Genomic DNA, 56,548 nt, shown 5'->3' on the forward strand with positions numbered 1-56,548 from the left:
ATACACCTGTACCCATGCCGAACACAGCAGTTAAGCCCTAGAACGCCGGAAGTAGTTGGGGGTTGCCCCCTGTGAGATATGGAAGTCGCTTAGCTCGAGGGAGTTTAGCTCAGCTGGGAGAGCATCTGCCTTACAAGCAGAGGGTCAGCGGTTCGATCCCGTTAACTCCCATATAGGTCCCGTAGTGTAGCGGTTATCACGTCGCCCTGTCACGGCGAAGATCGCGGGTTCGATTCCCGTCGGGACCGTTTAAGATAACGGAAGTTATTTTAGACTCGTTAGCTCAGTTGGTAGAGCAATTGACTTTTAATCAATGGGTCACTGGTTCGAGCCCAGTACGGGTCATATTTGCGGGTTTGGCGGAATTGGCAGACGCACCAGATTTAGGATCTGGCGCTTAACGGCGTGGGGGTTCAAGTCCCTTAACCCGCATAATAGAAAGCAGCCGGCTTAGCTCAGTTGGTAGAGCATCTGATTTGTAATCAGAGGGTCGCGTGTTCAAGTCATGTAGCCGGCATTTTTTTATATAGGATAAGAGGTCGATGCGAACGTAGTTCAGTGGTAGAACACCACCTTGCCAAGGTGGGGGTCGCGGGTTCGAATCCCGTCGTTCGCTTAGAGAGGCCGGGGTGGCGGAACTGGCAGACGCACAGGACTTAAAATCCTGCGATTGGTAACGATCGTACCGGTTCGATTCCGGTCCTCGGCATATAATGATGAGCACCCTTAGCTCAACTGGATAGAGTACCTGACTACGAATCAGGCGGTTAGAGGTTCGACTCCTCTAGGGTGCATTTTTTTATTTAACGCGGGACGTAGCTCAGCTTGGTAGAGTACTTGGTTTGGGACCAAGGTGTCGCAGGTTCGAATCCTGTCTTCCCGATTCATGGCGGTGTAGCTCAGCTGGCTAGAGCGTCCGGTTCATACCCGGGAGGTCGGGGGTTCGATCCCCTTCGCCGCTATATTGATCTTGTTGGACCTTTAGCTCAGCTGGTTAGAGCTCTCGGCTCATAACCGAGTGGTCGTAGGTTCAAGTCCTACAAGGTCCATTGTAAATAATGGAGGATTACCCAAGTCCGGCTGAAGGGAACGGTCTTGAAAACCGTCAGGCGTGTAAAAGCGTGCGTGGGTTCGAATCCCACATCCTCCTTTTTATATTAACGCGGGATGGAGCAGCTCGGTAGCTCGTCGGGCTCATAACCCGAAGGTCGTAGGTTCAAATCCTGCTCCCGCAATTTGGCTCGGTAGCTCAGTTGGTAGAGCAATGGATTGAAGCTCCATGTGTCGGCGGTTCGATTCCGTCTCGCGCCATATTTTGTTTTATTAAGCGGGTGTAGTTTAGTGGTAAAACTACAGCCTTCCAAGCTGTTGTCGCGAGTTCGATTCTCGTCACCCGCTTTGAACGAAAGTTCATACCGAGTTTTTGAACTTGGGCGCGTAGCTCAGGTGGTTAGAGCGCACGCCTGATAAGCGTGAGGTCGGTGGTTCGAGTCCACTCGTGCCCATTAATAGGAGAATTACTCAAGAGGCTGAAGAGGACGGTTTGCTAAATCGTTAGGTCGGGTAACCGGCGCGGGGGTTCGAATCCCCCATTCTCCGTACTTAGAGAGCTAGTAAGCTCTTTTTTTGTGTGTATTTCTTTTAAAATAATAGTGAGTAAAAATTTTTAATATAGCAACAGCTTTGCTAGGTTTAGTGCTTTATTAGGAATAAAGATTTTGAGATATTAGGTGATTCTATATGAAAAATGGAATAAAATTTTGTAGTATTTTTTATAGATTTATACTATTTATATTTGTAGTGATTCTAACTGGGATTTCGATGATCTTAGATACAACAAAAGCTCAAATTCGCTTTTTAAATCTATCCTTGATTGTTGGGCAAGAGGAGTTGAGGATTGTTACAGTTGTAGTTTTGCTCCTTACTTTTCTTCTATCCTTCTTGCTTAAATGGAAATGTTCAATTCATAAAAAAGGGATTTATCTAAGAAAAATTGATTTATTTGTAGCTTGGGATGAGATTAGAGGTCTTAGCCATGTCTGGATAAATGAATATCATCATGGACCTCATGGTTTCCTGTTCTATAATCGTAAGACGCTGGTTATTTATAGAGAAAATTATCAACCGATTTGCCTTTATAATATTTCAATATTGGCCTTATATGTGGCTAAATGTTATCATCCAAAATTGAAAACCAATATAGTCTCAGCAACCTTGGCAAGTCTCTTTAATATGACTTTAAATGCATGGTTCTTGTACGAGATGTTTAGTAAAAATTTGGTGAATATAAAAGCTGAAGTCTTTATGTTTTGGCTGCTTTTGTATGCTATTAAAGTTTTTGCACTTCCATTGGTCATGCTTGGACAAGAAAATCACTGCTATGGGGTTTCTTTGGCACATAGCACGGCATATAAAAAGAATGCCTCAAAAGCTATCCATCTGTAAATTGTTGATAGGGAGCCGGCTATTTATATATCTGTTACTTTCTATATTCAAAAAGCACTATATGTTACTAGTTGAGGTTCTAGACACCATATAGTGCTGTTATTAAGTCCAGCTAGTGAGTGAGATTTCACCACTATTGAGCCAGATTTCTGTCTGGTCATCAAGCTGGATAAGGAGTTGTCCTTTGTCGGAGATGTCCTTGGCGACTCCTTTTTTTTCAGTCTGATCTTGGATAAAACTGACCTCTCTTCCTAGAACAAGAGAGTGTTCTTTATAAAGGTAGAGTAGTTCTTCGGGTGCTGTTTGGTAGAAACAACGCCAAATTTCTGAGATTAGTTCGTTTCGTGTGATAGGTGCAGGTGGCATAAATAGGCTACCTGCTTTTTCTTTTAGGTCTTCTGGGAAGTCTTCTATAGCAAAGTTTATTCCAAGTCCGATAATGACATCTGTAACCAAGCCTGTCTCAACTGATGTCATTGCTTCGGTGAGGATACCTGCTATTTTTTTATTTTTAAAGTAGATGTCATTTACCCATTTGATATCTACTTCTATCATAGTTAGGTTTTTAATGGCTTTGTAGACTGCAGCAGCTACAAGGAGAGTATAGGATGGGAGCTTTTCATAGGGAAGATTGGGTTGAATATGCAGGGACATATAGATTCCACCCTGAGATGGTGAATAGTAGGGACGCTGAAAGCGTCCACGACCTGCTGTTTGACAGGTTGAAAGATAGAGTGTATTTCCTTTGTTTCCAGCTTCAATTCCTTCTTTTGCATCTGTTTGGGTTGATTTGGTCTCAGGTTTGTAGTGAACGATTAAGTTGGTTTTCTCTTGAATCAAATCAGGCAATATCAGGTCGCCTTGAATAAGCTTGTATCCTCTATTTTTGATACTGTCAATTTCTAGGCCTTCTTGTTGAAGACGTTGGATCGCTTTCCATATGGATGTACGGCTTAAATTCAGTTCTTCTCCGATTTTTTCTCCGCTAACATAATCGTTTTCTCTAGCTAATATTTGGTAAACTAGTTGGTGTGATTTCATTGATTTTCCTTTCTAGCTAAGAGGGAGTAATTGTATTCCTTTCGAGTTTGACTAGGTGTTTTATGAAAAAACTGCTTGTAGGCTTTTGAGAAATGTAGTGGATCTGAAAAACCCACAGAATATGCAATGACTTTGATCGTTTCATTGGTGTGTTCTAGTAACTGTTGAGCGCGCTTCATTCGAACGAAAAGTAAATACTCTTTTGGAGAGAGTTGGTGAAACTCTTTAAACACACTAGTTAAGTAACTTCTATGAACCGATAGCTCTTTAGCTAAATCTTGAATGGTGAGCGATTGTGGATAGTGACTATCAATTAATTGTTTGCAGTCAAGATAGAGTTGGTGGGTTGATGAAATATTCTCTTTTTTCTGTTTGGAAGCAATAGTTCCTAGATGAAACATTAGTTCATGGAGTTGTCCCATGATGTGGAGTTGAGCCAATTCATTTGATTTTGTAATCTGAGCGAAGCGGACAATATCTGAGATGAGTTTTGCAGTTGTTTGTGTATGACAGTTATTTGACTGGATGAGGTAGGATTGGTCAGAAATTTGAGATAGAGCAAAGTAGTCAGGTGCCCTCCCTCCGGAGATCCCCAACCAGTAGTAAGCCCAAGGATCCTGGCTATCTGCTTGATAGAATGTTAATTCATCTGGTTTTAGTAAAAAGAAATCTCCTGTCTTTAAATCAACAATTTTCCCATTATAATGGAACTGACCTTTTCCTTTAGTAATGTAATGTAGTACATAGGTATCTCGAATAGCTGGGCCAAAAGAGTAGTTAGGCGTGCATTCTTCATAACCGTAGAAGCTAAGAGAAAGATCAATTGTTCCAGTCTGGTATTCTGAAAAAACGAGCATGGGCCACCTCCTACCTAACATTTTACCATACTTTAGAGACATTTTTCTATTTTAGAAAGCGCTTTTATTTGCTAAAATTTTATCAAGAAATGGATGAGGTACAATTTATGGGAATTCGGATAGAGAATAATCTATTTTACGTTGAGAGTAAAGGTTTAAGTTTGATTATTGAAAATAGGGATGGGTACTTATTATTAAAACATTTAGGAAAGACTATTAAGAACTATAGAGGTTCTAATAGTGTTTATGAACGCGATCATGCTTTTTCAGGTAATCCAACAGCTACTAATCGCACCTTTAGTTTGGATACGCAACGTCAAATTTTTGGACAACATGGTTTAGGTGATTTCAGAAGACCAACCTTACAGGTTCAGCATGATGCAACTGAAGTAACAGACTTTCGATTTGTAGAAGCAAAGATTTTAAAAGGTCAGAATGGTCCACAGGGCTTACCTTCTCCTCACAGCATGGATGATACAGAAACTCTTGCCTTGATTTTAGAAGATCCTCAAGCTAAACTTAGTCTGACTTTGTATTATACTGCTTTTGATAATGATGCGACAATTGCTAGCTACAGTAAATTAGAGAATAATAGTAATCAGGAAGTTGTCATCCATAAAGATTTTTCTTTTATGGCTGATGTTCCAGCTGCGGATTACGAAATCGTAACTTTGCAGGGAGCTTATGCTCGTGAAAAGACTATCAGACGTCAACAGGTAGAACAAGGAATCTTTTCGATTAGTTCGAACCGTGGAGCTTCTGGTCATGCTCAAACACCAGCTCTTCTAATATGTGATCAAGGAGTCACAGAGGATGCTGGGAATGTGTTTGCTCTGCAACTACTGTATAGTGGAAACTTCGAAGCTTTTGTCCAAAAAAATCAACTGAATGAAGTTCGGGTGGCTATTGGCATTAATCCAGAAAACTTTTCTTGGAAGTTAGATCCTGAGGAAAATTTTGAAACACCGGTAGCTTTAGTGACCTATTCAGATCAAGGATTAACTGGTATTAGTCATGAAAGTCAGAATTTTGTACTTAAGCACATTATACCAAGTCAGTTTTCTAAAAAAGAACGTCCAATTCTAATCAATAACTGGGAAGCAACTTACTTTGACTTTCAGAGAGAAAAACTGTTAGAGTTGGCAGATGAGGCTAAGAAAGTTGGAGTTGAACTTTTTGTATTAGATGATGGGTGGTTTGGTAATCGCTTTGATGATAATCGTGCTTTAGGTGATTGGGTTGTTAATGAGAAAAAATTGGGTGGAAGTCTAGAAAGTCTGATTTCAGCTATCCATGAAAGAGGTTTGCAGTTTGGGCTTTGGTTAGAACCTGAGATGATTTCCGTTGATAGCGACTTGTATCGCAAACATCCTGACTGGGCTATTCAGGTTCCAGGGTATGAGCATACTTACTCTCGGAATCAATTAGTACTTAATCTTGCCAATCCACAGGTAGTAGAATATCTGAAAAATGTCTTAGATGAACTCCTCTCTCATCATAAGATTAACTACATCAAATGGGATATGAACCGCAATATCACTAATCTAGGGAATGGTTCAGCTTATCTGGAAACCCAGATGCAGTCTCATCAGTATATGTTGGGGCTTTACGAATTCGTTTCTTATCTGACAGAGAAACACAGTCATATTCTCTTTGAGTCCTGCTCTGGTGGTGGTGGACGAAATGATCTTGGTATGATGCGTTATTTCCCACAAGTCTGGGCTAGTGATAATACTGATGCTATTGCACGTTTACCAATTCAATATGGCTCATCCTATCTCTATCCAACCATTTCTATGGGGGCTCATGTGTCAGCTGTACCGAATCATCAGATGGGACGAATGACACCATTGGAAACTCGTGGTCATGTAGCAATGATGGGAAATCTTGGGTATGAGCTTGATTTGACAAGTTTATCAGATGATGAGAAAGCTGAGATTGCTAATCAGGTGAACTTGTATAAAGAATTGCGGCCAGTAGTCCAGTTGGGAAACCAGTATAGGTTAATCAATCCCGATGCTGAATCCAATGAAGCAGCTGTGCAATTTAACTATGGAAATCAGACGATTGTAACCTATGTCCGAGTCTTATCAGTTGTGGAAACAATGGAAACAACTTTAAAGTTAAAAGATTTGGATGAAGAGGGATGGTATGAATTACAGGAAAATGGTGTAGTTTACTCAGGTGCAGAACTCATGTATGCGGGTATTACTATGGAGCTTCCGCAGGGAGATTATCTCAGCAGGCAGTTACATTTCATTAGAAGATAAGGAGATAAAATCATGAGATGGTATAAAAAGATGAGCTTAATTGCTACTACAGGACTCTGCCTTTTGGGACTGTCAGCTTGTAGTAGTCAAGAGGAGTCAACTGATGGCAAGGTAACGATTGAGTTTTTTAACCAGAAAACCGAGATGGCGGATACCTTGCAAAGGATAGTGGATGATTTTGAGAAGGAACACCCTACTATTGATGTAAAACTGACGACTGTTCCCGCAGCTGGAATTGTTCTAAAGACTCGGATTTTATCAGGAGATGTTCCAGATATTATTAATATCTATCCTCAAAATATGGATTTTCAGGAGTGGGCAAAAGCAGGTTATTTTGCAGATATGACAGGGAAATCTTATCTTGAGAACATCAAGAACGACTATGCTGAAAAGTATGCAATCAATAACAAGGTTTATAGTGTGCCTTTAACTGCCAACCTTTATGGAATCTATTACAATAAAACGAAGTTTAAAGAATTAGGACTTGAGGAACCGAAGACTTTTAAAGAGTTTCAAGAGATTGTTAAAAAAATAAAAGATAGTGGGAATTCTCCATTTGCAGTTGCAGGCAATGAGGGCTGGACATTAAATGGTTACCACCAACTTTCTCTCATTACTATTACAGGTAGTGGAGATGCGGCTAATAATTACCTTCGCTTTTCAAAACCAAACGCCATCTCTGCAGATGATGCTATTTTAAAAGCAGATGCAGAACGACTCGATTTATTAGCAGATAATGCTCAAGATGGTTGGCGTGGTGCCTCTTATAATGATGCGGTGGTAGCATTTTCGAGTGAAACAGCCTTAATGATGCCACAAGGATCGTGGGCCCTAGCAGCCATCAATCAACAGGATCCAAAATTTGAGGTGGGGATGTTTGCTTTCCCAGGAGAAGAAGTAGGAAAAGAAGTCACTGTTGGTGCAGGGGATATGGCATTATCAACTTCAGCTACTACTAAACATCCTAAAGAAATCGAAGAATTTATCAGCTATATGACTAGTCCAAAAGCTATACAGTCATACTATGATGTAGATGGATCACCAGTTGCTGTAAAAGGCATACAGGAAAAAGAAGACTCAGCGCTTGCAGATATTTCTAAACTGGCATTTACGGATAAACATTATGTTTGGTTGGGCCAACACTGGAATTCTGAAGAAGACTTTTTTAATCTAAGCGCAGGTTATCTGATGGATAAAAATCTGAAAAATATGGCAAACAATCTCAATGCTTTCTTTAATCCAATGAAGGCAGATTTGGACTAGAATAGGAGTTAAGATGATATGGCTATTCGAAAATTTTTAAATAAATACTGGGGTTGGACATTTTTGCTTATCCCGCTTGCTTTACAAGCGATCTTCTTTTACTTTCCAATGGTACAAGGTGCTTTCTATAGTTTGACTAACTGGACTGGATTGACCTATAATTACAAATTTGTTGGTTTGAATAACTACAAATTGCTGATGATTGATGGAAAATTCTTCACAGCCATAGCCTTTACTTTGATTTTAACTCTGGCATTGATTATTGGAGAGATCACGATTGGGATGATTGTGGCACGAGCCTTAAATTCTAAGATGAAGGGACAGACCTTCTTTAGAGCTTGGTTCTTTTTCCCAGCTGTTTTATCTGGTTTGACAGTTTCTTTGATTTTTAAACAATTCTTCAACTATGGTCTTCCAACGATTGGAAGAATTTTAGGGATTGGTTTTTTACAAGAGAGTCTATTAGGAACACCTGTCGGAGCGGTAGTAGCAACTATTTTTGTTCTTCTATGGCAAGGAGTAGCAATGCCAATTATTCTCTTTCTTGCTGGTCTTCAGAGTATTCCAAATGATATTTTAGAGGCGGCATCAATTGATGGTGCAACAAGTAAACAAACTTTTTGGAAGATTGAATTGCCCTATTTATTGCCAACGATTTCTATGGTTTTTATTCTGGCTCTTAAGTCCGGTTTGACAGCCTTTGACCAGATTTTTGCGTTGACGAGTGGTGGTCCAAATAATGCTACAACGTCTCTTGGACTTTTAGTCTACAACTATGCTTTCAAGAGTAATCAATATGGATATGCGAATGCAATTGCCTTGATTTTATTCTTAATTATTGGAATTGTTTCTCTGATCCAAATTAAACTATCAAAGAAATTTGAAATCTAATAGAGGAGTCCTACACATGAAAAAAGAAGAAAAATTGAATCAGTTTTGGAAATACGTCCTCTTGATAGTCGGTGGTATTCTTATACTTGTTCCTTTGTTGGTAACAGTATTTAGTTCTTTCAAGACAACTAAGGATATCATGAATCATTTCTTTAGTTTGCCCAATCCTTTTACCTTAAGTAATTATGAACGATTGATTTCGGATGGAATTGGAGGCTATTTCTGGAATTCAGCAGTTATTACGGTGTTATCATTGATTGTAGTGGCTTTCTTTATACCAGCTGCAGCTTATTCCATTGCTCGAAATATGTCCAAGAAAAAAGCCTTTGCAATTATGTATTCGCTCTTGATCTTAGGGATATTTGTTCCATTTCAGGTGATTATGATTCCCATCACAGTTATGATGAGTAAACTCGGTCTAGCAAATATGTGGGGGCTAGTAATACTCTACCTAACTTATGCTATTCCACAGACCCTCTTCTTGTATGTTGGTTATATAAAAATCAGTGTACCAGATAGTTTGGATGAAGCTGCGGAAATTGATGGGGCTGACCGTTTTACAACTTATCGTCGAATCATTTTTCCAATGTTGAAGCCTATGCATGCGACAACTTTGATTATCAATGCTCTCTGGTTCTGGAATGACTTTATGTTGCCACTGTTGATTCTGAATAAGGATTCCAAGCTGTGGACTTTGCCTCTCTTCCAGTACAACTACCAAGGTCAGTATTTTAATGACTATGGGCCAAGTTTTGCATCCTATATTGTAGGAATTGTAACGATAACCATTGTCTACCTCATCTTCCAAAAACATATCATTTCAGGAATGAGTAACGGGGCAGTGAAGTAAGAAAGAGCTTAGGAAATCTATAATTTCAGATACAGAGGAACAGTTCAGCTTGTTGACAACTCTATGTAGAAAACAAGGAAGTAGTACTTAGTTGCTTGCAGTCTATAGTAGTATGAGCTCGAAGTGAACAAAAATTTGAAAATATCTTTCATTTACGAAGCCAGGTCATATGAGACTTGGCTTTCATCAGAAAAAGGAGACCATCTATGACCATTCAAAATAAAACTATGTTGATTACTTACTCAGATAGTCTTGGAAATAACCTTAAAGACCTGTATGAGAATTTGGAAGAGCATTTTGGTGATGCTATTGGAGGAGTTCACCTTCTACCATTTTTCCCATCAACAGGTGATCGTGGATTTGCACCGGTTGACTATGATGAAGTGGATTCAGCGTTTGGTGACTGGGAGGATGTTAAGCGTTTAGGTGAGAAATATTATCTTATGTTTGACTTTATGATTAATCATATTTCTCGCCAATCTAAATATTATAAGGACTATCAAGAAAAACATGAAGCTAGTGAATTCAAAGATCTCTTTCTAAACTGGGACAAGTTTTGGCCGGAAAATCGTCCGACACAAGCAGATGTGGATTTAATTTACAAACGTAAGGATCGTGCACCAAAGCAAGAGATTCTTTTTGCAGATGGTTCAGTAGAACATTTGTGGAATACTTTTGGTGAGGAGCAGATTGATCTTGATGTGACCAAAGAAGTAACGATGGCATTCATCCGTAAGACGATTCAACATCTAGCAAGTAACGGGTGTGATTTGATTCGTCTAGATGCCTTTGCTTATGCAGTGAAGAAATTGGATAGCAATGATTTCTTTGTGGAACCAGATATTTGGGATTTATTGGACAAAGTTCGAGATATAGCAGCTGAGTATGGGACAGAGCTCTTACCTGAGATTCATGAACACTATTCGATTCAGTTTAAAATAGCGGATCACGATTATTACGTTTATGATTTTGCCCTTCCAATGGTGACCCTTTATACTCTTTACAGTTCCAGAACAGAGCGCTTGGCTAAGTGGTTAAAGATGAGCCCGATGAAGCAATTTACGACACTAGATACCCATGATGGGATTGGAGTGGTAGATGTCAAAGATATCCTGACTGATGATGAAATTGACTATGCTTCAAATGAGCTCTATAAGGTTGGAGCGAATGTCAAACGTAAGTACTCCAGTGCAGAGTATAACAATCTAGATATCTACCAAATCAATTCAACCTACTATTCTGCGCTTGGAGATGATGATGTCAAGTACTTCCTCGCTCGTTTGATTCAAGCTTTTGCTCCAGGCATTCCTCAGGTTTACTATGTGGGTCTATTAGCAGGAAAAAATGACTTGAAATTATTAGAAGAAACCAAAGAAGGTCGAAATATTAATCGCCATTACTATAGCAACGAGGAAATAGCAAAGGAAGTTCAACGTCCTGTGGTGAAGTCTCTTCTCAATCTATTTTCTTTCCGTAATCAATCGGAGGCCTTTGACCTAGAAGGGACTATTGAGATAGAAACACCGACAGCTCACAGCATTGTGATTAAACGTCAAAATAAAGACAAGTTTGTAACAGCAGTAGCAGAAATTGATCTGCAAAGTCAGACCTATCAAGTAGTAGAAAACGGCAGAAAAATTCAGTTCTAGTGCTATATTAATGAAAGAGTTTTTTTGTGGCGAAAACGTGTTCATTGTTCCCAAATGACGGAAAAAATGGTAGAATATAAAGATAGTTTAGCATTTATCTTCTGGAGAAATCCAGAACAGAAAGGATTCGTTTTGAAATCAATTGGATTACTGGATAAGATAAGAGGGCTTTCGAAAAAAGATTTCTTTTTGTATTTGATAATCATAAGTATCTTTTTACCTTTTTATTTGTTCTTAGTGCTCTTTGCTTTATATTTGATAGGTTTACTTGTTACTGGGGAGATGAAGGGAATTATCAAAGGATTAATCAAACATCCTGTACTTCTCTTTTTTATTGCCTATAGTAGTATCATCTCTATCGTCGCCAAGAACTGGCTTGGATTGGTTGCATCTTTACTGATGTTTCTCTTCCTCATTTTCTTTAGCTTCTACCAGAAACGTCTGACGCATGCTTTCTTTCGACTGATTCTGCAGACAATCTTGTTTGGTAGTGTGCTCTCTGCGGCTTTTGCTACCTTGGAGCATTTTCAAATTGTAAAGAAATTTAACTACGCCTTTCTTTCGCCCAATATGCAAGTATGGCACCAAAACCGTGCAGAGGTGACCTTCTTCAATCCTAACTACTATGGGATTATCTGTTGCTTCTGTATCATGATAGCTTTTTATCTCTTTACAACGACGAAGTTAAGATGGTTAAAAATCTTTTGTGTGCTAGCAGGTTTTGTGAATTTCTTTGGATTGAACTTTACTCAAAATCGAACTGCCTTTCCTGCTATTATCGCTGGAGCCATTATTTATCTCTTTACGACCATTAAAAACTGGCGCGCCTTCTGGCTCAGTATTGGTGTTTTCGGGATTGGACTTTGTTTCCTCTTCTCAAGCGATTTGGGAGTCCGTATGGGAACACTAGATTCTTCAATGGAGGAGCGTGTTTCAATTTGGAATGCGGGTATGACTTTGTTTAAACAAAATCCGATCTGGGGTGAGGGACCACTGACCTATATGAATTCCTATCCGAGAATTCATGCACCTTACCACGAACACGCGCATAGTCTTTACATTGATACTATCTTAAGTTATGGTTTGATTGGAACAATTCTCCTATCCATTTCATCGGTTATCCCGGTTCACATGATGATGGATATGAGTCAGGAGTCTGGCAAACGACCAATTATCGGTCTTTATCTCTCCTTCCTGACAGTTGTTGCTGTACATGGAATTTTTGACTTGGCTCTCTTCTGGATTCAGTCAGGATTCATCTTCTTGCTGGTTATGTGCAGTCTACCACTGGAACATCGAACCTTGGTTTCCGAAATGACAGATTAAGTTAATAAATAGTGAAGATCTTCTACTTTAGGTAGGAGGTCTTTTTTGTTGGTGGAAATTATTTCTAAATCGAAATAGTTGACAGATGGAACGATAGGTGTTACAATAAAAACAATTCGATATAGAAACAAATTGGAGAGGTCATGAAAGATAGTCATTTGGTAGCCCATCATATTCGTTTGTTAAATGGGCGGATTTTTCAAAAGTTACTGAGTCAGGATCCGGAGGCTCTTTATCGGAGTGAACAGGGCAAGATTCTCACTGTTTTATGGAATAGTGAGACAGGTTGCGCTACAGCCACAGATATTGCGCTTGCGACTGGTCTTGCTAACAATACGCTAACAACCATGATTAAGAAGCTTGAGGAGCAAAACCTGGTCATCATTAGCCCATGTGGAATAGATAAGAGAAAGAAATATGTCAAGTTGACAGAGCAAGGTTTGTCCCAGAAAGAAGTGGGCCGTCGTGTTAGTCAAAAATTGGATGCAATTTTTTATAAAGGATTCACTGAGGAAGAAGTTCGTCAATTTGAAGTTTTTCAAGAAAGAATTTTGGCTAATCTGAAAGAGAAAGTAAATGAGGCATAAATCATGTCAAAACAAGTTGAAAATGCCCAAAATCTATATATTCACGCCATTCAAGACGGGCGAGTTGCTGAGGCTCAAGCTCAGTCTGTAGGAGATACCTACATTCAACACTCGACAGGTGTGCCAGATGGGAAAGAAGGGTTTGCGGCTTTCTTTGCAAATTTCTTTGAGCGCCATCCCGAGCGTGAGATGAAGATTGTTCGCACCATTGAAGACGGCAATCTGGTCTTTGTCCATGTTCACCAATATCTCAATGGCGGAGAAGCGCAATGGGTGACGACGGATACTTTCCGTGCGGATGAGAATGGTCGTATCGTGGAGCATTGGGATGTGATTGACTACTATCGAACACCTGAAAATGACCAATTAGATCAGATTTTTGGAGATTTTGAAATCACAGATTTGGATAAGACAGCAGAAAATAAAAAGTTGGTTCGCCGTTTCTTGACAGAAATTTTCCAAAATGGGGAGCTAGAGCAGTGGAGTGATTATGTGGCAGACGATTTGATTCAGCATAATCATGAGATTGGCCAAGGAAGTGCTGCTTATAAAAACTATGTGGCTGAACATGGTGTCACTTTTGACTTTGTTTTCCAGCTTTTAGGACAAGGAAACTATGTGGTTAGCTATGGTCAGACTCAGATTGGTGGAGTTGCCTATGCCCAGTATGACATCTTCCGTCTAGAAAACGGAAAAATTGTGGAACATTGGGATAATAAGGAAGTCATGCCTAAGGTAGAAGACTTGACCAATAGAGGGAAGTTTTAAATTGAGGATACAGAATGATTGAATACAAAAATGTGGCGCTACGCTACACAGAAAAAGATGTTTTGAGAGATGTCAATTTACGGATTGAGAATGGGGAGTTCATGGTTTTAGTTGGGCCTTCTGGGTCCGGTAAGACGACCATGATTAAGATGATTAACCGTCTTTTGGAACCCACTGATGGAAATATTTACATGGATGGCAAGCGCATCAAAGACTATAATGAGCGTGAACTTCGTCTTTCTACTGGTTATGTTTTACAGGCCATTGCTCTGTTTCCCAATCTAACGGTTGCAGAAAATATTGCTCTCATTCCTGAGATGAAGGGCTGGACTAAGGAAAAAATTGCGAAGAAAACAGAAGAGCTTTTAGCTAAAGTTGGCTTGCCAGTAGTTGAGTATGGGCATCGACTTCCGAGTGCATTATCTGGTGGAGAACAGCAACGGGTCGGGATTGTCCGTGCCATGATTGGTCAGCCTAAGATCCTCCTCATGGATGAGCCCTTTTCAGCTCTAGATGCAATTTCGAGAAAACAGTTGCAGGTTCTGACGAAAGAATTGCATAAAGAGTTTGGGATGACAACGATTTTTGTGACCCATGATACGGATGAGGCCTTGAAGTTGGCGGACCGTATTGCTGTCTTGCAGGATGGAGAGATTCGCCAGGTGGCGAATCCCGAGACGATTTTAAAAGCTCCTGCAACAGATTTTGTAGCAGACTTGTTTGGAGGTAGTGTTCATGACTAATTTAATTGCAACTTTTCAGGATCGTTTTAGTGATTGGTTGACAGCTCTATCTCAACATTTGCAGTTGTCACTTTTGACCTTGTTGCTGGCCATCTTTATAGTGATTCCCTTGGCTGTTTATCTTCGATATCATGAGAAGTTAGCGGATTGGGTCTTACAGATTGCAGGGATTTTCCAGACCATCCCGTCTCTGGCCTTGTTGGGACTCTTTATCCCCTTGATGGGAATTGGGACCTTACCGGCCTTGACAGCTCTAGTGATTTATGCTATTTTTCCGATTTTACAAAATACCATCACTGGGCTGAAGGGAATTGATCCGAGTCTGCAAGAGGCTGGGATTGCCTTTGGGATGACCAGATGGGAACGTCTCAAGAAATTCGAAATTCCACTTGCCATGCCTGTTATGATGTCTGGGATTCGGACGGCAGCGGTCTTGATTATCGGTACGGCGACCTTGGCAGCCTTGATTGGTGCTGGGGGACTGGGTTCCTTTATCCTTTTGGGAATTGACCGCAATAATACCAGTCTGATTTTGATTGGGGCCCTTTCTTCTGCAGTGCTTGCCATTGCCTTTAACTTCCTGCTAAAAGTGATGGAAAAAGCAAAATTGCGGACGATTTTCTCTGGTTTTGCCTTGGTGACCTTATTGCTCGGTCTGTCTTATAGTCCAGCCCTCTTAGCTCAAAAAGAGAAAGAAAATTTGGTTATTGCTGGAAAATTGGGACCGGAACCAGAAATTTTGGCCAATATGTATAAACTCCTCATTGAAGAAAATACCAGTATGACTGCGACTGTTAAACCGAATTTTGGGAAAACAAGCTTCCTCTATGAAGCTCTGAAAAAAGGGGATATTGATATCTATCCTGAATTTACTGGTACGGTGACTGAAAGTTTGCTTCAACCAGCACCTAAAGTAGGTCATGAGCCAGATCAGGTTTATCAAGTGGCGCGTGATGGCATTGCCAAACAGGATCATCTGGCCTATCTCAAACCTATGTCTTATCAAAACACCTACGCTGTAGCTGTTCCGAAAAAGATTGCTCAAGAATATGGCTTGAAGACCATTTCGGACTTGAAAAAAGTGGAAGGGCAGCTGAAGGCAGGTTTTACACTCGAATTTAATGACCGTGAAGATGGCAATAAGGGCTTGCAATCAATGTATGGTCTCAATCTCAACGTAGCGACCATGGAGCCAGCTCTTCGCTATCAGGCAATTCAGTCAGGCGATATTCAAATTACGGATGCCTATTCAACCGATGCAGAGTTGGCGCGTTATGATTTGCAGGTCTTGGAAGATGACAAACAACTCTTCCCACCTTATCAAGGGGCTCCACTAATGAAAGAAGCTCTTCTCAAGAAACATCCAGAGTTGGAAACAGTTCTCAATAAATTGGCTGGTAAAATTACTGAAAGCCAGATGAGCCAGCTCAACTACCAAGTCGGTGTCGAAGGCAAGTCAGCAGAACAAGTAGCCAAGGAGTTTCTCCAAGAACAAGGATTGTTGAAGAAATAGATTGAAAATGTCAAACTCAACTTTGTTAAACGACCATATAGAAAACTGCTCAGACAATCTTGTCTGGGCTTTTTTGGTATCAGAATTAATGATTTTCATTTCTAAATGGAAAATAAGAGGAAATTTTTAGGATTTTCTAAAATTTTACTGTAAATACACTTGACTATTCACAAAATAGGTGTATAATGTGTTGTGAACTACTTAACAAATAAAGATTTCCAGCTCATGTCGACTAAGGATGGAAATCTTGTGTATAGACAGTTCAGTAGATATATAATAGAGCGTTGCGTCCGAAAGTCTATCCAGACACGGCTCTTTAAAAACAAAAGGAGAAGATTATGAAAACAGAACCGATTCATCGTACCAGTATGTGGAAATTTAAGTTAAGTGCTGCCACCATGACTTTGATTCCCGCTGCCGTGGGGATTAACTATGTTGCCAAAGCCTTGGCGGAGGGGTTAAAGTTGCCCGTTTGGCTGGGGTCTTTGGGAACCTTTCTTGCCAGCATGTTGGTTGGGCCGGTTGCCGGTGCCATTAGTGGTTTCATCAACAACGTGATCTATGGGCTGACCTTATCGCCAATTTCAACCGTGTATGCGATTACCAGCATCGGAATTGGGATTGCTGTCGGAGTTTTGCACGCCAATGGGTGGTTCTCGTCAGCGCGACGAGTATTTGTTTCTGCTATTATTATTGCCATCGTTTCAGCTGTCATTTCAACGCCGCTCAACGTCATCTTTTGGGGTGGTCAGACCGGTATCGCTTGGGGTGACTCATTGTTTGCGGTAATGGTCGCCAATCATGCACCAGTGTGGCTGGCCTCATTTACCGATGAGTTTGTCTTGGATATTTTGGATAAAGTCTGCGTGGCCTACCTGGCATTCTTCATCTATCGTCAGCTGCCGAAGCGGATGGTGCACTTCTTTAGCGATGATAAATGATGACTGATAAAACATTGATTTCTGGAGCGCCACGGGTCAAGCTCAAGTGGTACCAGGTGATCGATCCGATTACTAAGCTCTTGTTCATCTTGGACATGACGTTGTTGAGCTTTGCCAGTATGAATTTATTGCTTCAGGCCGGATTAATTCTTGTCGCAACACTGCTATTGTTATTTTCCAAATTGAGTTCTACCACCTTTAAGGCGCTGGGATTCAGCCTGTTTCTGATTTGCACCATGCTGATCATCCAAGGGTTATTTTACAGTCGGAATCAAACTGTGCTGTTTTCTGTGCTTGGGGTGTCGTTCTACAAAGAAGGCCTGATTTACGCCACCACTCTGGGTTGTCGAGTATTGGTGATTATTTTGACCAGTGGCTTTTTTATGGTGACCACGAGTATTTCAGAAAACGCGGCCTATTTGGAACTGTCCGGATTGTCTTATAAAACCGTCTACGTTCTGATGTCGGTGTGTTATATTTTGCCGGAAATGATGCGCAATATGCGGAAAATCCAGCAGGCACAAAAAGTTCGCGGAACCAATCCGCAAAAAACGTTGATTCAGAAATTAAAGTCAGTCCTGCCGGTTCTAATTCCATTGGTGATTAAGACCCTGGATCAATCGATGACGCGGTCGATTTCTCTCCAACTGAGAGGTTTTGATAATCTCAACCGGACTGTCAGAACCTCCCAGCGCGTGTATCGCCTGTCGCGAACGCTGCACATTGGTCTGACTGGATTGGCAATTTTATTGATTGGGTGGAAGATATGGACGAAGATAAACGGATTGTAATTGAAAATTTGACCACCCGTTATCCGGGTACTGAGCAACCACAACTGCGTCAGATTAATGCGGAGGTTCATACCGGCCAGGTGGTTGGGATTATCGGGAATAGCCACTCCGGCAAATCGACTTTGTGCCGTGTGCTGGCAGGGGTCATTCCCAAAATTGTGTCTGCTGAGATTGAGGGCGACTGGCACATGTTTGGCCAGCGAGTGTCCGACAATTGGCCCGTTTATAATGCCATGAATGGAGTTGTACTGCAAAATCCAGCTGGCCAACTAAGCGGGTTGGCAGACACGGTTGCCGATGAAATCGCCTTTGACTTGATTAATCAGGGAATGGCTGAAGGACTGATTCAAAAACGGGTTGAAGAAGTTGCCACGCAAATGGGGCTGATTGAACAGCTGAATTTGCGTCCCGAGAGCCTTTCCGGTGGTCAGATCCAGCGGTTGGCAATTGCCACGGCGATTGTGGCTAATCCGGCTGTTTTGATTATGGATGATCCGACCAGTGAGATGGATCCCCTTGGCCGCCGGCAATTTTTCCAATGGCTGGCCCAAGTCAAAGAGACGACTGTCTTCATTGTCACCAGTGAAATTGACGATTTGTGCGAAGTCGCCGACGTTGTGTGGGTGCTGCACGAGGGTCAAATGGTAGCCCAGGGCAGGCCGGGTGAGGTGTTTAATCATTTGGCAGCTGACTGGCAGATTCCAGCCCCGACAATCCAGCAACTTGCTCAAAAAATGGATTGGCACTTGGCTGATGGCCGGTATCCGGTGAATTACGCTGATCTGAAGGAGGTTCGTTATGTCCACAATTGAACTGAGCCACCTGACGTTCACTTATCCGGAACGGTCCTTTAGCTTGGATGTTGAAGACAAACACTTCGCCGATCCGATGGTGGCGATTGTCGGCCAAAATGGTGCCGGCAAATCAACGCTCTTCAAATTGTTGACGGGTTTGCTGACACCACAAACCGGTGTGATTAAGATCGATGGAGAAAATTTTAATGATCTTAAACCAGTCGAAAAGTTACTGAAGGTTGGGATTACTTTTCAGAATCCTGACGATCAGCTTTTCAACCCGACCGTTCAACGAGAGGTGGAGTGGAATGTCGCGCAGGTCATGGATGACCACGACACGATTACGAGGCGGGCTTTAGCGGCTCTAAAAAGAGTTGGCTTGGATGATAAAACAGCTGAAAGTCCATATGACCTGTCATTGTCGGAACGCAAGCTGTTGAGCGTTGCCACAGTTTTGGCAGTGGATCCGGCGATTTATTTATTTGATGAGCCGATGATGTCGCTTGATTGGGAAAGCCGGCGCAAGTTGACCGCAATTTTCCATCAGTTGGCTGATTCGGGCCACCAAGTTGTGACCATCACCCATGACATGGATTGGGTCGCCGCCGAGTTTGAGTCGGTGTATGTTATGGAACACGGGAAGTTTGGCTTCGCCGGCAGTCCACGGGAATTGTTCAGCAATCACGAACTTGTCCAGCGAGTGGGATTACTACCACCGCGGATTATGGACATAGCGGAGTCACTGGGTGATTCACAGACATATTTATCGGTTAATGATTATTGCCAGAAAAATCGAGATGTATAGAAAAAGTCACCTCTGCGGGTTTTCCAGGTTGAAGGATTAACTTCAGCTTCTGGTAAGAACTCACATGGGTGACTTTTGTGTTTAATAACGTTTCATGATCATCGGGTGCTTCCTCAGATCACTCGGTTTGATTTTACTTTGTTTCATGGTCATAATCATATACCATTTCTTTTGGATTTTTTGTTTGACTAATACAAAATAGGTCCTCATAGGTTTTCGCATTTTTAGCGTCCATTAGGATCATCAGTATAATTTTCTGAATTAGGAGACTGTCCCATCACTATTCGAACTTCGTCTCCCAACTTACGCTGTTCCCATTCATCCGTGAATCCTTTAAATCGCAATTCTGGAACTTTCTTTTTAACTGAATCATCTATTTTCGCCATAGTCCCCACCATTTTATTGGTTTTTCTTGTTCTTCTATCCTTTTTTGATCTTTGATTTGTTCCTGCAAATTTTCCAACTTCTCTTTAAGAGCGTTCACTTCATCTTTATATTGATTGTCTAAGTGTTTGAATTCTGTTTCCTGTGAGGGCATTTTGAGGGCTTTTAAGTTATCATTTTCCGCCTTGTATTCTTCTAGCAACTTTTTATCTTGCAAGGCTAATCGTTGTTACTGGTCTAACAAATTAGTTAGTTTTTCTATTTGTTGGTCTTTGGTATTTGATTTGCTACTACTTTCTACTTTACCTAAAATTATTTTTTCTGCTTTAGAATTTATTAGATTAGACCCATTGGAACTTTTAAGCTGTAATTCTTTTGGTAACCTTTGGTAGTGATATTGAATATTTTGTTTTGTAACACTCAACTCATCCGCCAGCTCTTTGATCGTTTTTAAGTCTTCACTCATGGTTTAAGTCCTGCCTTTTAACCGTTGGTAGATATTGTTCAATGGCTTTTTTGAGGTAGCGTGCGATATTATGCTTAGAATATTCTTCACGTCTGCTGGCAACATAAGACAAGTGGTCTTTGACACTATTTAGCCCTCTTAATTCTTTCAGTTCGTCATAGAGGGGGTAAACATGGACTTGCAATCCTGCCATGATTTTTGTATCTTGCATTTCAAACGGACTTAGCAACATATTTTCTAGCAATAGCGTGGTGTACTTGCTTTTCATTGCTTCAATAGCTAGCTTATCTTCGGTTTCTGCTTTGCGTGCTTTATCTTCTTGATAGGCGGTATCTTCTAACTTATAGCTGTTATCGTCTGCTCGACGTTTCTTTCGTAACCAGATATCCAATGTTAAACCGTCCGCATCAATCGCTTGATAGAGATAATGCCAACGCCCCTTAATTTTGATATAGGTTTCATCCATTTTCCACGAATAGAAGGACTGTTTATTTTTCTTTTTCCAGAGATGATAGAGGATTTTACTGTATTCTTGAACCCACCGATAAATCGTAGTGTGACAAACATTTATTCCACGGTCATAAAGCAATTCCTGAACTTCACGATAGCTCAGATTGTAACGTAGGTAATAACCAACAGCGACAATGATGATGTCTTGTTGGAATTGTTTGCCTTTAAAATGATTCATCTCTCAAGCCTTACTAACCTTTTTTCTGCTCTTTGAGAAGCTGAAGGTCGTGCTAGTAACTACCTATTTGGTTTGATTAATTCCATCATTTATCTGGTGCTTGCCCTTCAAAAAGGCTTCTATGGTGAGGTTTTAACAACTCTCTATTTTACAATTATGCAGCCAATTGGTCTCTTGGTTTGGATTTATCAAGCCCAGTTTAAGAAAGAACAACAAGAGTTTGTCGCACGTAAACTAGACGGCAAGGGTTGGACAAAGTATCTTTCTATTAGTGTTCTTTGGTGGTTGGTATTTGGGTTCATTTATCAGTCTATCGGAGCCAATCGTCCTTATCGTGATTCTATCACCGATGCAACCAATGGGGTTGGGCAAATTCTCATGACAGCTGTTTACCGTGAACAATGGATATTCTGGGCAGCTACCAATGTCTTTTCTATCTATCTCTGGTGGGGAGAAAGCCTGCAAATTCAAGGGAAATACCTGATTTACCTGATCAATAGTCTATTTGGGTGGTATCAGTGGAGCAAGGCAGCAAAGAGTGTTTAAAAAGTAAAAAAGGATCGGATGATCCTTTTTTATGTTAGAGCAAAATGAATAATACCGTAATGATAATAGCGCTCGTTATACGAACGATGTGGTGCGATATATGTTGGTTTTCTTGCTGTCGCCCGTTCCAGTAGGCACCATAGCAGACGATACTCGCACCCACAATCCATAGTAGAATGGTTGCCAGTGGGACGAAGTAAAAGATAGCTAGAGCCAGAGAAGTGATGCAACTGCCGACCAAGATGCACGTATTTCCCAAACTGTAGTTCTTTCGTTTCATGGCTGAAAAAGCAGCAGCAAGGTGAAGTAATGAGAATGCGAGAGCTAGTACGATTGTTAGTATTCCTAGAATCATCGAAGTTAACATAGTTGGTTCCTTTCTGAGTTACAGGCTTAGTTATCAAGTGGAGTTGTAGAGGTCATCTCCATTACATCAAGGTAAAATCTCACCACTTGGTCTTCTGTATAAGATTTTCCTTTTTTTAGCCACCAAGTTAGAGTTTCGATAAAGTTCGTCACAACAAAATGCTGGAGGTAGGAGGCCGGAATGTTTGGATAGGCCTCTTGCAAGTCATCCGCCACCATGGGATAGACGTGGTGTTCGAGTTCCTTGTGTAGTTGGCGGAGGAAGTAGTCGTTTTTGGAAAAAAGGAGACTGGTGACACGGTCCTGGTTTTTCTGAAAATGTAAAAAGATATGTGCGAGGTAGTCCTCGGTAGTAAGGTGTTCTTCCCTTTCAAAGAGATGATGAAAGAGGTAGCGACAGAGCTCATCTAAAAGGAGTTCCTTACTTTCGTAATGACAGTAAAAAGTAGAACGTCCAACATCTGCTAGGTCAATGATATCCTGAACAGTAGTGGCATCATAGCCTTTGTCGTTTAAAAGTTGTAAAAAAGCTTGATAGATGGCTTTTTTAGTCTTGTTGACTCGACGGTCTCTTTTTGGCATATAGACACTTGATACAAACTGTTCAGAACTGAACATGGCTGACAGTTTGCTTCTATCCTTTCTTTGGATTTTATTAGATAATACAAATGAAAGAAGTATGTATATACCCATTATACCAAAGGAGGGAGAGAAATGAGTTCTAAAACATCTATCTGGTTAGCTTTTTTCTTAAATTTAAGCTATGCGATTGTTGAGTTTATCGCAGGGGGAATCTTTGGTTCGAGTGCAGTTCTTGCTGATTCTGTTCATGATTTAGGCGATGCTCTAGCCATTGGCATATCAGCCCTTCTGGAAACGATCTCCAATCGTGAAGAAGATAGGCAGTACACCTTGGGTTACAAGCGTTTCAGCCTTTTAGGAGCCATGGTAACGGCTGTGATTCTTATGATAGGGTCTGTCCTAGTGATCTTGGAAAATGTCACAAAGATCGTTCACCCACAACCCGTTAATGAGGAAGGGATCCTCTGGCTGGGAATCATTGCAGTGGCTATTAATGTGCTAGCAAGTTTGGTAGTTCGTAAAGGAAAGACAAAGAACGAGTCAATTCTTAGCTTGCATTTTTTGGAAGACACTCTTGGTTGGTTGGCTGTCATTCTAATGGCGATTATCCTCCGATTTACAGATTGGTATATCCTCGATCCGCTTTTATCGCTGGTCATTTCCATCTTTATTCTTTCAAAAGCCATTCCTCGCTTTTGGAGCGCGCTAAAAATTTTCCTAGATGCTGTGCCAGAAGGGGTCGAGACAAGTGATTTGGAGAAAGATTTAGAGGCTCTACCCAATGTCAAAAGTGTCAACCAACTTAGTATTTGGTCCATGGATGGTCTAGAGAACAATGCCCTTGTTCACATTTGTATCAAGGACTGGGAGCAGATGATGGAGACCAAAGAAGTGGTGCGTCAATTTTTAGAAGAAAGAGGCGTGCAGAATATCACTATTGAAGTGGATAGCAGTCAAAGCAATCATGCGCAACATAAGCGGAGGGTGAGAGAATTAGAGCAGAAGCATGGGCATCATCATTAGAAAAACGACCTCGCTAGAGGTCGTTTTGTTATCCTATTCATTCCTTGTACTTTCCCTCAAGGTCAGTCTGGTTCCCAGCATAGTCAGGCTAGGAATTTTGCGACCGTGGAGAACTTCCTTGTTAAGAATATCCATACCTGCTCGACCCATTTCTTCGGTATAGACGGTAATGCTAGAAAGAGGGGGATAGACCTGCTTGGTCAGACTAGTGTCGTTAAAGGAAATGAGGCTGACGCGGTCTGGTAGGCTAATTCCAGCTTCTTGAAGGGCACGAAGGGCACCGATGGCTAAACTATCGCTGGCTGCGAAAAATGCTGGTGGGAGTTGTTCTCCCAACTTGTGAATGGCCTCCTTCATCAAGTCATAGCCAGACTGGGCAGTAAAGCTCCCCTGAAAGACCAGTTCTTCATGGTAGATTCCATTTGCTTGGGTAATGTCTTTGAAATTTTCTAGCCGCTTATCCTGGATAATTTCTTCCTGGTCGGTTGTTTCTTCGAGACCTGTTAGAATCCCGATACGGTCCATCCCTTGGCTGAGGAAATGGTCTACAACTTGTTTCACAGCAGTGTAAAAGTCAGTGATAATACAGGTATGACCTAATGAGAGGGTATCGCTGTCTATAAAGACTAGAGGTTTTTGGTATTCTTCAAAGGCAGAAATCTGTGATCGGCTGAACTTTCCGATGCAGAGAATGCCAATCACTTCCTCACTCAGTGTAAAAGGATGGTCATTAAAATAGCGCAAGATATCATAGTCCAACTCTTGGGCTCTTTTTTCAATACCGAGACGAATCTGGTAGTAGTAGAGGTCGTCTAGCTCCCCCTGCTCGCTGACCCATTGGATAATGGCAATTTTCTGCTTGGGCTTGTGGGATTCGCCTGTCTTGAGGTGTTTGGTATAGCCCAGCTCTTCAGCGACAGTTAAAATACGGTGTCTGGTTTCTTCTGTAACAGATAGACTCTGGTCGCGATTGAGGACACGGGATACGGTCGCGATAGAGACAGAGGCTAGCTGTGCGATGTCTTTTAAGGTAGCCATAAATCTTCCTCCTTTTAGGTTAGTATATCATGTTTTTCTTCTTTTTACCGATTGTTTAGTAAAACTTTAGTAAAAAGGATTGACCTTGGTAAAAGTCTTGGATACAATAGAAGAAAACGATTACACGTTAAGGTGTCTTAACGGACAGTCAAAGGAGAATTCATATGACACAACATCTTACTGCTGAAGCCCTTCGTAAAGACTTTCTTGCCGTTTTTGGTCAAGAAGCAGACCAAACCTTCTTTTCACCAGGTCGCATCAATTTGATTGGTGAACACACGGACTACAATGGCGGGCACGTTTTTCCAGCTGCTATTTCCTTGGGAACATACGGTGCAGCTCGCAAGCGTGACGACCAAGTCTTGCGTTTCTACTCAGCTAACTTTGAGGACAAAGGTATCATCGAAGTGCCTCTTGCTGATCTCAAGTTTGAAAAAGAGCACAGCTGGACCAATTATCCAAAAGGAGTTCTTTATTTCTTGCAAGAAGCTGGACATGTGATTGACAAAGGGTTTGATTTTTATGTTTATGGGAATATCCCAAATGGTGCAGGCTTGTCTTCATCAGCATCTTTGGAACTCTTGACAGGGGTCGTTGCAGAGCATCTCTTTGATTTAAAACTAGACCGTTTGGATTTGGTTAAAATCGGAAAACAAACAGAAAATAACTTTATCGGAGTCAACTCTGGTATCATGGACCAGTTTGCCATCGGTATGGGAGCTGACCAACGGGCCATTTACCTAGATACCAACACTTTGGAGTACGACTTGGTGCCGCTTGATTTGAAAGACAATGTCGTTGTTATCATGAACACCAACAAACGTCGTGAACTGGCGGACTCTAAGTACAATGAACGCCGTGCTGAGTGTGAAAAAGCTGTGGAAGAATTGCAAGTTGCCTTGGATATTCAGACCTTGGGTGAATTGGATGAGTGGGCCTTTGACCAATACAGCTATCTGATTAAAGATGAAAATCGCTTAAAACGTGCTCGCCATGCTGTGCTTGAAAACCAACGTACTCTTAAAGCTCAAGCAGCCCTTCAAGCAGGTGATTTGGAAACATTTGGTCGCTTGATGAATGCTTCTCACGTTTCTCTAGAACATGACTATGAAGTAACTGGCTTGGAATTGGATACTCTTGTTCACACAGCTTGGGCTCAGGAAGGTGTTCTTGGTGCTCGTATGACAGGGGCAGGATTTGGTGGATGTGCCATTGCCTTGGTGCCAAAAGATACTGTTGAGGCTTTTAAAGCAGCTGTTGGCAAGCACTACGAGGAAGTAATTGGATACGCTCCAAGCTTCTATATCGCGGAAGTTGCAGGTGGCACTCGCGTCCTTGACTAGTCAAAAGGAGGCTCTATCGTGACCTTAGTAGATAAATTTGTAACACACGTTATTGCTGAAAGTTCATTTGAGGAAATGGATCGAATCTACCTAACCAATCGTGTCTTGGCACGAGTGGGGGAAGGTGTTTTGGAAGTTGAGACGGATCAGGATGACTTGATTGACCTCAAGGACCAGCTTGTCGAGGAGGCCGTTCGATTAGAGACGATTGAGGATAGTCAGACTGCGCGTGAAATCCTCGGTGCTGAACTGATGGACTTGGTGACCCCTTGTCCAAGTCAAGTTAATCGTGACTTTTGGACAACCTACGCCCAATCTCCCGAACAGGCAATTGCAGATTTTTACCAACTTAGCCAGAAAAATGACTACATCAAGCTCAAGGCCATTGCTAAGAATATTGCTTATCGTGTACCATCTAACTACGGTGAACTGGAGATTACTATCAATCTGTCTAAACCTGAAAAGGATCCAAAGGAGATTGCGGCGGCCAAGTTGGTGCAAGCTAGTAATTACCCACAGTGTCAACTCTGTCTAGAGAATGAGGGTTACCATGGTCGGGTCAATCATCCAGCTCGCAGCAATCACCGCATAATCCGTTTTGAAATGGCTGGTCAGGAGTGGGGCTTCCAGTATTCGCCCTATGCTTATTTTAATGAGCACTGTATTTTCTTAGATGGCCAGCATCGTCCCATGGCTATCAGCCGTCAGAGTTTTGAGCGTCTGCTGGCTATCGTAGAGCAGTTTCCAGGCTATTTTGCGGGTTCAAATGCTGACCTGCCGATAGTGGGAGGCTCTATTCTGACTCATGACCACTATCAGGGAGGCCGTCACGTGTTTCCTATGGAATTGGCTCCCTTGCAAAAGGCTTTCCGATTTGCTGGTTTTGAACAAGTCAAGGCTGGGATTGTCAAGTGGCCTATGTCAGTGCTACGTTTGACCTCGGATTCTAAAGAGGATTTGATTAACTTGGCTGACAAAATTTTGCAGGAATGGCGGCAATATTCAGACCCTGAAGTACAGATTTTGGCAGAGACAGACGGGACACCACACCATACCATTACACCGATTGCTCGTAAACGCGATGGACAGTTTGAGTTGGACTTGGTCTTGCGAGACAATCAGACATCGCCAGAGCATCCTGATGGCATCTATCATCCCCACAAGGATGTCCAACATATCAAGAAGGAAAATATCGGCTTGATTGAGGTCATGGGCTTGGCTATCTTGCCACCTCGTTTGAAGGTAGAAGTGGAGCAAGTCGCTAGCTATCTTGTAGGGGATGGTGAAGCAGTTGCAGACTATCATCAGGAATGGGCAGACCAGCTCAAAGTCCAACATCCAGATCTAGCAGATAAAGAAAAAGCCCTTGAAATCGTCAAGGACTCTGTGGGTGCTATCTTTGCGCGCGTTCTAGAGGATGCAGGGGTTTACAAGCAGACGGAACAAGGACAGGCAGCCTTTATGTGCTTTGTAGAGCAGGTTGGAATTTTGCCAGACTAGGAGCTTTCTCCTTGCACAGTTCTATAAAAAGTAGTATCATAGTGTCGTTTGAACTATCAGGAGGAAACGATGAAAGATTTTCATTTTGACGCTATATCTGCCTTTGAAAATTACGAAATTGAACAAATGAGAGATGGTCACGTTGTGGTGACGACGAAAATAGTGGACTCGTCGCTCAACTACTATGGCAATGCCCATGGAGGCTATCTCTTCACCCTTTGTGATCAGATTAGTGGTTTGGTGGTTATCTCGCTGGGGCTAGATGGAGTGACGCTTCAGTCCTCTATCAACTACCTCAAGGCAGGAAAACTAGATGATGTACTGACCATTAAAGGAGAATGTGTCCATCATGGACGCACAACCTGTGTAGTGGATGTGGATATCACCAATCAAGAAGGCAGAAATGTCTGCAAAGCAACCTTTACCATGTTTGTCACAGGCCAGCGGTCTGAAAAAAGACAGGTAAGGATATAGAGAAACAAAAAAGAGGTGTGAGCCTCTTTTTCTTATTTCTTTTTCCGATTTAATACGGCATTGAGTACAATGGCAAGTAGGCTGGCTACGACGATTCCGTTTGAGAAGAACATTTGGAAGGCTGTCGGCATGCTGACAAAGAGATTACTGTTATTGAGTCCGACACCTGCAGCGATTGATACAGCTGCGATAAGGAAGTTGTGTTCATTGTTAGCAAAGTCAACGCGGGCGAGGATTTGCATCCCTTGAAGGGAAACAAAACCAAACATCACCAGCATGGCACCTCCAAGAACAGGGCTCGGAATGATTTGGGCGAGGGCACCAAACTTAGGAAGGAGTCCAAGGAGAACTAAGAAACCAGCTGCGTAGTAGATTGGCAGGCGAGTCTTGATACCTGACAATTTAACCAACCCAACGTTTTGTGAAAATCCTGTGTAAGGGAAGGTGTTAAAGATTCCTCCGAGAAGTACGGCCAGACCTTCTGCTCGGTAACCGTTGCGAAGGCGCGTGCTGTCGATTGGGTCATTGGTAATATCAGACAAGGCCAGGTAAACACCAGTGGATTCAACCATAGACACCGTTGCAATGATACACATCATGACAATAGAAGAGATTTCAAAAGTTGGCACCCCAAAGTAGAGGGGAGTAGGAACATGGACTAGTGGTGCTGCCGCAACAGGGGAGAAATCAACCAAGCCCATAGTAGCAGCAATGGCTGTTCCGACAACCAGACCAATCAAAATGGAGATAGACTTGATAAATCCTTTGGTAAAGATGTTGATCAAGAGGATGATCAGAACAGTGATTGCAGCAAGCAAGAGACTTTGACCAGTTGGCTCTGGGACATTATTTCCCATATTTCCGATAGCGACAGGAATTAAGGTCAATCCAATCGTGGTAATGACAGAGCCTGTTACGATAGATGGGAAGAGATTGGCCACTTTTGAGAAGATGCCTGAAATCAGAACCACATAAATCCCTGAAACGATAAGGGCACCAAACATAGCACCGCTACCGTGGCTTTGCCCAATCATAATCAAAGGAGCAACCGACTGGAAGGCAACTCCGAGAACAACTGGAAGTCCAATCCCAAAGTATTTATTGAGTTGGAGTTGGAGGAAGGTCGCCACCCCACACATGAAGATATCTGTGGAGATTAGGTAGGTCAACTGTTCAGCTGAATAGCCAAGAGCTGTCGCAATCATAATAGGAACTAGGATAGAGCCTGAGTACATGGCTAGTAAGTGCTGTAAGCCAAGAACGGCTGCTTGCGAGTGTTTTTCTTGTTTTTGCATTAGAGATCTGCCTCCTTAAATACGACCTGACCGTTTTCAAAACGTTCCAAACGAGCCAGTGATAGAACTGGATAGCCAGCTTTTTCAAGCAAATCACGACCATCCTGGAAGGATTTTTCGATAACAATACCGATGGCTTCGACTTTAGCTCCGGCCTGTTCGATGATTTGGATCAAGCCTTTGGCAGCTTGGCCATTGGCTAGGAAATCATCGATAATCAAGACCTTATCCTCAGGTGAGAGGAATTTCCCAGCGATGGAAACGGTGCTGGTCACCTGCTTGGTAAAGGAGTAAACCTCAGCAGTTAAGATGCCTTCATTCATGGTGATGTTTTTAGCTTTCTTGGCGAAAATCATAGGGACATCTAAGGCTTCAGCTGTAAAAACAGCTGGGGCAATGCCTGAAGCTTCAATGGTCACGACCTTGGTAATGCCAGCAGAAGCGAATTTGTCCGCAAAAACTTTACCAATCTCCCGCATCAAACGATAGTCAACTTGATGGGTTAAAAAGGAATCTACCTTGAGGATGTTGTCACCCAAGATATGCCCATCCTGAAGGATGCGCTCTTCTAATAATTTCATAAGACCTCCTAAAGTCTAAAAGATGCTTCATTTACTTGTTTAGAGTTTCTAGCAAGAAATAGAAAAAGAACCTACTTAATCCCCTAAGTAAGTCCCCAAAATAGGCATGGTCAAAACCATACCTTCAGCTGACGTACTCATTGTTAGGTGTTCCGGCACCTTGTAGAAACGTCGTGCCAATTCACGACATAAACAAGTAAAATGATACTATTATCAAACGCAATAGCGTTAATGTTATTATTTTACACTAAATAGCTTTAGAAATCAAATATTTTGTTAGCAAATAGATCATAAAAGCGAACGAATAAAAGGCTGCAACGCTAGAAAGTATTGTAGCCTTTTATTCTTCTATTCGCTAAATCTTAAAAAATAGCCATCAGGATCTAAAATCGCAAATTCATGAGGGTGAATAAAGCTATCTCCCACTCGAAATTCTCTTTTGGTCAGCGGACGATGGATAGGATAGTCAGCTTCCAGCAGTTTTTGGTGGATCTGAGGGACATCTTCAATGCCAAAGGAAATATTGACACCGCGCCCGAAAGGATAGGTCAGTTGGGCTAATTCTTCTGTGCTGCCTTCTTCTAGCATAAGTTGGCAGTCTTCAAGCGATAGGAAGAGAAATTTCTCCTCTGGACGCTCGTATTCGATTCTAAAACCGAGTAAGTCGCAGTAGAAGGAACGGGACTGTTCTAAATCACTTACAACAAACTCGGGAATAACTGCATTGTAGTTCATAGTGAAAATCCTTAAAGTTTAATTTCCAATACAATCGGCGTATGATCTTGACGTGCGCCTGAGTCAATCATGTCAGACTTGGTCACCTTGTCAGCCACGCGGTTGCTAGTGAGCCAGTAGTCGATTCTCCAGCCTGTATTGTTGATTTTAGAAGTCTTGCTGCGTTGCGCCCACCAAGTGTAACGTTCTGGGACATCGCCGTGAATGTGGCGGAAGGTGTCAGTAAACCCAGTTGCCAAGAGGTTGGTAAATCCAGCACGCTCCTCGTCTGTAAAACCAGGTGAACGGCGGTTGCTGGCAGGATTTGCAAGGTCGATTTCCTTGTGAGCTACGTTGTAGTCTCCAGTCGCAAGGACTGGTTTTTCTTTGTCTAGTTGCGCCAAATACTCAGCATATTTGACATCCCAGACTTGGCGTTCCTCCAAGCGTTTGAGCTCATCACCAGCGTTTGGAGTGTAAACTTGCGTTACGAAAAATGCATCAAATTCCAAGGTGATGATGCGGCCTTCCAAGTCCATGGTAGAAGGAGCACCGATTTCTGGGAAGCTGATCGTTGGTGTGAGTTCTTTCTTATAAAGGAACATGGTTCCAGCGTAGCCTTTGCGGGCAGGTTCTTGAGAGGAACGCCAAGTGTTTTCATAACCTGGGAAGAGTTCTTCTAAAATTTCCAAGTGTTTTTTTGTAGGCCCTTTTGCAGAAAGCTTGGTTTCCTGAATAGCGATAATATCAGCATTTTCGGCTACCAAGGTTTGTAGGACTTCTTGGGACAATTTTGCACGAGCTGAGTCGCTCGTTAGGGCTGCATTGAGGGAATCGATATTCCATGAGATGAGTTTCATAATGTTACCTTTTTCATTCAGATTACAGACTATATTATACCAAAAAAAGGCGCATTTCCCCAACGTATGGTTTGAAAAATCACCCTCTTTCGTTTATAATTAAGAATGATTTTATGAAAGGGAGTGAAAATACATGAAATTCTATTCTTATGACTATGTACTCAGCCAAATCAGTCAGCAAAATGGCATCATGATTGGTTTAGGGATTGTCCTATTAACTGTGACAGGATTTCTAGCTTTCAAGGCTTACCATGATAAAAAGGGGACCAAATTTCGTGAGTTGGTCATGATTTCAGCTTTGACCTTATTAGCTCTCCTTTTGGTCAGCATCACGACTTATCAAAACAATCAAGTTTCTAATAATAAATTTCAAGCTTCACTTCATTTCATCGAGCTTGTTTCCAAAGAATTGGGAGTTGACAAGTCAGAGATCTATGTCAATACTTCCACAAACACTGATGGTGCACTTATCAAGGTAGGTGATCGCTATTATCGTGCCTTGAACGGAAGTGAGCCAGACAAGTACCTGCTAGAGAAAGTGGAATTGTATAAAACAGATGCAATTGAACTGGTGGAGGTGAACAAATGACACTCAATTATATCGAAATTTTAATCAAACTAGCCTTGGGTCTCTTTTCTCTGGTTTTCGTAATTAATGTGACAGGAAAGGGCAACCTAGCGCCTAACTCAGCAATAGATCAAATTCAGAACTATGTACTCGGGGGTATCATCGGTGGGGTGATTTACAATAGCGCTATCAGTATCCTTCAGTATGCGGTTATCCTGATTATGTGGACCATTCTAGTCTTGACTCTCAAATGGCTCAACAACAATGTTCACTTTGTGAAACGTTTGATTGATGGGAAGCCAACCCTGCTCATCAAAAATGGGAAGATTGATCCAGAAGCCTGCCGTTCGGTTGGTTTATCAGCAGCGGACGTAGCTCTTAAGCTCCGTAGTCAGGGAATTTTCCAAATGAAACAAGTCAAACGTGCTATGCAGGAGCAAAACGGTCAACTCATCGTGGTCCAAATGGGAGATGAGAATCCCAAGTATCCTGTTGTCACAGACGGTGTGATTCAAGTCGAAATTTTGGAGACCATTGGTCGGAGCGAAGAGTGGCTACTTGATAACCTCAGCAAACAAGGGTATGACAATGTTGCCAATATCTTTATCGCTGAGTATGACAAGGGTGTCGTCTCAGTCGTAACTTATGAATAAGAAAAACCTGGGGTCTTGTACTCTTCAAAAATCAAATTCAAACTGCGTCAACGTCGCCTTGCCGTACTCAAGTGCAGCCTGCGGCTAGTTTCCTAGTTTGCTCTTTGATTTTCATTGAGTCTTGGCCTCAGGTTTCCATTTGCAATCAGAAAGGGATTTTATGTCCATTATTCAAAAACTTTGGTGGTTTTTCAGGTTAGAAAAACGCCGTTATCTAGTCGGGATTATGGCCCTGATCTTGGTTTCCGTCCTCAATCTCATTCCTCCCATGGTTATGGGGCGGGTGATTGATGCCATTACATCGGGACAATTAACCCAGCAGGACCTCCTTCTTAATCTATTTTATCTACTGCTGGCAGCCTTTGGGATGTACTATCTGCGCTATGTTTGGCGCATGTATATCCTTGGCACCTCCTACCGTCTGGGGCAGATTATGCGGTCTCGCTTGTTTGAGCACTTTACCAAGATGTCGCCTGCCTTTTATCAGACCTATCGGACGGGGGACTTGATGGCACACGCAACCAATGATATCAATGCCTTAACTCGTCTCGCAGGTGGCGGAGTCATGTCAGCAGTGGATGCCTCTATCACGGCTCTAGTGACCCTGCTGACCATGCTTTTTAGCATTTCATGGCAGATGACACTAGTTGCCATTCTTCCCCTGCCTTTCATGGCTTATGCGACCAGTCGTCTAGGGAGAAAGACTCATAAGGCTTTCGGAGAATCTCAAGCTGCCTTTTCTGAACTCAATAATAAGGTACAGGAGTCTGTATCAGGTATCAAAGTGACCAAGTCTTTCGGTTATCAGGCAGATGAGCTGGAGTCCTTTCAAGCAGTCAATGAATTGACCTTCCAAAAGAACCTCCAAACCATGAAATACGATAGCCTATTTGATCCCATGGTTCTCTTGTTTGTTGGTTCCTCCTATGTTTTAACCCTTTTGGTCGGCTCTTTGATGGTTCAGGAGGGGCAAATCACCGTTGGGAATCTGGTCACCTTTATCAGCTATTTGGATATGCTGGTCTGGCCTCTTATGGCTATCGGTTTCCTCTTTAATATCACTCAGCGAGGAAAGGTTTCTTACCAGCGAATTGAGGAACTCTTGTCTCAGGAATCACTTGTACAGGACCCTGAGTTTCCTCTGGACAGTATTGAAAATGGGCGCTTGGAATATGCCATTGACAGCTTTGCCTTTGAAAATGAAGAAACACTGACGGATATTCATTTTAGCTTGGAAAAAGGACAAACGCTGGGCTTGGTAGGACAGACAGGCTCTGGGAAAACGTCCTTGATCAAACTTCTTCTACGTGAATACGATGTGGATAAGGGAGCCATTTATCTAAACGGGCATGACATTCGGAACTATCGTCTGACAGACCTTCGCAGACTCATGGGCTATGTTCCTCAGGACCAGTTCCTCTTTGCGACCTCGATTTTAGACAATATTCGTTTTGGCAATCCTAACTTGCCCCTTTCAGCAGTTGAGGAGGCGACTAAGCTAGCTCAAGTTTACCAAGATATTGTAGCCATGCCCCAGGGATTTGATACGCTGATCGGTGAAAAAGGAGTCAGTCTCTCAGGTGGTCAAAAGCAACGTCTGGCCATGAGTCGGGCTATGATTTTAGACCCTGATATCTTGATTTTAGATGATTCCTTGTCTGCCGTGGATGCCAAGACAGAGTATGCGATTATTGACAATCTTAAGGATACGCGAAAGGACAAGACAACCATTATTACGGCTCATCGCCTCAGTGCAGTCGTCCATGCAGATCTAATCTTGGTTCTGCAAAATGGTCAAATTATCGAACGGGGCAGGCACGATGACTTGCTAGCCCTGGATGGCTGGTATGCCCAAACCTATCAGTCTCAGCAGTTGGAAATGAAAGGAGAAGAAGATGCAGAATAAACAAGAACAGTGGACTGTGTTAAAGCGCCTACTGTCCTATCTCAAACCCTATGGTCTTCTGACCTTTTTAGCCCTGAGCTTTCTCCTAGCGACTACGGTCATTAAAAGTGTGATTCCCCTTGTAGCTTCCCACTTTATCGACCAGTATCTCAGCAACCTTAACCAACTGGCCGTTACCGTTTTGCTGGCCTACTATGGTCTTTATATCCTGCAAACTCTGGTCCAGTATGTCGGCAATCTTCTCTTTGCGCGGGTGTCCTACAGTATTGTCAGAGATATTCGTCGCGATGCCTTTGCCAATATGGAGAAGCTAGGCATGTCTTATTTTGATAAGATACCAGCTGGCTCTATCGTCTCTCGTTTGACAAATGATACCGAGACCATCAGTGATATGTTTTCAGGGATTTTATCCAGCTTTATTTCAGCAGTTTTTATCTTTCTGACAACCCTGTATACCATGTTGGTTCTGGATTTTCGTTTGACAGCTTTAGTCTTGCTCTTTCTTCCCTTAATTTTCCTTTTGGTCAATCTCTATCGGAAAAAGTCAGTGAAAATCATCGAAAAAACCAGAAGTCTCTTGTCGGATATTAATAGTAAGCTGGCAGAGAATATCGAGGGAATCAGGATTATCCAGGCCTTTAATCAAGAGAAGCGCCTGCAGGCAGAATTTGATGAAATTAACCAAGAACACTTAGTCTATGCCAACCGATCTGTAGCTTTGGATGCCCTCTTTTTGAGACCTGCCATGAGTTTACTGAAACTCCTAGGCTACGCCGTTTTGATGGCTTACTTTGGCTACCGTGGTCTTTCTATCGGGATAACAGCCGGAACCATGTATGCCTTTATCCAGTACATCAACCGTCTCTTTGATCCTCTGATTGAGGTGACGCAAAACTTTTCAACCCTTCAAACGTCCATGGTGTCTGCAGGTCGTGTTTTTGCCTTGATTGATGAGACGACCTATGAGCCTCTTCAAAAAGATGTGCAAGCCAAAATCAAAGAGGGCAATATCCGTTTTGAACATGTGTGTTTCTCATATGATGGCAAACACCAGATTCTGGATGATATTTCCTTTTCAGTGAACAAGGGTGAAACCATTGCCTTTGTCGGTCATACAGGTTCCGGGAAATCGTCTATTATAAATGTCCTCATGCGTTTTTATGAATTTCAGTCGGGGCGAGTTCTCTTGGATGATGTGGATATCAGGAACTACAGTCAGGAAGAGCTGAGAAAAAATATCGGTCTAGTCTTGCAGGATCCCTTCCTCTACCATGGGACTATCAAGTCCAATATCGCCATGTACCAAGATCTTAGTGATGAAGAGGTCCAGGCTGCGGCTGCTTTTGTGGATGCAGACTCCTTTATTCAGGAGCTTCCGCAGGGTTATAATGCACCTGTGTCTGAGCGTGGCTCGAGCTTTTCTACTGGACAGCGTCAGCTTCTTGCATTTGCCAGAACAGTCGCCAGTCAGCCTAAAATCCTGATTTTGGATGAAGCGACAGCCAATATTGACTCGGAGACAGAAAGTCTGGTTCAGGATTCTCTGGCTAAAATGAGAAAAGGACGGACAACCATTGCCATCGCTCATCGTCTTTCAACTATTCAAGATGCCAACTGTATCTACGTTTTGGACAAGGGGCGTATCATCGAGAGTGGAACCCATGAGGAACTCTTGGCCTTGGGAGGAACCTATCACAAGATGTATAGCTTGCAGGCAGGGGCCATGTCCTAATACTCTTTGAAAATCTCTTCAAATCATGTCAGCTTTATCTGCAGCCTCAAAGCTGTACTTTGATTTTCATTGAATATAAGAAGGAAATCCTTTAAATTACAGATTTCTTGCACCGCCTTTTCCATTTTGTGGTATAATGAAAAATGTTGACAAATAGTATACTAAAAACAAAGGAGAAACAGCATGCTGAAATGGGAAGACTTGCCCGTGGAAATGCAATCAAGCGAGGTTGAGTCTTACTACCAGCTTGTCTCTAAAAGGAAGGGTTCGCTGATTTTTAAGCGTTGCCTGGATTGGGTTCTGGCCCTGTTTTTGCTACTTTTGACTTCTCCCGTCTTTCTTATCTTGAGCATTTGGATCAAGTTGGATAGCAAGGGACCTGTCATTTACAAGCAAGAGCGCGTGACCCAGTATAACCGTCGGTTCAAGATTTGGAAGTTCCGTACCATGGTAACGGATGCGGATAAAAAAGGAAGTCTGGTGACTTCTGCCAATGATAGTCGTATTACCAAAGTGGGAAATTTCATCCGCCGTGTGCGCTTGGACGAACTGCCTCAGTTGGTCAATGTCCTTAAAGGTGAAATGTCCTTTGTCGGTACAAGACCTGAAGTGCCGCGCTATACAGAGCAATATAGTCCTGAAATGATGGCGACCTTGCTCTTACCCGCAGGGATTACCTCTCCAGCAAGTATCAACTACAAGGATGAGGACACGATCATCAGTCAAATGACGGAGAAAGGCCTATCGGTTGACCAAGCCTATGTCGAACATGTCCTCCCTGAAAAGATGCACTATAACCTCGCCTATCTCCGAGAGTTTAGTTTCCTTGGAGACATCAAAATCATGTTTCAAACCGTGTTTGAAGTGCTAAAATAAAGTAGTCATGAGAAAATGAGTACAGATAAAAGGAGCAAATCAATGCCAAATTACAATATTCCATTTTCACCACCTGATATCACAGAAGCTGAAATTGCTGAAGTAGCAGATACCCTTCGTTCTGGCTGGATCACAACAGGTCCCAAGACAAAAGAACTGGAGCGCCGCTTGTCTCTTTACACACAGACACCTAAGACTGTCTGCCTCAACTCTGCGACAGCCGCTCTTGAGTTGATTTTACGTATTTTGGAAGTGGGACCAGGTGATGAAGTCATCGTTCCAGCTATGACTTACACAGCTTCATGTAGTGTCATCACTCACGTAGGAGCAACCCCTGTCATGGTTGATATCCAAGCAGATACGTTTGAGATGGACTATGACCTCCTTGAGCAAGCCATTACTGAAAAGACTAAGGTGATCATCCCAGTAGAGCTTGCAGGGATTGTGTGCGACTATGACCGTTTGTTCCAAGTTGTGGAAAATAAACGTGACTTGTTTGTAGCATCAACTAAGTGGCAAAAGGCCTTTAACCGTATCGTAATTGTCTCAGATAGTGCTCATGCTTTAGGATCTACTTATAAAGGGCAACCAGCTGGTTCTATCGCTGACTTTACTTCCTTCTCATTCCATGCCGTTAAGAACTTTACAACGGCTGAGGGTGGAAGTGCGACTTGGAAAGCCAATCCAGCGATTGATGACGAAGAGATGTACAAGGAATTCCAAATCCTTTCCCTTCACGGGCAAACTAAAGATGCTCTTGCCAAGATGCAATTGGGTTCATGGGAATACGATATCGTTACACCAGCCTACAAGTGCAACATGACGGATATCATGGCTTCGATTGGTTTGGTACAATTGGATCGTTACCCAGCTTTGCTACAACGTCGTAAGGACATCGTGGACCGCTATGATCGTGGTTTTGCGGGTACTCGTATTCACCCATTGGCACACAAGACTGATACTGTCGAATCTTGTCGTCACCTCTACATCACCCATGTAGAAGGTGCTAGTCTAGAAGAGCGTAATCGTATTATCCAAGAATTGGCCAAAGCAGGAATTGCAAGTAATGTACACTACAAACCGCTTCCTCTCTTGACAGCCTATAAGAATCTTGGTTTTGATATGGCAGATTATCCAAGAGCCTATGCCTTCTTTGAAAACGAAATTACGCTCCCTCTTCACACTAAATTAAGCGATGAAGAAGTAGACTATATCATTGAAACTTTGGTAAGAATTTCTGAAGAAATTGTCGGTTCAGTAAAAAAATCTTGACAAAGATAGAACAATAACATATAATATTCTCAATAAATCAGAAAAGTAGTTATTTTTGATCTTCAGGGAGCCTGTGGTGATTGTGAACAGGTGGTTGAAAGTAGTGAAAGTGGACTGATTTTAAAAATGAATTTGAAACAATGAAAATTCGGTGCGCACACCTTACAGTGCAACTTGTTGTTAGACAAGGCAGAGATGTAAAGGGGATAGTCCCTTTACAATTGAGGTGGCACCGCGTTACCAACGCCCTCACATGGAAGTAGATTCCGTGTGTGGGCTTTTTTCTTTCGGTCATTTTGTTTTTTTTATTAGGACGTTAAGTCGCTTTGATGAACTTATACTCAATGAAAATCAAAGAGCAAACTAGGAAACTAGCCGCAGGCTGTACTTGAGTACGGCAAGGCGACGTTGACGTGGTTTGAATTGGATTTTCGAAGAGTATTGAGTTCTATCTGTAGCTCCTTGCCTACTACTAAAAGCAAACAAAAAGCCGAATTCATACAGAAAGAGGAAAATTTTATGACAACTAAAGGTTATTTTGGACAATTTGGTGGTAGTTTTGTACCGGAGCCGATTCAGGCTTTGTTGGATGAGCTAGAAGTGACATTTGACAAATACAAGGATGATCCAGAGTTTTTGGCAGAATTTCGCCATTACTTGAAGGATTATTCAGGTCGCGAAACACCGCTCTATTTTGCGGAAAGTTTGACAGACCACCTAGGTGGGGCTAAGATTTATCTCAAGCGCGAAGATCTTAATCACCTTGGTTCTCACAAGCTCAACAACGTTTTAGGACAAATTCTTCTTGCCAAACGTATGGGTAAAAAACGAGTGATTGCAGAAACAGGAGCTGGTCAGCACGGTGTTGCGACAGCAGCAGCTGCAGCCAAGTTTGGTATGGCTTGTGATGTCTACATGGGTGCAGAAGATGTGGAGCGTCAACGTCTCAATGTTTTCCGTATGGAGATGATGGGAGCGACCGTTCACGCAGTTGAAACGGGGACACGAACTCTTAAGGATGCGGTCGATGCAGCCTTTGGAGCATGGATGAATGACCTTGAAGCCTTCTACGTTTTGGGATCTGCTGTAGGCCCTCATCCTTATCCTACCATTGTTCATGAATTCCAAAAGGTCATCAGTGAGGAATCTCGTCGTCAAATCTTGGAAAAAGAAGGCCGTTTACCAGACTACGTCATTGCCTGTGTAGGTGGTGGTTCAAATGCCATCGGTGCTTTTTCGCAGTATGTGGCTGATGAAGAAGTCAAATTGGTAGGAGTAGAAGCTGCCGGTCACGGACTTGACACAGACAAGCACGCAGCCACTATGACAAAAGGTAGTGTCGGAATTGTCGACGGTATGAAGACTTATGCAGTCTTTAAGGAAGATGGAGAGCTGGCGCCAGTTTACTCTATCTCTGCTGGTTTGGACTATCCAGGGGTTGGCCCAGAACACGCCTACTTCAAAGATTCAGGTCGCGTGGAATACGTAGCAGCAACGGATGAAGAAGCTGTTCAAGCCTTGCTTTTATTAAGCAAGACAGAAGGGATTATCCCAGCTATTGAAAGTTCACACGCCATCGCAGAAGCGGTTAAACGTGCACCAAAACTAAGTAAAGATGAGATTATCATCATCAATGTCTCTGGTCGTGGAGACAAGGACGTAGCTGCGATTGCAGACTACCTAGAAACTAAAAAATAAAAGATGGAAAAATTACAGTCCTTTCTCTCACAGAGAGCTTGTGGTTGCTGGAAACAAGCAGAGAAAGCTGTAAGGTTGGGTCCATTTGAAACAAGAGAAGAAAACATAATTCTCAAGGGAGTGCCCTTTATCGCACAGCCTGTTACAGGAATGTTCTGAGACAGGAATGAGAGATAGGATAAATCCTATAATTGAGGTGGCACCGCGAATTTCGTCCTCACGCAAGTTATTTTGCGTGGGGATTTTTATATATTTATCGTAGATATGGTCATCAGTTTTAAATTATGCTTCATCAATAGATAGAATTCTATAAAATATTTACGAACGAAGTGAGTTTCTAAAAGATGTTTCCCGCCATAGTGGTATCCTAGAGAAGCAAAGATGCTTCTCTAGGACGGAATTTTTGAGAGTAAAATAGTTTTGGGAACTATTTTAGCCTGAGCCTAGAAATGAATGAGCGAGGAGCTCAAAAATTAGGTCTTTCATTTCATGGATTTCTAAAATCATCCACTGGATAATTTTACCTCCCGTCCGCACTATTTAAGGGAAATAGAAAAAGATAAAAAAATAAAAATAAGGAACTGAAAGGGAAATTACAATGGAACGAATCATTCATGGAGATGTCTTATCACCAATCTTGGCTTACATGCGCCTAAGGGGGCAACACAAGGTTATCTTAGAGAGTATTCCGAGAGACAAGGAAACCGCTCGTTTTTCTATCCTAGCCTATAATCCAGTTTTTGAGATTAAGTTTGAAAATGGAGTCCTTTATCAAAATGGTCAAGTGATTGATCGGGATCCCTTGGATTACCTTTATGAAGTAACTCATAAGAGCCAGCATCATTCAGATCTACCTTTTGGTGGGGGAGCCATTGGTTTTGTCGGTTACGATATGATTTCTCTTTATGAAGAAATCGGTCAAATCCCTGAAGATACAATTGGGACGCCAGACATGCACTTCTTTGTCTATGAGAGCTACATGGTTTTTGACCATAAGAAGGAAAAAATCCATGTTATCGAGGATGCTCTTTATAGCAATCGCAGTCAAGAAGACTTGGAAAAAGCCTTGAACCAAGTGCTGGAGGAATTACGCATCCCTGCTCCAAATGAATTTGAAGACTTGGATTTATCTCCGCTGGACTTCAAACCGCACATCGCTCCTCAGAAGTTTGAGGAAATGGTGGAAACAGCTCGCGACTTGATTCGTAACGGGGATATGTTCCAATGTGTACTCAGCCAGCGTTTCTCAGCAGAGGTTACTGGAAATCCATTTGACTTCTACAGAAATCTTCGCGTGACTAATCCATCAAATTACCTTTATTTCTATGATTTTGGGGATTATCAAATCATCGGAGCTAGTCCTGAAAGTTTGGTTTCAGTTAAAAATGGCATCGTGACAACCAATCCGATTGCCGGTACACGACCAAGAGGAGCGACGGATGAAGAAGATAAGGCCCTGGCGACAGACCTGCTTTCTGATGAGAAGGAAACAGCAGAGCATCGGATGTTGGTAGACTTGGGACGCAATGATATCGGTCGAATCTCTCAAACGGCAAGTGTCCAAGTTACCAAGTATATGGAAGTGGAGCTCTTCCGCTACGTCATGCATTTGACCAGTGTGGTCAAGGGTCGTTTGCTTCCAGAACTCACTGCCATGGATGCCTTGAAAGCTACACTTCCAGCTGGAACAGTTTCAGGAGCACCAAAGATTCGAGCCATGAGACGCATCTATGAACTGGAAACGGAAAAACGAGGCGTATATGCAGGAGCAATTGGCTACTTGTCAGCGACGGGTGATATGGATTTCGCTATTGCCATCCGAACTATGATTCTCAAAAATCAAACAGCCTATGTGCAGGCTGGGGCAGGGATTGTCTACGACTCTATCGCCCAAAACGAATACCAAGAAACCATTAACAAGGCTAAATCTATGACTAGAATTGGAGAACTAAGACCATGATTTTATTGATTGACAACTATGATTCTTTTACCTATAACTTGGCGCAATACATCGGGAATTTTGCAGAAGTGCAGGTCTTGAGAAATGATAACCCTAAGCTGTATGAAGAAGCTGAAAAAGCAGATGGTCTGGTCTTTTCTCCGGGTCCTGGTTGGCCAGTTGATGCTGGAAAGATGGAAGACATGATTCGTGATTTTGCAGGTAAGAAACCGATTCTAGGGATTTGTTTGGGCCACCAAGCCATCGCAGAAGTCTTTGGTGGGAAGTTAGGTTTGGCTCCCAAAGTCATGCATGGGAAACAGAGCAATATCAGCTTTGAAGCCCCATCTGTTTTGTATCAAGGTATTGAAGATGGCCGTGCGGTCATGCGTTACCACAGTATTTTAATTGAAGAAATGCCAGAAGAGTTTGAAGTGACAGCTCGTTCGACTGATGACCAAGCTATTATGGGAATTCAACACAAAAACCTGCCGATTTATGGCTTCCAGTACCATCCAGAAAGTATCGGAACGCCAGATGGCTTGTCTTCTATTCGGAATTTTATCGAGAAGGTTGTAAAGTGAGGAAACTAGGATGAAAGAGATTATTGAAAAATTAGCAAAATTTGAAAATTTATCAGGTGTGGAAATGACGGATGTCATTGAGCGTATCGTTACTGGACGTGTCACTGAAGCGCAGATTGCTTCTCTCCTCTTGGCCCTTAAGATGAAGGGGGAAACACCGGAAGAACGCACAGCTCTTGCACAAGTTATGAGAGGCCATGCCCAACATATTCCAACTGAAATCCATGACGCTATGGACAACTGTGGTACAGGTGGGGACAAGTCCTTCAGCTTTAACATTTCGACCACTGCAGCCTTTGTCTTGGCTGGTGGTGGCATTCATATGGCCAAGCACGGTAACCGCTCGATTTCTTCTAAATCGGGTTCGGCAGATGTCCTTCAAGCCTTGGGTATCAATCTAGACCTCAAACCAGCTGAACTAGGTAAGGTTTTCGATAAAACTGGAATCGTCTTTCTCTTTGCTAAAAATATGCACCCAGCTATGAAGTACATCATGCCCGCTCGTTTGGAACTAGGAATTCCAACAATCATGAACTTGACCGGTCCACTGATTCACCCAATGGCCTTGGAAACACAGTTGCTTGGCATTAGTCGTCCAGAACTCCTAGAAAGTACAGCTCAGGTTTTGAAAAACATGGGTCGCAAACGTGCCATCGTGGTTGCTGGACCAGAAGGGCTGGATGAAGCTGGCTTGAACGGAACAACCAAGATTGCTCTTCTTGAAAATGGCGAAATCACCTTGTCAAGCTTCACTCCAGAGGATTTGGGGATGAAAGGCTACGCTATCGAAGATATTCGTGGAGGGAATGCTCAGGAAAATGCAGAAATTTTGCTCAGCGTTCTTCAAAACCAACCAAGTCCATTCTTGGAAACGACAGTTTTAAATGCTGGTCTTGGTTTCTATGCCAATGGTAAGGTAGATAGTATCAAGGAAGGAGTTGCCTTGGCTCGTCAAGTGATTGCTAGTGGCAAGGCCTTTGAAAAACTCAGACTGTTACAGGAGTACCAAAAATGAGTCAGGAATTTTTAGCACGAATTTTAGAGCAGAAGCCGAGTGAGGTCGAGCAAATGGAGCTGGAGCAAATCCAGCCTTTGCGCCAGACCTATCGCTTAGCAGAATTTTTGAAGAATCACCGGGACCGTTTGCAGGTAATCGCTGAGGTCAAGAAGGCTAGCCCTAGTCTGGGAGATATCAATCTAGATGTGGATATTGTGCAACAGGCCCAGACTTATGAAGCGAATGGCGCAGTGATGATTTCGGTTTTGACAGATGAGGTATTCTTTAAAGGGCATTTGGATTATCTACGAGAGATTTCTAGTCAGGTAAACATTCCAACGCTCAACAAGGACTTTATCATCGATGAAAAGCAAATCATCCGAGCTCGCAATGCCGGTGCTACAGTTATCTTGCTCATCGTGGCAGCCCTGTCAGAAGAACGCCTCAAAGAACTGTACGACTATGCGACAGAGCTTGGTCTGGAAGTCTTGGTGGAGACTCACAATCTAGCTGAACTAGAGGTGGCACATAGACTTGGTGCTGAGATTATTGGGGTTAATAACCGCAACTTGACGACCTTTGAGGTCGACTTACAGACCAGTGTAGACTTGGCCCAGCACTCTAAGGAAGGTCGCTATTACATTTCTGAATCTGCCATTTTCACAGGGCAGGATGCAGAACGAGTAGCACCATACTTTAACGGAATTTTGGTGGGAACAGCTCTCATGCAGGCAGAAGATGTAGCCCAGAGAATCAAGGAGTTGCAGATTGACAAAGGTTAAGATTTGTGGACTGTCGACCACAGAAGCGGTAGAGACAGCCGTTTCAGCAGGGGCAGACTACATCGGTTTTGTCTTTGCACCTAGTAAAAGACAGGTGACCTTGGAAGAGGCTGCTGAGCTGGCAAAGCTCATTCCTACTAATGTTAAAAAGGTTGGTGTATTTGTTTCACCAAGTCGGGCAGAACTGCTAGAAGCGATAGAAAAAGTTGGCTTGAACTTGGTTCAAGTTCATGGTCAGGTAGCAGATGGTTTGTTTGAGGATTTGCCTTGTGCCAGCATTCAGGCTGTGCAGGTGGATGGAAATGGTCATGTGCCTCATTCTCGGGCAGACTATTTACTCTTTGATGCTCCTGTGGCAGGGAGTGGCCAGACCTTTGACTGGGGTCAACTAGATACGACGGGACTAGCTCAGCCTTTCTTCATCGCAGGTGGGCTTAAGGAAGACAATGTAGCAAAAGCAATTCAACACCTTACTCCCTATGCAGTAGATGTATCAAGTGGAGTGGAGACAGATGGACAAAAAGATCAGGAAAAGATTAGAAGATTTATAGAGAGGGCAAAGCATGGCATATCAAGAACCAAATAAAGATGGATTTTACGGAAAATTCGGTGGACGTTTTGTCCCAGAAACATTAATGACAGCAGTTTTGGAGTTGGAAAAGGCCTACCGTGAAAGTCAAGCAGACCCAAGTTTCCAAGAGGAATTAAACCGGCTCTTACGCCAGTATGTAGGACGTGAAACGCCTCTTTACTACGCAAAAAACTTGACCCAGCATATCGGCGGAGCCAAGATTTACCTTAAACGTGAAGACCTCAACCATACAGGGGCCCACAAGATTAACAATGCCTTGGGACAGGTTCTTCTGGCTAAACGCATGGGTAAAAAGAAAATTATCGCTGAAACTGGTGCTGGTCAGCACGGTGTGGCAACTGCAACAGCTGCGGCCCTCTTTAACATGGAATGTACCATCTATATGGGTGAGGAAGATGTCAAACGCCAAGCTCTTAATGTCTTCCGTATGGAGCTTTTGGGAGCCAAGGTTGAGGCTGTGACAGATGGTTCGCGCGTGCTCAAGGATGCAGTTAATGCAGCCCTTCGTTCATGGGTGGCAAATATCGATGATACCCACTATATCCTTGGTTCTGCCTTGGGACCTCATCCATTCCCAGAAATTGTTCGTGACTTCCAAAGTGTCATCGGTCGAGAGGCTAAACAACAGTACCGTGACTTGACAGGTCAAGATTTACCAGATGCCCTAGTAGCCTGTGTTGGTGGTGGTTCTAATGCTATCGGTCTCTTCCATCCATTTGTAGAAGATGAGTCAGTAGCCATGTATGGGGCTGAAGCGGCAGGACTTGGTGTGGATACGGAACACCACGCAGCTACCTTGACCAAGGGGCGTCCGGGTGTCCTTCACGGTTCCCTCATGGATGTGCTCCAAGATGCTCATGGTCAAATTCTTGAAGCTTTCTCTATCTCAGCAGGTTTGGACTATCCTGGTATCGGTCCAGAACATTCTCACTACCACGATATCAAACGTGCCAGCTATGTCCCCGTGACAGACGAGGAAGCCTTGGAAGGATTCCAACTCTTGTCTCGTGTGGAAGGAATTATCCCTGCCTTAGAATCCAGTCACGCTATCGCTTTCGCAGTGAAATTGGCCAAAGAACTCGGACCAGAAAAGTCTATGATTGTCTGCTTATCTGGACGTGGTGACAAGGATGTCGTTCAAGTCAAAGACCGCTTGGAAGCAGACGCAGCAAAGAAGGGAGAAGCTCATGCCTAAGACTTTAACAGAAAAATTGACAACTCTGAAAGCAGCAAAAAAGGGAATTTTCGTTCCCTATATCATGGCTGGAGACCATGCAAAAGGTTTGGATGGTCTTGCTGAAACAATCCACTTTTTAGAAGATTTGGGTGTTTCAGCCATTGAAGTTGGAGTTCCCTTTTCAGACCCTGTTGCAGACGGTCCTGTTATCGAAGAAGCAGGCTTGCGCAGTCTAGCTCATGGTACTTCTACCCAGGCTTTAGTTGAAACTTTGAAAACCATTGAAACAGAGGTTCCACTTGTCATCATGACCTACTTTAACCCACTCTTTCAGTACGGTGTGGAGAAATTTGTCAAAGATCTATCTGATACAGCGGTCAAAGGTTTGATTATTCCAGACCTACCGCATGAACATGCTAACTTTGTGGAGCCTTTTTTAGCGAATACAGACATTGCTTTGATTTCACTTGTTAGCTTGACGACAGGAATAGAGCGCCAAAAAGAACTAATTGAGGGAGCTGAAGGTTTTGTTTATGCTGTTGCCATTAACGGGGTGACAGGGAAATCAGGCAATTACCGAGCAGACTTGGATAAGCACTTGGCACAATTGCATCAAGCGGCTGACATCCCAGTCTTGACAGGTTTTGGCGTATCTAGTCAAGCCGATGTAGAACGCTTTAATGCGGTGTCAGATGGCGTTATCGTCGGTTCGAAAATTGTAAAAGCTCTCCACCAAGGAGAGCCGATTGAGGACTTTATCAAACAAGCAGTAGCTTACCAAAAATAATCACACAAGCAGCAAGTAAGAGGAAAGGCACGAAAGGAAGTCTTTCCTTTTTCTTTTGCGAAAGAAAGGCTAAAATCCCTGCCGCAGAAGCAAACTGGATCAAGATGAGTAATTCTGTCGCGCTAAAGATGAGAGAACAAGAAGCTAGAAAGAGGAAATCTCCTGCGCCTATTCGGATATCGATAAAATGAGCCATGATTCCGAGGGCAAGGAAGAAGACCATAATCGGATTCCAACCACAGAAAGACATGAGGATTAGGTGGAACGTCAGCCAGACTAGTAAGGGATATTCCTGATGGAGAAGGTCGTAGATGCCTAAGGTCAAGCCAGCAGTGATTAGGATGACTTGACCAAAGGAAAGCCAGCCCCATGACCAAGCCAGAAAGAGGACACCCAAGCCCAATTCAAAGAGGGCATACCAAATAGGATAGCGAATCTTGCAGTAGCGACAGCGAAAGCGACCAATTACTTGAGAGATAATCGGAATCAAATCTAAGGGTCGCAAGCGAGTCTGACAGGAATTGCAGTAGCTAGCCGGTCGAATAATGGATTGCTCAGGGAAACGGTCAATGACCAAACCCAAGAAAGAAGCGAGAATGCTCCCGACAAGAAAAAAATAAATATCAATCATACTTATTTATTCGTAAAAAATAGGAGAAGTAGTATAATGGAGAAACATAAACAAGATAGTGAGGTCAAGATGACAATTCGTTTTGAAGAAAATGTGAGCACAGAAAATGCCCAGCTCGTATGCCAATGGTCTAATTCCCTTGGCAAATCCTTTCAAGAACAATGGATGGGATCAATGATTCCTTTTCCCTTAACAATTCAAGTCTTGCAAGATTTGGAAGGAATCTTTTCAATATTTGATGAACAAGAATTTGTGGGGCTTATCCAGAAAATCAGGCTAGAAGACAGGAATCTTCATATCGGGAGATTTTTTATCAACCCTCAGAAACAGGGGCAAGGATTAGGTAGCCAGGCTTTTAAGGACTTTATTCAATTAATGTTTGAAAATGAAGAAATTGCCAGTATTTCTCTAACAGTCTTTGAGTCAAATCAAGCAGCAAAGCATCTGTATCAAAAAGAAGGATTTGAAATCGTTCAAATGGTTGAAACACCTATACGAAAATACATCATGAAAAAGGGCGGATAGCAGATTGACTTTGTAGTAAAAACTCCTTTTTCGCTGTGAAGAAGGCTATACTATTTTAACGGTAGAAGGGATGGCTCGTATGAAAAAAACAGATATTTTTAAAGACATTGTTTGGATTATGACACATGATTCATCTACAGTAAAAGATCGCAAAGGGTGCAACTCTCAGCCTTTTCTAGAAAAGATTACAGATGATATGACTGAGCAAGAATTTCTCTATCAAGTCAGGACTTATCTTGCTAGTTTTGGGATTATTGGGCATGTTTCTTTTCATGATAAAAAATCAGGTCCGAAAGGTTTTCTTTTGAGGATAAGTGAGCAGGAAATGTTTGTCGAGGAAGCAAACCAAGATACAGGCCTCCGAGTGGGGGATCGAATCCTCGGTCTGGATGGAATGAGCTTGGAGCAAGTAGCTTTGCAACACCCAAATTACTTTATTAGTCTGACTCCAGAAAGACGATACCGAGAATGGGCAGATTTGCTACTGATGGCAGAGCAAGTGACCGTCTTGCGAGATGGGCAGGAAATGTCTATTACAGTTCGTGCTAGCCAGCAAGCTCAAAAAGCTCAGCTCTTTTGGAAAGAGTTGGAGTCAGATATCCTCTATCTACGCTTAGATAATTTTATGGATGAAGAAGCGATTAACCGTTTATACCAAGAGTGCTTGCAGAAGATTGCTGAGATAGAAACTCTTATTATAGATATCCGTTACAACAATGGGGGCACGGATTCTTTGTATTTTCCGCTCTTACACCTTGGCTTGGAGGAAGGGAAAGGCTATGACACTCTTGATTTACAGGATGATGGAATGGAAATTCTCTATACAGAAGGAAATGTCGATCGACGCTTAAAAGACTTTGAATTATGGCTTCAACAAGAAAATATCAGTCCTGATACGGTGAAACTGCTTGAAGATTTTCGTAATAACTTACTCCAAAATCGAGGGAAAGGCTATGTTCGGTATCAGGATGATCAGGACGAGCTTTTTCCAGGTGTTAAGGGTGGTCACTATCCAGAGCAAATTTTTGTTTTGTCGGATATTTATTGTGCCTCATCAGGAGATAATTTTGTCAAGATGATGAAGAATTTTAAGAAAGTAACAGTTATCGGCCGTCCAACGCTTGGTATTTTAGACTACTCAAATTGTTGCAAGGTAGATTATGATGATTACTTTTTGATGTTCCCAACTTCTCGCTGGTTGGCTATAGATAAAGGCAAAGGGATGACGAACAAAGGTGTTCTTCCTGATATAGAAGTCCCTTGGACTCCTGCACATTTTGAACGAGATGTAGATCTAGATAAATGTCTGGAGTTGATTGAGATGAAGAGGAAACATTAGATTGTTTAAATAAAAGACTTAGTTCTGTATGAAATAGAGCTAAGTCTTTTGCTTTTGATTTGTTTGTAATTGAGTAAAATGATTGTATCACTGAGGGGTAAAAGAATTTTTTACACACCAAATATATCTTGAGCATCCGTTGATAGAATAAAAGTAGGGAGGACACAAAAAAAGCCTTGTAAATCAAGGCTTTTTCCTGTTGTTTAGATGCCCCCTGCATGAATTTGTAAGAACTTTTCATATTGAAAATAAACAAAAATGTTGAAATATAGCTGATTTTAGGGAAATACATTTAGGTATTTTCAATGTCAGGATTTAAAAATGGGGCAAAAGTGGGGCAAAAACAAATTAACGAAAAAAATATCGAGTTCGTGCATCAAGTAAATGATAAATTGCAAGAATAAGTGCAACATTTACTCGAACTCATCCTCTAGAGCTTCACTAGCAGTTCTGTAAGCTAAACATTTTCGTGGTCGGTGATTGATATCATATAAAGCCTTGGTTCCCAAAGCTTTTTTATGTTATAAACTCATTAAAATAACTCCCAGTTAGATTTGGAATATTTTTTATTCTGTGTCATATAAAAATAAATAGAATGAATAGCTATAGCTAGAGCTAAAATGGTTGTAATACTTACTACTATTATAGGATTAGAAGCAAAGATTAAAGAGAGAATCAAGGCAGCCAGATAGAGTGTAGCTTGGACACAGTAGTAACTTTTCGAATAGCGAAGATAGTGTTTGTTATAGGGCCCATTTGCTAGGACAGCAGCTTGGAAGAGGCCAATTCCGATATAAAAGAAGCTGGTTGCAAAGAGAAGATTAGTTTCAGGATTCAGAAGAAAACTCATCGAAACGGTCATCATAAGAAGTCCAATGAAAATAGGATAGTGACTGTAAATTAGAAATAGTCCCTTTTGATTAGATTTTTCATCAATAGCATGGTCGAATTGACCAAAATAAAACAAGAACAGAGAAATCATAATAATGAAATAAAGAACCGAATAAATCGAGAAATTCTCGATTGTAAAGAAGTTAGCTAGCTCCGTAATCATCTCTCCAAACATAATAATGACAAGAAGGGAGATGCGCTCGATTAAATGGGGGAGATTTACCTGGTAATGCTTATCTTTATTAAGCAAGATACTTGGCATAATAAATGTTAGCAGAATACTAGCAAATAAGATATAGACTCTAAGGTAAATAGGAAGAAGAGCTGCTAGATAGAATCCTAAACTTCCTAGACCTGTTATCCATAGAAAACCTTTGATACTTTCCCGATTAGCATCATCGGTTGATTTTCTAAAAAATTCAACCAAATATTGAAAAAATAAGGTAAGGGTTAATGTACCAATAGCCCAACAGAGATAATGAAAATATTGTTGCCAATCAGGTCCAATCATATTGGCTATAAAGAGTAAAATTCCCATTTTGATAAACATGATTACTATGTTAAATAAAGAGTTCTTTCCATAGCGATTGGTATAATCGGTTTGAATCATCCAGGAATCGATGAGAAACAAAGTAGCAATGAAAAAATCAAGGAAAGAATTCCAAGTCAAAATACCGTTATGAAGATGGTCAATTAAAGTAGTTACTTTTGAAATTGCAAAAACAAAAACTAGGTCATAAAAAAGTTCTGAAAATTCTACACGTTTATGTTTAATAAGAGTTGTCATCTTAAGACCTTTCTATTTTAGAAGTACAATTTATTATAACAGAAAATGGTAATAAAAAAAAGGGAGATGCTTAAATAACTTCATGTGACGCGAATTGTCAAAACCTTGGAGCACATTTACCTCATGTACCAACTCACAGGCAGAGTGTTTGATGATTGATAATGAAGAATAAGATTTTACAATAGAAAAGCGAGGATATCCTCGCTTTTTTTATTTAATCTAATAGCTCCTTATTTTCAATTAAGAGCTCTAGTGGAGATTTATCTCTTGCTTCAATAAAACCAGGTTCATATTGGGTATGAAGTGTTCTTTTCTGAGAAGTTGGATCAATATACAACTCATCTCCATCTTCTGTGTATAGTTGGTTGCCTCTTGTTAAGTAAAGTAAATCCTCTAAGTACTGTCCATCAGTTTCTAGAAAATCTTCGATGTATTTGACAGCTTTTAAGATTTCACTTACTTTATCAGAGTATTCATTAGATTCAAGAACACTCTTTTCTAACTCAATCTCTTTACTCGTTCCAAAGAGTTGGGTTGGAGTTGCATTAAAATATTCTGCTATCTTATCCAAATTTGCAAAGGTAGGATAGCTTTTTTGTTTTTCGTAGAGGAGCAAAAGAATTTTTTTACACACAAAATATATCTTGAGCATCTGTTGATGGGACATAAGTAGGGAGGACACAAAAAAAGCCCTGATTCCAAGGCTTTTCCTGTTGTATTTAGATGCCCCCTGCATGAATTTGTATGAAATTTTCATATTGAAAGTAATCAAAAATATTGAAATATAGATGATTTTCGGAAGGTACTTTTAGGTATTTTCAATGTCATGATTTAAAAATGGGGCAAAAGTGGGGCAAAAACGAATGACTCACATTTGGTTAGAAAACCTATAATACCTATATATGTTGACCCTCGTAGCCAGACGAACCATAACTCTATAAGCTTTGATTCAGGAGACCAGTGTACCTATGATAAATCATCAGTGCCTATTATTAGAGAATATAGAAAAGTCATGTAAATTAGCTACAAATTTACATGACTAACATAAAAAGCGAACAAACAGAAGTTTAAGTGCCAGAAAACTCCGTTTGGTCGCTTTTTTATTAATTTAAACCATTTATTTAAATAGCTTAATAGTAAAGATTTTCAAAAATCGAAATCTTTTTACCTCAGTCTCTTCAGTCTGTTAATTTTTTTTCGAAAATTTCTCTTTAATATTAGCTTTCAATTTATCAAATTTTTCACGACGAGCTTCTTTTTTATCCGCAATTAAGCGAGCTTTAGCTTGATGCTCTAAATCTTCTTGAATTTTGAGAGCTGACTCTATCTCTGCCGCAACAGTAGCGACATCCCATCTAGCAATGTCAACCTGATACTTTTCAAAAATAGCATTTAAAACAGATTCATCATTTTCTTGTACAAGTGCAATAATAGCTACTTCGCCATTAGTCAACTTTTTACTAACGGTTGTAATTAATGCCGAATTGATCAATTCTTTGTCTGAACCAACGGAGGCGCCAATTGCTCCACCAGTAGCAAAACCAAAGAGAACACCTAATGGTCCACCTAAAATTCCGATTAAACTACCAATTAATCCGCCTTCGAAATAATCATCTCCTAGGGAATTCATCAAATCAAAGCTATCTTTGACGTTAACAACACCATTTTCAGCTTTTACAATTGAAGCCTGAGCTAATTTGGTATTTTCAGTTTGAACAAACTGTTTTAATTCTGAAAAGGCCTGAAAGGCTTCACTTTCAATATGAAAAATTGAGACAACAACATTTTCCATGGGCTTACACTCCTTTATTACTTTATAGAGATAGAATAAAATCTCCTATATTTAGTAGTACAAACTACTGCTACACAAGGTGAATTGTAGCATACAATAATCTTTTATGCAATATACAATATATTACAAAAAGATTAAATTTTTATTTAAAAACTTATATTCTATAAATTAGGCAATTTTAAAATTTTGATTAAAAAGAAAGATTTAGATAGAGCTGTTGGTAGACTTAGGAAATTTTAAGAACATGCATTAGTTAAATTAAATGGTTCTTTTCAATTAAGTTTTAACTTCTATCTGGTAAGTAAAAGGAAAAATAATACCCGTGGTGCTAGTTAAACTCAAAATACAAGAAAAGCCTAAAAGGACTATACTGTAAGTGACAAAACAAAACAGGAGGATAGTCCAAATGAGCCACTTACATTAGTCCTGTGAAATACAGAACTAAATCCTTCACTTAAATTACTTGTCTAACTTTTTGGGGTCAGTACAAACAGTGCTTTTTTTGTTGAAATCGCAAAGAATCTAAGCTTTCTTTTTGCAGATAACATTCGCTCTTTTATTTTCGGTATGATTGAGTCGATGCCCCGTTCTCGACCGGTTATTATTGCAACTTATCGAATGCTAGAGCACTATGCCATCACTTTTTGGAAGAATACTTAGAGCAATTCTACGCAGAATGGAATGCGAAAAAGTGATAATTAAAGAGACGAAAAAGCTGAGAATATGATTTCCCAGCTTTTTTGAATGCGATAGAAATAGCAACTAGACTATTTACGAAAGGCCTCAATAATGTAGGTGAAGCCAGTAACTAAAAATGAAAAGGCAATGACATAAACGACAAAGACACCTGTAGCCACTGGATTGAACAGAATCACTAGACCTAGTAAAAATGCAAGCAAGGCTACCCACGTGATATTGCTACCAATAATAGGGAAAATCAATCCTAGACGATTGCCTTTAAAGAAAGCAATAATGGCTTCTACAATTAACCAAATTCCTACAATGGTCGGAATGACGACCGGCAGGGTCACAAAGCCATAAGCAACGAGGTAAAGAGCTAAGAGAAGACTAACAAATCCTTGGAAAAGATAAACAGGTGAGCGAAGCTCTTTTGGTGCAGAGAAATAGCCTAAAATAGCTGCTATAGAAGAAACCAGTAAACCAAATGCAATCCACCAGCTGTAAGCAACAAGATTAGCTACTGGGTTTGTAAATAGGAAAAGTCCTAAAAGGACAAAAACAACTCCTGCAAGGAATAGCAGTAAACGATTAGAAAATTTCATTTCAATACCCCCTATATAGTATAGTATAGTTTGATAATAAGACTATTGTACTTATTTTTATAGAAAATGTCAATAAAATAAATAAACAATTTGGAAGTTTCAGTCTGATTCATGAAAAGAAAATCAGTTTTTATCATTTTGAAAATAAAAAGAGAAGATAAAATTTGTCTTCTCTACATGAAAATATTGTATGGCATCAAAGCAAAAGTAACTGGCTTTACACTATTTGTTAAGATGTAATTTGATTCAAAAAGAAAAGATAGATTTAAATGTAGGGCAAATCAGTTATAGACAAACAAAAAGCCTTGAAAATCAAGGCTTTTTCCTGTTGATTTAGATGCCCCCTGCAGGGCTCGAACCTGCGACCCATAGATTAAGAGTCTACTGCTCTACCAACTGAGCTAAGAAGGCAAATAAAAAGCTGTATTGGTGCCGAAACTTCACGGTTTGTATTGAACCCGCGCAATTAAGCAGGTGGGCAACTCGCTCTAACTGAAGCTGTTTCCGTGTGAGACGGCCTACATGCTGTTAGAAGACTTTTGTTTCCCTAAAAATACAAAAAATAGTCGGTCAACACTTAAGTGTGAAGTCGTACACCACAGCGTTTCTATATTTATATGATACCACTTTTTCAAAAAAATTCAAGAGGAAAATTTATTTTTTTGAAAAGGATTTCACAAGTGTCTTAATTTATCAATGGTTTCCTTACGTTGCGCCAAGGCCCGTTCGTACTTGCCAGTATCTTCTGGAGAGAAGTAGTGATGATCACGTATTTTTTCGGGTAAGTAATCTTGTTTGACCCAGTGTCCAGGATAGCTATGGGGGTAGAGATAGTTTTGGGCATTGCCCAATTCCTTGCTACCACTATAATGTCCATCACGTAGATGTCGCGGAATGGGCAAATGTCCTGATGATTTGAGGTCAGCAAGAGCCTTGTCCATAGCCACATAGGCTGAGTTGGACTTGGGTGAAAGGGCTAAATCAATGACGACATTAGCAATGAGGATGCGAGCTTCTGGGAAACCAATCCTTTGTGCAGCATCTAGAGCAGTTACGGTATGGATCTGAGCCTCAGGATTGGCCAAGCCGATATCTTCATAAGCAATCACAGTCAAACGACGAGCGAGGCTAGGCAGATCCCCAGCTTCAACCAAGCGGGCTGCGTAATGAAGACTAGCATCCACATCCGAGCCACGGATGGACTTTTGCAGGGCTGAAAGGACATCGTAGTGACCGTCCCCATCCTTATCCATGGTAATGTAACTCCTCTGCAGGCTGTTTTCCATGATATCAAGAGTGATATGGCGGATGCCCTTGTCATTTTCGGGAGTAGAAAGAACAGCCAAGTCAAGTGAGTTGAAGGCAGAGCGAAGATCTCCGTTTGTAGAAGTTGCGATGAAATCCAGCGCATCCTCATCTAGCTCAACTGGAAAATCAAAACCACGCTCAGGGTCAGTTAGAGCTATCTGAAGAGCCTCTTTGACGTCTTGGTTAGACAGAGGTTCCAACTCAAAAATTTGAACACGGCTACGGATGGCAGGAGTGACAGAAAAGAAGGGATTTTCAGTCGTAGCACCAATCATGATGACCAGACCACTTTCTAAGAGTGGTAGAAGAAAGTCTTGCTTAGTCTTGTCAAGACGATGAATCTCGTCTAGTAGCAGTACAAGGCCACCTGAGAATTTAGCCTCTTCAGCGATTTCTTGGAGACGTTTTTTACTATCAACAGTGGCATTGAAGGTCCGAAAGGCATACTTGGTCGTTCCAGCGATGGCAGAGGCGATACTGGTTTTGCCGATTCCTGGAGGTCCGTAGAGAATCATGGAGGACAGGCGGTTGGCCTCCACCATACGACGGATAATTTTTCCAGGTCCTACCAGATGCTCTTGACCGATGACCTGGTCGATGGTTTTAGGGCGCATGCGAAGCGCGAGATTGTCAGGCATAGCAGTCCTTTCTAACATGGATTTTCTGATGTATATGTGGTAAGATGGTAGTATCTATTTTAGCATAATTCCGAGCAATCGGGGCGATTAAAGAGTCGCATAGAAAGAGGACAAAATGGCAACATACGGATTTTTAGATGTTTTAGAGGAGGAGTTGGACAAGAACTTTCCCTTTGACTATGAGATTAGCTGGGACAAGCGCAATCATGCGGTTGAAGTAAGTTTTCTATTAGAGGCACAAAATGCTGCAGGAGTGGAGATGCTGGATGAGGATGGAGAGGTTTCGTCAGATGATATCCTTTTTGAAGAAGCGGTCCTTTTTTACAATCCGACCAAGTCAACGGTTAACGCAGAAGACTATCTGACGGTCATCCCTTACCTACCTAAAAAAGGATTT

At 41.7% G+C, this 56,548-nt stretch carries 55 protein-coding genes, 18 tRNA genes, 1 rRNA gene, 1 pseudogene, 1 riboswitch and 2 other annotated features (1 of these 78 cut by a window edge); of the genes and pseudogenes, 55 read left to right on the forward strand and 20 right to left on the reverse strand.

Annotation, left to right across the window (positions count from 1 at the left end; genetic code table 11):
* The 19 genes from rrf to B7725_RS00490 all read left to right on the forward strand — a co-directional run.
* Positions 1–94, forward strand: a 5S ribosomal RNA gene (gene rrf, locus B7725_RS00400); the annotation flags it as partial.
* A 4-nt stretch (positions 95–98) separates the two neighbouring features.
* Positions 99–171: transfer RNA gene (locus B7725_RS00405), tRNA-Val, on the forward strand.
* Positions 172–175: 4 nt separating this feature from the next.
* Positions 176–248, forward strand: a tRNA-Asp gene (locus B7725_RS00410).
* Between the two features lie 24 nt (positions 249–272).
* Positions 273–345 (forward strand) — tRNA-Lys (locus tag B7725_RS00415).
* Positions 346–350: 5 nt separating this feature from the next.
* Positions 351–432: transfer RNA gene (locus tag B7725_RS00420), tRNA-Leu, on the forward strand.
* A gap of 12 nt (positions 433–444) precedes the next feature.
* Positions 445–517, forward strand: a tRNA-Thr gene (locus B7725_RS00425).
* Positions 518–544: 27 nt separating this feature from the next.
* Positions 545–616 (forward strand) — tRNA-Gly (locus B7725_RS00430).
* A gap of 7 nt (positions 617–623) precedes the next feature.
* Positions 624–709, forward strand: a tRNA-Leu gene (locus tag B7725_RS00435).
* Positions 710–720: 11 nt separating this feature from the next.
* Positions 721–794: transfer RNA gene (locus B7725_RS00440), tRNA-Arg, on the forward strand.
* A gap of 15 nt (positions 795–809) precedes the next feature.
* Positions 810–883 (forward strand) — tRNA-Pro (locus tag B7725_RS00445).
* A 5-nt stretch (positions 884–888) separates the two neighbouring features.
* Positions 889–962: transfer RNA gene (locus tag B7725_RS00450), tRNA-Met, on the forward strand.
* A gap of 13 nt (positions 963–975) precedes the next feature.
* A tRNA-Ile gene (locus tag B7725_RS00455) sits at positions 976–1,049 on the forward strand.
* An 11-nt stretch (positions 1,050–1,060) separates the two neighbouring features.
* Positions 1,061–1,150 (forward strand) — tRNA-Ser (locus B7725_RS00460).
* Between the two features lie 11 nt (positions 1,151–1,161).
* Positions 1,162–1,235: transfer RNA gene (locus B7725_RS00465), tRNA-Met, on the forward strand.
* Between the two features lie 3 nt (positions 1,236–1,238).
* Positions 1,239–1,311 (forward strand) — tRNA-Phe (locus B7725_RS00470).
* 16 nt (positions 1,312–1,327) lie between these two features.
* Positions 1,328–1,398, forward strand: a tRNA-Gly gene (locus B7725_RS00475).
* Between the two features lie 33 nt (positions 1,399–1,431).
* Positions 1,432–1,505: transfer RNA gene (locus B7725_RS00480), tRNA-Ile, on the forward strand.
* 6 nt (positions 1,506–1,511) lie between these two features.
* Positions 1,512–1,599 (forward strand) — tRNA-Ser (locus B7725_RS00485).
* 141 nt (positions 1,600–1,740) lie between these two features.
* Positions 1,741–2,445 (forward strand): hypothetical protein, encoded by a 705-nt coding sequence (locus B7725_RS00490; RefSeq protein ID WP_084874119.1) that lies wholly within the window; start codon positions 1,741–1,743, stop codon positions 2,443–2,445.
* 102 nt (positions 2,446–2,547) lie between these two features.
* On the opposite strand, the gene birA is transcribed toward B7725_RS00490, so the two are convergent.
* Positions 2,548–3,486, reverse strand: a complete 939-nt coding sequence (gene birA, locus B7725_RS00495) for a bifunctional biotin--[acetyl-CoA-carboxylase] ligase/biotin operon repressor BirA (protein ID WP_084874120.1) — start codon at positions 3,484–3,486, stop codon at positions 2,548–2,550.
* Positions 3,483–4,343 carry an AraC family transcriptional regulator gene (locus tag B7725_RS00500; protein ID WP_084874121.1) on the reverse strand — a complete coding sequence of 287 codons (861 nt, stop codon included), beginning with the start codon at positions 4,341–4,343 and terminating at the stop codon, positions 3,483–3,485. The genes birA and B7725_RS00500 overlap by 4 nt, the downstream gene beginning before the upstream one ends.
* Positions 4,344–4,450: 107 nt before the next feature.
* Here B7725_RS00500 and B7725_RS00505 point away from each other — a divergent pair, with 107 nt between their 5' ends.
* From B7725_RS00505 to B7725_RS00570, 14 genes are all read left to right on the forward strand, one after another.
* Positions 4,451–6,613, forward strand: a complete 2,163-nt coding sequence (locus B7725_RS00505) for an alpha-galactosidase (protein ID WP_084874164.1) — start codon at positions 4,451–4,453, stop codon at positions 6,611–6,613.
* Between the two features lie 12 nt (positions 6,614–6,625).
* Positions 6,626–7,876, forward strand: a complete 1,251-nt coding sequence (locus B7725_RS00510) for an extracellular solute-binding protein (protein ID WP_084874122.1) — start codon at positions 6,626–6,628, stop codon at positions 7,874–7,876.
* Positions 7,877–7,894: 18 nt separating this feature from the next.
* Positions 7,895–8,767, forward strand: a complete 873-nt coding sequence (locus tag B7725_RS00515; protein ID WP_084874123.1) for a carbohydrate ABC transporter permease — start codon at positions 7,895–7,897, stop codon at positions 8,765–8,767.
* Positions 8,768–8,783: 16 nt separating this feature from the next.
* Positions 8,784–9,617, forward strand: a complete 834-nt coding sequence (locus tag B7725_RS00520; RefSeq protein WP_084874124.1) for a carbohydrate ABC transporter permease — start codon at positions 8,784–8,786, stop codon at positions 9,615–9,617.
* A gap of 206 nt (positions 9,618–9,823) precedes the next feature.
* Positions 9,824–11,266 (forward strand): sucrose phosphorylase, encoded by a 1,443-nt coding sequence (gtfA, locus tag B7725_RS00525; RefSeq protein ID WP_084874125.1) that lies wholly within the window; start codon positions 9,824–9,826, stop codon positions 11,264–11,266.
* Between the two features lie 132 nt (positions 11,267–11,398).
* The gene (locus B7725_RS00530; protein ID WP_084874165.1) at positions 11,399–12,592 is read left to right on the forward strand and encodes an O-antigen ligase family protein; all 1,194 of its coding nucleotides are present in this window, start codon (positions 11,399–11,401) and stop codon (positions 12,590–12,592) included.
* 143 nt (positions 12,593–12,735) lie between these two features.
* Positions 12,736–13,179, forward strand: coding sequence for a MarR family winged helix-turn-helix transcriptional regulator (locus B7725_RS00535; RefSeq protein WP_084874126.1), 444 nt, complete (start codon positions 12,736–12,738; stop codon positions 13,177–13,179).
* A 3-nt stretch (positions 13,180–13,182) separates the two neighbouring features.
* Positions 13,183–13,947, forward strand: a complete 765-nt coding sequence (locus B7725_RS00540; protein ID WP_084874127.1) for a nuclear transport factor 2 family protein — start codon at positions 13,183–13,185, stop codon at positions 13,945–13,947.
* Between the two features lie 14 nt (positions 13,948–13,961).
* Positions 13,962–14,690, forward strand: a complete 729-nt coding sequence (locus B7725_RS00545; RefSeq protein WP_084874128.1) for an ATP-binding cassette domain-containing protein — start codon at positions 13,962–13,964, stop codon at positions 14,688–14,690.
* Positions 14,683–16,203, forward strand: a complete 1,521-nt coding sequence (locus B7725_RS00550; RefSeq protein WP_084874129.1) for an ABC transporter permease/substrate-binding protein — start codon at positions 14,683–14,685, stop codon at positions 16,201–16,203. The genes B7725_RS00545 and B7725_RS00550 overlap by 8 nt, the downstream gene beginning before the upstream one ends.
* A gap of 338 nt (positions 16,204–16,541) precedes the next feature.
* Positions 16,542–17,144 (forward strand): ECF transporter S component, encoded by a 603-nt coding sequence (locus B7725_RS00555; RefSeq protein WP_084874130.1) that lies wholly within the window; start codon positions 16,542–16,544, stop codon positions 17,142–17,144.
* On the forward strand, positions 17,144–17,935 hold the full coding sequence (locus B7725_RS00560) for an energy-coupling factor transporter transmembrane component T (RefSeq protein ID WP_000130448.1): 792 nt from the start codon (positions 17,144–17,146) through the stop codon (positions 17,933–17,935). Before B7725_RS00555 ends, B7725_RS00560 begins: the two co-directional genes overlap by 1 nt.
* Positions 17,911–18,747, forward strand: coding sequence for an ABC transporter ATP-binding protein (locus tag B7725_RS00565; RefSeq protein WP_000343048.1), 837 nt, complete (start codon positions 17,911–17,913; stop codon positions 18,745–18,747). Before B7725_RS00560 ends, B7725_RS00565 begins: the two co-directional genes overlap by 25 nt.
* Positions 18,734–19,534: an energy-coupling factor ABC transporter ATP-binding protein gene (locus B7725_RS00570; RefSeq protein WP_000103848.1), complete on the forward strand. Its 801-nt coding sequence runs from the start codon at positions 18,734–18,736 to the stop codon at positions 19,532–19,534. Before B7725_RS00565 ends, B7725_RS00570 begins: the two co-directional genes overlap by 14 nt.
* Positions 19,535–19,758: 224 nt before the next feature.
* Here the strand turns inward: B7725_RS00570 and B7725_RS09925 are convergent, their stop codons facing one another.
* Genes B7725_RS09925 through B7725_RS10175 form a run of 4 tightly spaced genes read right to left on the reverse strand, consistent with a single transcriptional unit; the run spans position 19,759 to position 21,072 of the window.
* Complete coding sequence (locus B7725_RS09925; protein ID WP_001062367.1) at positions 19,759–19,920, reverse strand: hypothetical protein; 162 nt, start codon at positions 19,918–19,920, stop codon at positions 19,759–19,761.
* Positions 19,908–20,135: a hypothetical protein gene (locus B7725_RS00575; RefSeq protein WP_001152920.1), complete on the reverse strand. Its 228-nt coding sequence runs from the start codon at positions 20,133–20,135 to the stop codon at positions 19,908–19,910. Before B7725_RS00575 ends, B7725_RS09925 begins: the two co-directional genes overlap by 13 nt.
* A 12-nt stretch (positions 20,136–20,147) precedes the next feature.
* Positions 20,148–20,384: a hypothetical protein gene (locus B7725_RS00580; RefSeq protein WP_001287839.1), complete on the reverse strand. Its 237-nt coding sequence runs from the start codon at positions 20,382–20,384 to the stop codon at positions 20,148–20,150.
* Complete coding sequence (locus tag B7725_RS10175) at positions 20,377–21,072, reverse strand: IS6 family transposase (RefSeq protein ID WP_001015294.1); 696 nt, start codon at positions 21,070–21,072, stop codon at positions 20,377–20,379. Before B7725_RS10175 ends, B7725_RS00580 begins: the two co-directional genes overlap by 8 nt.
* Before the next feature lie 39 nt (positions 21,073–21,111).
* Between B7725_RS10175 and pnuC the strand changes: the two are divergent.
* Positions 21,112–21,618, forward strand: a pseudogene (gene pnuC, locus B7725_RS00590) (nicotinamide riboside transporter PnuC); the annotation flags it as partial.
* Between the two features lie 34 nt (positions 21,619–21,652).
* Here the strand turns inward: pnuC and B7725_RS00595 are convergent.
* Positions 21,653–21,985 carry a glucuronide permease gene (locus tag B7725_RS00595; RefSeq protein ID WP_084874132.1) on the reverse strand — a complete coding sequence of 111 codons (333 nt, stop codon included), beginning with the start codon at positions 21,983–21,985 and terminating at the stop codon, positions 21,653–21,655.
* Between the two features lie 26 nt (positions 21,986–22,011).
* Entirely contained in the window at positions 22,012–22,566 is a 555-nt protein-coding gene (locus B7725_RS00600) for a TetR/AcrR family transcriptional regulator (protein WP_084874166.1), read from the reverse strand.
* A 132-nt stretch (positions 22,567–22,698) separates the two neighbouring features.
* On the opposite strand from B7725_RS00600, the gene B7725_RS00605 reads away from it, so the two are divergent.
* Complete coding sequence (locus B7725_RS00605; protein ID WP_084874133.1) at positions 22,699–23,589, forward strand: cation diffusion facilitator family transporter; 891 nt, start codon at positions 22,699–22,701, stop codon at positions 23,587–23,589.
* A gap of 33 nt (positions 23,590–23,622) precedes the next feature.
* Here B7725_RS00605 and galR read toward each other — a convergent pair whose 3' ends face one another.
* Entirely contained in the window at positions 23,623–24,627 is a 1,005-nt protein-coding gene (gene galR, locus B7725_RS00610) for a DNA-binding transcriptional regulator GalR (protein WP_084874134.1), read from the reverse strand.
* A gap of 164 nt (positions 24,628–24,791) precedes the next feature.
* Here galR and B7725_RS00615 point away from each other — a divergent pair, with 164 nt between their 5' ends.
* The 3 genes from B7725_RS00615 (at position 24,792) to B7725_RS00625 (ending at position 27,944) form a co-directional block, all read left to right on the forward strand.
* A complete protein-coding gene (locus B7725_RS00615) occupies positions 24,792–25,970 on the forward strand; it encodes a galactokinase (RefSeq protein ID WP_084874135.1) in 1,179 nt (392 codons plus the stop codon).
* Between the two features lie 18 nt (positions 25,971–25,988).
* Entirely contained in the window at positions 25,989–27,470 is a 1,482-nt protein-coding gene (locus B7725_RS00620; RefSeq protein WP_084874136.1) for a UDP-glucose--hexose-1-phosphate uridylyltransferase, read from the forward strand.
* Between the two features lie 69 nt (positions 27,471–27,539).
* Positions 27,540–27,944, forward strand: a complete 405-nt coding sequence (locus B7725_RS00625) for a PaaI family thioesterase (protein ID WP_049538104.1) — start codon at positions 27,540–27,542, stop codon at positions 27,942–27,944.
* Between the two features lie 32 nt (positions 27,945–27,976).
* Here B7725_RS00625 and B7725_RS00630 read toward each other — a convergent pair whose 3' ends face one another.
* The 4 genes from B7725_RS00630 to B7725_RS00645 all read right to left on the reverse strand — a co-directional run bounded on the left by B7725_RS00630 (position 27,977) and on the right by B7725_RS00645 (position 31,394).
* Entirely contained in the window at positions 27,977–29,239 is a 1,263-nt protein-coding gene (locus tag B7725_RS00630) for a nucleobase:cation symporter-2 family protein (protein ID WP_001171655.1), read from the reverse strand.
* Complete coding sequence (locus B7725_RS00635) at positions 29,239–29,820, reverse strand: xanthine phosphoribosyltransferase (protein ID WP_084874137.1); 582 nt, start codon at positions 29,818–29,820, stop codon at positions 29,239–29,241. Before B7725_RS00635 ends, B7725_RS00630 begins: the two co-directional genes overlap by 1 nt.
* A 120-nt stretch (positions 29,821–29,940) precedes the next feature.
* Positions 29,941–30,036, reverse strand: a riboswitch (purine riboswitch).
* A 132-nt stretch (positions 30,037–30,168) separates the two neighbouring features.
* Positions 30,169–30,555, reverse strand: coding sequence for a bleomycin resistance protein (locus B7725_RS00640; RefSeq protein ID WP_084874138.1), 387 nt, complete (start codon positions 30,553–30,555; stop codon positions 30,169–30,171).
* An 11-nt stretch (positions 30,556–30,566) separates the two neighbouring features.
* Positions 30,567–31,394: an exodeoxyribonuclease III gene (locus B7725_RS00645; protein ID WP_084874139.1), complete on the reverse strand. Its 828-nt coding sequence runs from the start codon at positions 31,392–31,394 to the stop codon at positions 30,567–30,569.
* 133 nt (positions 31,395–31,527) lie between these two features.
* On the opposite strand from B7725_RS00645, the gene B7725_RS00650 reads away from it, so the two are divergent.
* The 14 genes from B7725_RS00650 to trpA all read left to right on the forward strand — a co-directional run bounded on the left by B7725_RS00650 (position 31,528) and on the right by trpA (position 46,957).
* Positions 31,528–31,983: a DUF3290 family protein gene (locus B7725_RS00650; RefSeq protein WP_009730499.1), complete on the forward strand. Its 456-nt coding sequence runs from the start codon at positions 31,528–31,530 to the stop codon at positions 31,981–31,983.
* Positions 31,980–32,615: a DUF421 domain-containing protein gene (locus B7725_RS00655; protein ID WP_000174434.1), complete on the forward strand. Its 636-nt coding sequence runs from the start codon at positions 31,980–31,982 to the stop codon at positions 32,613–32,615. Before B7725_RS00650 ends, B7725_RS00655 begins: the two co-directional genes overlap by 4 nt.
* Before the next feature lie 160 nt (positions 32,616–32,775).
* Positions 32,776–34,521, forward strand: coding sequence for an ABC transporter ATP-binding protein (locus tag B7725_RS00665; RefSeq protein WP_084874140.1), 1,746 nt, complete (start codon positions 32,776–32,778; stop codon positions 34,519–34,521).
* A complete protein-coding gene (locus B7725_RS00670) occupies positions 34,511–36,253 on the forward strand; it encodes an ABC transporter ATP-binding protein (RefSeq protein ID WP_084874141.1) in 1,743 nt (580 codons plus the stop codon). The genes B7725_RS00665 and B7725_RS00670 overlap by 11 nt, the downstream gene beginning before the upstream one ends.
* A 183-nt stretch (positions 36,254–36,436) precedes the next feature.
* Positions 36,437–37,129, forward strand: coding sequence for a sugar transferase (locus B7725_RS00675; RefSeq protein ID WP_084874142.1), 693 nt, complete (start codon positions 36,437–36,439; stop codon positions 37,127–37,129).
* A 42-nt stretch (positions 37,130–37,171) separates the two neighbouring features.
* A complete protein-coding gene (locus B7725_RS00680) occupies positions 37,172–38,401 on the forward strand; it encodes a DegT/DnrJ/EryC1/StrS family aminotransferase (RefSeq protein WP_162278986.1) in 1,230 nt (409 codons plus the stop codon).
* Positions 38,402–38,424: 23 nt separating this feature from the next.
* Positions 38,425–38,655 (forward strand) — a binding site (T-box leader).
* A gap of 265 nt (positions 38,656–38,920) precedes the next feature.
* Positions 38,921–40,099, forward strand: a complete 1,179-nt coding sequence (gene trpB / locus B7725_RS00685) for a tryptophan synthase subunit beta (RefSeq protein ID WP_061588681.1) — start codon at positions 38,921–38,923, stop codon at positions 40,097–40,099.
* Positions 40,096–40,321, forward strand: a binding site (T-box leader). Its footprint overlaps the gene before it by 4 nt.
* A gap of 376 nt (positions 40,322–40,697) precedes the next feature.
* Positions 40,698–42,059, forward strand: coding sequence for an anthranilate synthase component I (gene trpE / locus B7725_RS00690; protein ID WP_084874144.1), 1,362 nt, complete (start codon positions 40,698–40,700; stop codon positions 42,057–42,059).
* Positions 42,056–42,622 carry an aminodeoxychorismate/anthranilate synthase component II gene (locus B7725_RS00695; protein ID WP_084874145.1) on the forward strand — a complete coding sequence of 189 codons (567 nt, stop codon included), beginning with the start codon at positions 42,056–42,058 and terminating at the stop codon, positions 42,620–42,622. Before trpE ends, B7725_RS00695 begins: the two co-directional genes overlap by 4 nt.
* A 10-nt stretch (positions 42,623–42,632) precedes the next feature.
* Positions 42,633–43,637 carry an anthranilate phosphoribosyltransferase gene (trpD, locus tag B7725_RS00700; RefSeq protein WP_084874146.1) on the forward strand — a complete coding sequence of 335 codons (1,005 nt, stop codon included), beginning with the start codon at positions 42,633–42,635 and terminating at the stop codon, positions 43,635–43,637.
* Complete coding sequence (gene trpC / locus B7725_RS00705; protein WP_084874147.1) at positions 43,634–44,401, forward strand: indole-3-glycerol phosphate synthase TrpC; 768 nt, start codon at positions 43,634–43,636, stop codon at positions 44,399–44,401. The genes trpD and trpC overlap by 4 nt, the downstream gene beginning before the upstream one ends.
* Positions 44,388–44,987, forward strand: coding sequence for a phosphoribosylanthranilate isomerase (locus B7725_RS00710; protein ID WP_084874148.1), 600 nt, complete (start codon positions 44,388–44,390; stop codon positions 44,985–44,987). The genes trpC and B7725_RS00710 overlap by 14 nt, the downstream gene beginning before the upstream one ends.
* Positions 44,965–46,188 carry a tryptophan synthase subunit beta gene (trpB, locus tag B7725_RS00715; protein ID WP_084874149.1) on the forward strand — a complete coding sequence of 408 codons (1,224 nt, stop codon included), beginning with the start codon at positions 44,965–44,967 and terminating at the stop codon, positions 46,186–46,188. The genes B7725_RS00710 and trpB (B7725_RS00715) overlap by 23 nt, the downstream gene beginning before the upstream one ends.
* Positions 46,181–46,957 carry a tryptophan synthase subunit alpha gene (trpA, locus tag B7725_RS00720; protein ID WP_084874150.1) on the forward strand — a complete coding sequence of 259 codons (777 nt, stop codon included), beginning with the start codon at positions 46,181–46,183 and terminating at the stop codon, positions 46,955–46,957. Before trpB (B7725_RS00715) ends, trpA begins: the two co-directional genes overlap by 8 nt.
* On the opposite strand, the gene B7725_RS00725 is transcribed toward trpA, so the two are convergent.
* Positions 46,929–47,588: a prepilin peptidase gene (locus B7725_RS00725; RefSeq protein WP_084874151.1), complete on the reverse strand. Its 660-nt coding sequence runs from the start codon at positions 47,586–47,588 to the stop codon at positions 46,929–46,931. The two genes, trpA and B7725_RS00725, sit on opposite strands and share 29 nt — an antisense overlap.
* A gap of 69 nt (positions 47,589–47,657) precedes the next feature.
* Here B7725_RS00725 and B7725_RS00730 point away from each other — a divergent pair, with 69 nt between their 5' ends.
* Together B7725_RS00730 and B7725_RS00735 are read left to right on the forward strand one after the other, a co-directional pair.
* Positions 47,658–48,113, forward strand: coding sequence for a GNAT family N-acetyltransferase (locus B7725_RS00730; RefSeq protein ID WP_025171842.1), 456 nt, complete (start codon positions 47,658–47,660; stop codon positions 48,111–48,113).
* A gap of 79 nt (positions 48,114–48,192) precedes the next feature.
* Positions 48,193–49,452, forward strand: a complete 1,260-nt coding sequence (locus B7725_RS00735; RefSeq protein WP_084874152.1) for a S41 family peptidase — start codon at positions 48,193–48,195, stop codon at positions 49,450–49,452.
* Between the two features lie 532 nt (positions 49,453–49,984).
* Here the strand turns inward: B7725_RS00735 and B7725_RS00740 are convergent.
* The 6 genes from B7725_RS00740 to B7725_RS00770 form a co-directional block, all read right to left on the reverse strand.
* Positions 49,985–51,130, reverse strand: a complete 1,146-nt coding sequence (locus tag B7725_RS00740) for a low temperature requirement protein A (RefSeq protein WP_084874153.1) — start codon at positions 51,128–51,130, stop codon at positions 49,985–49,987.
* Positions 51,131–51,344: 214 nt separating this feature from the next.
* On the reverse strand, positions 51,345–51,797 hold the full coding sequence (locus B7725_RS00745; RefSeq protein WP_084874154.1) for a transcriptional regulator: 453 nt from the start codon (positions 51,795–51,797) through the stop codon (positions 51,345–51,347).
* Between the two features lie 519 nt (positions 51,798–52,316).
* Complete coding sequence (locus B7725_RS00750) at positions 52,317–52,922, reverse strand: DUF1269 domain-containing protein (protein WP_061597013.1); 606 nt, start codon at positions 52,920–52,922, stop codon at positions 52,317–52,319.
* Between the two features lie 767 nt (positions 52,923–53,689).
* Entirely contained in the window at positions 53,690–54,205 is a 516-nt protein-coding gene (locus B7725_RS00760) for a DUF308 domain-containing protein (RefSeq protein WP_061586782.1), read from the reverse strand.
* A 338-nt stretch (positions 54,206–54,543) separates the two neighbouring features.
* A tRNA-Lys gene (locus B7725_RS00765) sits at positions 54,544–54,616 on the reverse strand.
* Between the two features lie 263 nt (positions 54,617–54,879).
* Positions 54,880–56,151: a replication-associated recombination protein A gene (locus B7725_RS00770; protein ID WP_084874155.1), complete on the reverse strand. Its 1,272-nt coding sequence runs from the start codon at positions 56,149–56,151 to the stop codon at positions 54,880–54,882.
* 115 nt (positions 56,152–56,266) lie between these two features.
* On the opposite strand from B7725_RS00770, the gene B7725_RS00775 reads away from it, so the two are divergent.
* A protein-coding gene (locus B7725_RS00775; protein ID WP_084874156.1) for a DUF3013 family protein crosses the window boundary here: on the forward strand, positions 56,267–56,548 show its 5' portion. 189 nt of this gene lie beyond the right edge of the window; the window shows 282 of its 471 coding nt (coding positions 1–282); the start codon lies at positions 56,267–56,269; its stop codon lies off the right edge, out of view.

The organism is Streptococcus oralis subsp. tigurinus, assembly GCF_002096275.1.
In the GTDB taxonomy this organism is placed as follows: Bacteria; Bacillota; Bacilli; order Lactobacillales; family Streptococcaceae; genus Streptococcus; species Streptococcus oralis_CN.

Coding starts and splice junctions, on each gene's coding strand:
- B7725_RS00490 (WP_084874119.1), top strand. CDS start 1,741: ATGAAAAATGGAATAAAATTTTGTAGTATTTTTTATAGATTTATACTA.
- birA (WP_084874120.1), bottom strand. CDS start 3,486: ATGAAATCACACCAACTAGTTTACCAAATATTAGCTAGAGAAAACGAT.
- B7725_RS00500 (WP_084874121.1), bottom strand. CDS start 4,343: ATGCTCGTTTTTTCAGAATACCAGACTGGAACAATTGATCTTTCTCTT.
- B7725_RS00505 (WP_084874164.1), top strand. CDS start 4,451: ATGGGAATTCGGATAGAGAATAATCTATTTTACGTTGAGAGTAAAGGT.
- B7725_RS00510 (WP_084874122.1), top strand. CDS start 6,626: ATGAGATGGTATAAAAAGATGAGCTTAATTGCTACTACAGGACTCTGC.
- B7725_RS00515 (WP_084874123.1), top strand. CDS start 7,895: ATGGCTATTCGAAAATTTTTAAATAAATACTGGGGTTGGACATTTTTG.
- B7725_RS00520 (WP_084874124.1), top strand. CDS start 8,784: ATGAAAAAAGAAGAAAAATTGAATCAGTTTTGGAAATACGTCCTCTTG.
- gtfA (WP_084874125.1), top strand. CDS start 9,824: ATGACCATTCAAAATAAAACTATGTTGATTACTTACTCAGATAGTCTT.
- B7725_RS00535 (WP_084874126.1), top strand. CDS start 12,736: ATGAAAGATAGTCATTTGGTAGCCCATCATATTCGTTTGTTAAATGGG.
- B7725_RS00540 (WP_084874127.1), top strand. CDS start 13,183: ATGTCAAAACAAGTTGAAAATGCCCAAAATCTATATATTCACGCCATT.
- B7725_RS00545 (WP_084874128.1), top strand. CDS start 13,962: ATGATTGAATACAAAAATGTGGCGCTACGCTACACAGAAAAAGATGTT.
- B7725_RS00550 (WP_084874129.1), top strand. CDS start 14,683: ATGACTAATTTAATTGCAACTTTTCAGGATCGTTTTAGTGATTGGTTG.
- B7725_RS00555 (WP_084874130.1), top strand. CDS start 16,542: ATGAAAACAGAACCGATTCATCGTACCAGTATGTGGAAATTTAAGTTA.
- B7725_RS00560 (WP_000130448.1), top strand. CDS start 17,144: ATGACTGATAAAACATTGATTTCTGGAGCGCCACGGGTCAAGCTCAAG.
- B7725_RS00565 (WP_000343048.1), top strand. CDS start 17,911: ATGGACGAAGATAAACGGATTGTAATTGAAAATTTGACCACCCGTTAT.
- B7725_RS00570 (WP_000103848.1), top strand. CDS start 18,734: ATGTCCACAATTGAACTGAGCCACCTGACGTTCACTTATCCGGAACGG.
- B7725_RS09925 (WP_001062367.1), bottom strand. CDS start 19,920: ATGGCGAAAATAGATGATTCAGTTAAAAAGAAAGTTCCAGAATTGCGA.
- B7725_RS00580 (WP_001287839.1), bottom strand. CDS start 20,384: ATGAGTGAAGACTTAAAAACGATCAAAGAGCTGGCGGATGAGTTGAGT.
- B7725_RS10175 (WP_001015294.1), bottom strand. CDS start 21,072: ATGAATCATTTTAAAGGCAAACAATTCCAACAAGACATCATCATTGTC.
- B7725_RS00595 (WP_084874132.1), bottom strand. CDS start 21,985: ATGTTAACTTCGATGATTCTAGGAATACTAACAATCGTACTAGCTCTC.
- B7725_RS00600 (WP_084874166.1), bottom strand. CDS start 22,566: ATGCCAAAAAGAGACCGTCGAGTCAACAAGACTAAAAAAGCCATCTAT.
- B7725_RS00605 (WP_084874133.1), top strand. CDS start 22,699: ATGAGTTCTAAAACATCTATCTGGTTAGCTTTTTTCTTAAATTTAAGC.
- galR (WP_084874134.1), bottom strand. CDS start 24,627: ATGGCTACCTTAAAAGACATCGCACAGCTAGCCTCTGTCTCTATCGCG.
- B7725_RS00615 (WP_084874135.1), top strand. CDS start 24,792: ATGACACAACATCTTACTGCTGAAGCCCTTCGTAAAGACTTTCTTGCC.
- B7725_RS00625 (WP_049538104.1), top strand. CDS start 27,540: ATGAAAGATTTTCATTTTGACGCTATATCTGCCTTTGAAAATTACGAA.
- B7725_RS00630 (WP_001171655.1), bottom strand. CDS start 29,239: ATGCAAAAACAAGAAAAACACTCGCAAGCAGCCGTTCTTGGCTTACAG.
- B7725_RS00635 (WP_084874137.1), bottom strand. CDS start 29,820: ATGAAATTATTAGAAGAGCGCATCCTTCAGGATGGGCATATCTTGGGT.
- B7725_RS00640 (WP_084874138.1), bottom strand. CDS start 30,555: ATGAACTACAATGCAGTTATTCCCGAGTTTGTTGTAAGTGATTTAGAA.
- B7725_RS00645 (WP_084874139.1), bottom strand. CDS start 31,394: ATGAAACTCATCTCATGGAATATCGATTCCCTCAATGCAGCCCTAACG.
- B7725_RS00650 (WP_009730499.1), top strand. CDS start 31,528: ATGAAATTCTATTCTTATGACTATGTACTCAGCCAAATCAGTCAGCAA.
- B7725_RS00655 (WP_000174434.1), top strand. CDS start 31,980: ATGACACTCAATTATATCGAAATTTTAATCAAACTAGCCTTGGGTCTC.
- B7725_RS00665 (WP_084874140.1), top strand. CDS start 32,776: ATGTCCATTATTCAAAAACTTTGGTGGTTTTTCAGGTTAGAAAAACGC.
- B7725_RS00670 (WP_084874141.1), top strand. CDS start 34,511: ATGCAGAATAAACAAGAACAGTGGACTGTGTTAAAGCGCCTACTGTCC.
- B7725_RS00675 (WP_084874142.1), top strand. CDS start 36,437: ATGCTGAAATGGGAAGACTTGCCCGTGGAAATGCAATCAAGCGAGGTT.
- B7725_RS00680 (WP_162278986.1), top strand. CDS start 37,172: ATGCCAAATTACAATATTCCATTTTCACCACCTGATATCACAGAAGCT.
- trpB (WP_061588681.1), top strand. CDS start 38,921: ATGACAACTAAAGGTTATTTTGGACAATTTGGTGGTAGTTTTGTACCG.
- trpE (WP_084874144.1), top strand. CDS start 40,698: ATGGAACGAATCATTCATGGAGATGTCTTATCACCAATCTTGGCTTAC.
- B7725_RS00695 (WP_084874145.1), top strand. CDS start 42,056: ATGATTTTATTGATTGACAACTATGATTCTTTTACCTATAACTTGGCG.
- trpD (WP_084874146.1), top strand. CDS start 42,633: ATGAAAGAGATTATTGAAAAATTAGCAAAATTTGAAAATTTATCAGGT.
- trpC (WP_084874147.1), top strand. CDS start 43,634: ATGAGTCAGGAATTTTTAGCACGAATTTTAGAGCAGAAGCCGAGTGAG.
- trpB (WP_084874149.1), top strand. CDS start 44,965: ATGGCATATCAAGAACCAAATAAAGATGGATTTTACGGAAAATTCGGT.
- trpA (WP_084874150.1), top strand. CDS start 46,181: ATGCCTAAGACTTTAACAGAAAAATTGACAACTCTGAAAGCAGCAAAA.
- B7725_RS00725 (WP_084874151.1), bottom strand. CDS start 47,588: ATGATTGATATTTATTTTTTTCTTGTCGGGAGCATTCTCGCTTCTTTC.
- B7725_RS00730 (WP_025171842.1), top strand. CDS start 47,658: ATGACAATTCGTTTTGAAGAAAATGTGAGCACAGAAAATGCCCAGCTC.
- B7725_RS00735 (WP_084874152.1), top strand. CDS start 48,193: ATGAAAAAAACAGATATTTTTAAAGACATTGTTTGGATTATGACACAT.
- B7725_RS00740 (WP_084874153.1), bottom strand. CDS start 51,130: ATGACAACTCTTATTAAACATAAACGTGTAGAATTTTCAGAACTTTTT.
- B7725_RS00745 (WP_084874154.1), bottom strand. CDS start 51,797: ATGTCCCATCAACAGATGCTCAAGATATATTTTGTGTGTAAAAAAATT.
- B7725_RS00750 (WP_061597013.1), bottom strand. CDS start 52,922: ATGGAAAATGTTGTTGTCTCAATTTTTCATATTGAAAGTGAAGCCTTT.
- B7725_RS00760 (WP_061586782.1), bottom strand. CDS start 54,205: ATGAAATTTTCTAATCGTTTACTGCTATTCCTTGCAGGAGTTGTTTTT.
- B7725_RS00770 (WP_084874155.1), bottom strand. CDS start 56,151: ATGCCTGACAATCTCGCGCTTCGCATGCGCCCTAAAACCATCGACCAG.